This window comes from Hyphomicrobium sp. GJ21, assembly GCF_001006785.1.
In the GTDB taxonomy this organism is placed as follows: Bacteria; Pseudomonadota; Alphaproteobacteria; order Rhizobiales; family Hyphomicrobiaceae; genus Hyphomicrobium_B.
Window position 1 is genome coordinate 1,522,765 of the sequence record NZ_CDHO01000003.1, and the last position, 57,310, is coordinate 1,580,074.

The following is a 57,310-nucleotide window of genomic DNA, read 5'->3' on the forward strand; positions in this document are numbered from 1 at the left end:
GCTGTCGTTCTTCCTCATAGCCGGCTTCGGTTGGCTGATAGAGCGAGGCTTGATCCGCACACTCTACAAGCGCCCACTCGATACGCTTCTGGCGACGTGGGGTTTGTCACTCATCCTCATTCAGTCCGTGCGGCTGATCTTCGGTCCTTCGCCGCAGTATATTGCGGTGCCGGATTGGCTGAATTTCCAGCTCGACCTTGGTTTCATCCACCTCGCGGGACTGCGCGTTTTCATCATCGGCGTCGCGCTCGGGCTGATGGCGATCACTTGGTACCTGATGTATCGCACGACCTGGGGAATCCAGGTCCGCGCGGTCATGCAGGACAAGGAGATGGCCGCGTCGTTCGGCATCAATACGGACCGCATTTACGGACTGACTTTCGCTTACGGCGCGGGCCTCGCAGGCGCAGCGGGCTCGATGTTCGGAGCGTTGAAGACGCTCTTTCCCGACATGGGGTCGGGATACATCGTCGAAGCCTTCTTGGTCGTGGTCGTTGGTGGCGTGCAGCTCGTCGGTAGCGTGCTGTCAGCGTTCCTGCTCGGCGAACTCAACTCGATCTTCTCATATTTCACGAACGATACGTTCGCCCGCTTCGTCCTGTTCACCCTCGTTGTCATTTTCCTCCGCTTCAGGCCGCAAGGTCTGATCTCGGAAGGCATGCGGAGGCGCTGAGTATCATGAAAGAAAGAGCAGATAACGTGCCTGGCAACATCTATCATAATCGAAAAGCACAGTGGGCGGCGTACCTGGCGCTCTTCGCGGCTCTCGCGCTCCTGCCGCTGATTGCGGGTGATTCATTCGTACTCAATCAGCTCGCTCGCTATGCGGCGTTGGCTATGCTTGCGGTGTCCGTGAGCTTCGTCTGGGGATACGGCGGTATCCTCAGTCTTGGTCAAGGCATCGCGTTCGGCATTGCCGCTTACGGCATGGCCATGACCATGCAGATGCAGTCGCAGGACCCGGTAAGTGCGCCGATTCCGAGCTTCATGCTGACAAACGGCATCGAAACTCTGCCTTGGCTGTGGGCGCCGTTTTGGTCGACGCCGGTTGGCTTGATCCTAACTCTTGCCGTGCCAACGCTGTTTTTCATCGGCTTCGGCGCCATGATGTTCCAAGCGCGCGTCGCGGGTGTTTTCGTTGCGATCATGACGTTGGCCATGCTCGCCGCGCTCTACTCGATGGCGTACGATATGCAGCCATACACGGCTGGTTTTAACGGCATCACACCGCCCGCTCCGTTCGTATTCATGGGCATCACTTTCGATCCCTACGGAACGACCGCCTATTACCTCTGCATTGCGATACTCGCGTTCGTCACGCTCTCCGCCAAGGCGCTGCTGCAGTCAAAATTCGGAACGATCGTGCAGGCGATCCGTGACGACGCTGAACGTGTCCGCTTCCTTGGCTACAACGTTGCTTACTACCAGGTCGTCGTATTCGCGATTTCCGGCCTCATTGCAGCCTTTGGTGGGCTCTGCTGGGTGCTGATCGTGCAGTACGTCTCGCCGACGTCGTTCGAGATCACGCTCAGTATTTCGGCTGTGATCTGGGCAGCTGTTGGTGGCCGCATGTCGCTCTTCGGCGCGATCGTCGGCGCATTCCTGATCAATGGAATGCAGAGCTATCTCGGAGATGAGCTGCAGCAGATCTGGCTCATCATTCTCGGCGCGGCCTTCATTGGTGTTGTGCTGTTCCTGCCGAACGGCATCGCCGGAGTCATCGAGCGCGTTCTCGAAGGCGTGAAGCCAAATCGCGAAACATCGTCGGATCGTCAGCTCGCAAGCATTGGCGATAGCGTCAAGGAGTCGGTCTAATGAGGCTGCTTGAAATCAAAGATCTCCATAAATCGTACGGCGACACGGTCGTCATCGATGGGCTCAATCTGACGATCAACAAGGGTGAGCTGCGTTGCCTGCTGGGACCGAATGGCGCCGGCAAGACGACCACGATGGATCTCATTTCCGGCCGTCAGCGGAAATCCGCTGGGGTGGTCATGTTCAATGGCGAAGACATCTCGTCGTTGTCGGAACATCAAATCGTACGCCGAGGGATCGGACGCAAATTTCAAGTGCCGGCCGTGTTTAAGGACCTGACGGTTCGCGACAATCTCGAAACGTCATTCGGCACTCGCAAAGATCCATTTCAGAACATGACGAGCTTTCAGCGCTCGAACGGCCTGAAGCGGTTCGACGATGTCATCGGCATCATCGGTCTTGGCGACCGGATGAATACGGTAGCCGGTGTGCTTTCGCACGGTGAAACGCAATGGCTCGAAATCGGAATGGTTCTGATGCAGAGCCCGGACCTTCTCCTCATGGACGAGCCGACGGCAGGCATGACCGAGAAGGAAACGATGAAGACGTCGAAGATATTCAACGCGCTCAAAGGCGACCACACGCTCATCGTTGTCGAGCATGACATGTCTTTCGTTCGCGAAATAGCTGACGTGATTACGGTCATGCACCAGGGCAAATGGCTTGCCGAGGGCGGCATCGAGGACATCGAGAAAAACCCTGTGGTCCGCGAAGTCTACTTGGGCGCGGAGGGCATTCACTGACATGCTGCATCTCACAAACATCACATCCTACTACGGAAAAACGCCGGTGTTGCACAACATCAGCGTTGACCTCGAAGAAGGCGAGTGCCTGTGCGTCCTCGGGCGCAACGGCGTCGGCAAAACGACGTTGCTGCAAACGATTATGGGGCTCACCACCCGCATGTCGGGCACGTGCGTTCTGAACAACGCCGATGTCAGCCAGATGCAAACGTCGGAGCGCGCGCGTGCGGGCCTCGGATACGTTCCGCAAGGGCGGAGAATCCTCGGCAAGTTCACGGTTCGCGAGAACATACTGCTCGGCACGTTTGCGCGTGAGGACAGAAAGGCTGTGATTCCGCCGCTCTGTTTGGAGCTGTTTCCCTATCTCGCGCAGAACCTCGACAAGAAGGCGGGGTTCTTGTCGGGCGGACAACAGCAGCAGCTGGCGATAGCTCGTGCGCTCGCAACCGATCCGAAGATTCTTTTGCTCGATGAGCCGACCGAAGGAATTCAGCCAAACATCGTTGCGGACATCCAGGCGGCGCTCGTCCGCTTGAATAAGGAATTCGGCATCTCGCTGGTCCTCACCGAGCAGCACATCAAGATCGCGAAAGCGATGTCCGACAAATACGTCGTCCTCGATACCGGCCGCGTCGTCAGCTCCGGAGCATCCGAGAATTTAACGCAAGAGATCGTCGACAAGCATTTGTCGATTTGAGTGTGGGCCGGCGTTCCCGGCTTTCAATCGGAATGCCCCCGTCGTGGGGGATTTTGGACCGTCAAAGGAGATAAAGGAGCACGACATGATCAGCATTCCCAAGAAAGGCACTCCCGAACGGGAGAGACTTATTGCTGAACACCGCGCCTGCATTGACTCGATGAAAGGCGTCGCGGGATGCAGCGTACTACGCTGCAAAACACCGGGCGATACGACGGAACTGAGTGGCGGAATTCATGAGGACTTACTCCTCAACCGCGTTCTCATCCGTCTGCGGACTCAGATGCCCGGCAACTTCAAGGGCAAGCTCATCGTGATTTGCACGGAGCCCGAGAAGTCCTGGCGCATCGGCCGCCTCAGTGGCATTCGCGGCGTTCCGCCGACCTTCGCGACCGACAAGGTCTACGACAACGAGCAAGACCCGCAGCACGACATATTTCTCATGCGTCTCGACGAGTTCCCGGAAACGGACGGTTTTGCCGAGCACTTCCACGAGGGCTGGAAGCGCCACGACGACAACTGGACGGTGACCTGAACTGTCGAGACGCAAGAGAACTAGGCCGGGAGCGCACGCGCGCAAAGTCATGATGGAATCTAAGGAATCGTAATATGGGTGCTATGAGGTTGACAGGCTATGCCGATCGGTTCGGCGTAAATCCGGGTAGTAAAATCAAGTTCTATGTGAACTGTGATGGCCCCAAGAAATACAAAGTCGAAATCGTCGAGATGATCAACGGCAACCCGAACCCACGCGGGCCGGGCGTTGTTGAGAAGTCGGTTGCTGCCGCTTGTAACGGTGAATACGAAGGCCGTCCGCAGATCATACACGGCGGCTCATATGGCTATGTCGAAGACAAGACGCAGCTTCACCTCGACAGCTTCACGATGCAGTGCTGGATTTGGCCAACAACACCCAAGACCCATCCGAAATACTGGCGCCACGGCGCGCAAGGGTTGATGGGCAAGTGGTCCAACGGCAAGGGTTACGGCCTCTTCATCAATGAAGACGGCTGCATTGAGCTTCGCGTCAACAACGAGAAAGTTGCGACGACTGCGCCGGTTCGCGACCACGCATGGCATTTTATTGCAGCGACGTACGATAGCAAAACTGGCGAGGCGGTTCTCTATCACGAACCCCAGATCGTCTATGCGTTGGACCCGGCGATCCCGCCGGTGAAAAAGAAGCTGGGCGTCAAAGTCGAAAATCAGAAGGGCGTTCCCTTCACCGTTGCGGCTTACACCAAGGCGCTCGACAACAGCCCGCTGGCGAGATCGTCACGGCCGGCAGGCATCGTGATGTCCGGTCAGTACAATGGCAAGATCGATAGTCCCCGGCTGTGCAACAAAGCACTGAGCCGGCAGGACATCGAGACCATGAAACTCGGCTCGCAGCCGGGTATGTCTGAACGTCGTCACTGCGGCCCGACAGGCGAACTCGCTGAAGCCATCGTCGGATCGTGGGACTTCTCTGACGGTATCAACACCATCATTGGTCGCGATCACGGCCCATATGTCTTTGATATTCAGCTCGTCAACTGTCCGACGCGCGCGATGACGGGACATAACTTCACGGGTCATAACTTCGATTGGAAGCACGCGCCGAAGGAATACGGAGCCATCCACTTCCACGACGATGATGTCGATGACGCACGTTGGGAAGTCGACTTCGAGTGGGACGTTCCGGCAAACCAGCGGAGCATGTCCTACGCAGCCAAGCTGACGACCAAGGAAGGTGACGAAGACTACATTCCGTTCTGGGTGGTGCCAGAGCTTGGCAAGGCGACGGCAAAAATTGCCGTTATGATACCGACCATCAGCTACATGGCCTATGCGAACGAGCATCTCGCCAACAACGCCGGTGGCGCCGAACTCCTCGTCTACCGCGTTCCGATCATGCAAGATCAGAACATGTTCTTGAGCGAGCATCGCGAATATGGCGGCTCAGTGTATGACACCCATACGGATGGCAGCGGTCTTTGCCTTTCGTCACGCCTGCGGCCGATTCTTTCGATCAGGCCGAAATACGATCACTTCCTGATGCAGGCACCATGGCAGTACCCGGCGGATCTTCACTTGATCTACTGGCTCGAAACCATGGGCTATAAGTTCGACGTGATCACCGACGAGGACATCGCATACGAAGGCCTCGCTCGCCTCGAGCAGTACAACGTCGTCATCAGCGGCTCTCACCCCGAGCATAGCAACGGGAAGCAGCTCGACGCGTTGCACAACTACACGCAACGCGGCGGCCGTCTCATGTATATGGGCGCTGACGGTTGGTATTGGGTGCATTCGTATCATCCCGCATACGATCATCTGGGTCGTGGCGTCATGACCGAGATGCGCCGTTGCGAAAGCGGCATTCGTACCTGGCGCGCTGATCCTGGTGAATATTATCATCAGAGCACGGGTGAGCTCGGCGGCATGTGGCGGTATCGTGGACGTTATCTCCACTCTGTCGCCGGCACGGGTATGTCGTCGGAAGGCTTTGACGTTTCGACGTACTATACGCGGACTGAAGACAGTAAAGATCCGCGCGTCGCATGGGCCTTCGAAGGCATCTCTTACGACGAGAAGCTTGGCAACTTCGGGTTCGTCGGCGGCGGTGCTGCGGGCACGGAACTCGACATTGTCGACACGATGTTGGGATCGCCGCCGCATACGCTTCTCGTAGCGACATCGGCCGGGCGTCATACGGAAGCTTATCTCCTCGTCATGGAGGACTACGGCTTCAGTCAGCAGGGCATCGACGGAACGCAGCACCCGCGTGTTCGCTCCGACATCGCCTTCCACGAGACGCCGAACGGCGGCGCATGCTTCGCGTTTAGCGCCATCGCGTTCTGTGGAGCGTTGCCTTGGAACAATTGCCAGAACAACATCTCGAAGTTGGTCGGCAACGTGCTCAATCACTTCATGCAAGACGGCCCGCTCCCGCAGCCGCCTGCATCAGCGATCAAGCACCGAGGTAGAGCAGACTACGAGCCGTCGACGGCGAAGTAGAATGCTCATCTGACAAGGCCACCCCGCCTTTTCTTGGCGGGGTGGCTGCCTTTCACGGGATTCCGGGAGTCTTCACATGTCGATGCAAGTAGATTTGAGAAACCCTGAGCTTGGATATTTCGACGAAGGGATGAATCTCAGCGACGCAGCAGTCTATCGAGATGCCTGCTTGCCCTTTGGTCAGGCGACGAAGCTGCCGCCCGTTGCCTATCGATCCAAAGTATTTCTCGAACTCGAAAGCGAAAAAGTTTGGACGAGGAGCTGGGTTGCCATCGGCCTCCAACAGCAGATTCCGAACGCCGGCGATTTGCTGCCGATGACGATCGGAATGCATGGCATCCACGCTCAGCGCCAAGCCGACGGCTCGATTTCTGCACGCATGAATAGGCACCAGCATGGTGGCTGCCGCTTCGTGCCGGAGCAGTGCCGGTCTGGGCGACAGACGAAGTGTTCAATCACATCTTGCAATTATACGCGCGACTCCGATGTGATGCTCGCGAATCCCAACGGCGAAAACACCGATTTGATGTACAAGTTCGTTGGCCTTACGCCGGAACGGCTTGCATCCGTCAAGTTTGAGACATGGGGTCCGTTTTTATTCGTGAATCTCGACCCTGAATGTGAGCCGCTCGCCACTCAGCTTGGTGGCCTGCGCGGTGCCATGGGTGATGATTTCGGATTGTCGTTGACGCTTTCCGCAAAGAGTTGGATCGATTTCAAATGCAACTGGAAGCTGGCCGCAAGCGCGCTGTCGCGTCCGGCTGCACCCGGGGAACCCACCAACAAATATCTGAATGCCGAAGCTTGCTACAGCTGCATTGAGGGGCCGTACGCGCTTTCAAATAGCAGCGCCAAAATGGTGTGGCTCTTTCCGAACCTGCTCTTTTCAATAGAAGACGACAGCATCGCAGTCGTACTTCTGCAGTCAACAGGGGTTGAAAAAACGCTTGCACGCTGCTTTTGGCTAGCACCGAAATCGGAGACGATATCGCAGACCACTGAAAGATTTGTCCAATGGACTTCTCTGATTCAAAAGCATGGGACGCAAGCGGAGCAAACGCATCGCGACTACGCTGCGATGGGCGCTGCAACGCACCATGATGCTGGTACGGACGATTTACTGCTTGAGGATAATATCGGTGCTTATAATTTAAATCAGTTCCTGGCATATCGGCTGCCTCTTGAGCACCGCTATTATTGGAACGCCCCGATCATGGACGCGGCAATGATGCAACGTCGAGCACGGTGATGAGTAGCAAGATGGCAATCACTCAACAGCACGAGCGCGCGCGGACCGCTTATCAGGCCGGTTCTTTTAAGGAAGCTTTTGAGATCTGGAGCAACTTGGCTGAAGCCGGTGAGGCTGAAGCCCAGTGTTGGGTAGGATCTCTTTATGCGAACGGCGAAGGTGTAGCCGTTGACGATCAGCAGGCGTTGCACTGGTACAGTGCGGCGGCCCAACAAGGCCACCATATGGCGCAAGCCAATGCTGGTGCTTTTTTGTTTATGGGACGCGGCGCGAAAAAGGATCCGGACCAGGCCGTAAGATGGCTGAAGAGTGCAGCAGACGGCGGAGACTTGAACGGCCTCTTCAATCTAGCGGTGCTGTATACGAAGGGCGAAGGGGTCGCCGTAGATTTTGAGAAGGCGGCAGAACTCTATCGTCGGGCAGCGGAGCTTGGTCATTACCCCTCGCAATCGCGCTTGGGATACATGTACTTACAGGGGCAAGGTGTTCCGAAAGATCGTGTTCAGGCTTACCTCTGGCTCTCGCTCGCTTCGCAGCATGGTATCGGTACGGCTCTCGATGCGCTCGAAGGCGTGGTGAAGGAAATGTCCGCCGAAGAAAAGCAAAAGGGCGCGATGCTATTCGAGCAGTGGCGCACGCGTACAAAATCGAATGATGGCCCGACAGCCATCTACCCGATCCCGACATAAGAATCCGGATGATGATCTACAGCGTCCAGCAAATAAAATTCGATATACTCAGCTATATCAAAGAGTTCGACACTGACTTCAGAGCCTGGTACGTGGGGATTTCCAACGAACCGAGAGCCGCGATGCAGCGTGATCACGGCGTCGACTTTGAAAAGGATATTTGGCTGCAGAAGCGCGCGGTTTCATTTTCGGCCTGTCGTACCGTCCAACGGTATTTTATCGAAACGCTCAAGACGGATGGTATCCCAGTATCCACTGGCACGGATCAGATGAACTGGGTTTATCTCTATAGGAAGCGGCAAGGAACGCATCCCTAGTATCCCGCGTACCACTCGGTGGCGTATGGGACTAGACAAAGTAGACCTACTTGGAGAAGTATAGATCATTGGCGCGGGGAAATTCGCTTCCCTGTCAGTGCCCAAAAAGCCCGCATTTGAAAAAGGGGCGCACACGATGATCACTCGGCGAAATTTCGTTAAATTCGTCGGGAGTGCTGCAGCCGTGGCAGCCGCGCCGAGTTGTCCGAGCGCTCAGGGCCCGCTTTTCAATGCGCCTACGGCCCCGGCCATTATTCAAAAACGAAAAATCAAGGTCGGACTGCTCTGGTCGCTCACCGGCCATCTTGCCGTAATCGAGAAGCCTTCTCGAGACGTTGCGCTTTTTTGGATCGGCGAAGTCAATCGCAATGGCGGCGTGGCGGGGGCCGAGATCGAACCCGTCATCATTGATACCCGTTCGGATCTAAAGGCCTGCCGTGCAGGAATTCTGCGGATCATGCTCCAGGAAGGAGCTTTGGCGACGTTCGGCGGCTACATCTCGGCAAGCCGAAGGGCAGTCATGCCGCTGGTCACGCAGCACAAGAGTTTGTTCTACTATTCCACATGCTACGAAGGCCGCGAGTGCTGGCAGCATATCATCTGCACGGGGCCGATCGCCAATCAGCATACGTTCGATCTGATCCCGTACATGGCGGCCAATCACGGCAAGCGCGCGTATTTCGTCGGTTCCAATTATGTTTGGGCGCGCGAGATAAATCGCAATGCCAAACGCTGGCTCTTTGATGCCGACGGCGAGCTGGTCGGTGAACGCTATGTTCCGCTCGGAAGCGGAGAGTTTGAGGACGTGTTCGCTGACATCAAGCGACAGGCGCCGGACTGGATTTTCTCAACGCTCGTCAGCGACTCGGACATCTATTTCCGGCTGAAGTATGTGCACGCGGGCCTTACGCCTGATCGCTTTCCGACGGCTTCGCTCACAACATCCGAGCTTGAAATTAAAACGATCGGATCGGAATACGGTCACGGGCATATCCTTTGCGCGCCCTATTTTCAGAGTCTCGATAATCCGACGAACAAGGTCTTTGTCGAAAAGTTTTTGTCCAGCCAGTTCGGGAAAAGCGGCGTAACGCACTACAATATGGAGGAGACTTACCTCGCCTTTCTCTATTTCAAAAAAGCTATAGAAGCAGTGGTGGAACACGAAGGGTTCGAAGCTCTGTCTCCGGAGAATGTTCGCCGGTATTCCGCGGGTTTGGAGCTGACCGACGCGGAATCGCCCGAAGGACGGGTGCAAATCGATCCGTCTAATTTCAACAGCTGGTTGAAGCCGAAGATTGGCCGCTTCAATGCGGGCGGGCAGATCGACGTCCTGTGGGAGCGAAAGGAGAACATCGCGCCGCTCCCTTACATGATCTATCCAGAGCGAGGCGTATGCAGACCGGATGGCCTGCACCTGACAAACGGAAGTGTGGTAAAAGCGGCATCATGAAATTGCGTGCGATGGACCTTCTGGCGATGTGTGGCCGGGCATTTGTAATGCCCTTGCGGCACATCTTCGACAATCTGTCCGTCAGCCAAAAAGTCATGACGATCATCGTCGTCGAGATCCTGTCGTACTCTGTCATCACCTCAATCGCCGTTTATCAGATTCATCTGGTCGGCACCGAGATCCGGCAGATGGCCAATCTTTACATTCCGCTTCTGTCGGACATGGAATCAATACGCCGGCAAATTCAGGAAGAACGGCTGAATTTCAAAGACGTCGTATTTCATGGCGACCGCGTCGTATACGACAAGGACTCCGAAGACACCTACCTTACAGCCAGGACGAGATATTACGGCGCAAGCACGTCAATTATTGAAAAAATTTCGGCATCCGAAAACTTGATTTGGAAAGCCACCGAAGGCGGCGAACAGACAGGAGCATTGGTTCAGAATTTTGCGCCGCGTCTGCTCGCGCGGCTTGATGCCATTCGGGATGCGCATCAGAAAATAGCAGAGCAGATGAAGCGCATTTTCTCCCACGTGGAAAATGGCTCGTTCCTGATGGGCATGGAGCTTGTTGACGGCGTCGGCCTCGACGAGAAGAAGTTGCTCGATGAACTCAATTTTCTGGAATCCGATCTTCAGCAGCTGAAGACCCGCTCTGTCGAATACGCCATAAGCGTCGAACATACGTCGTCCATCATGACGATCATATCGTCAATCCTGACCGTATGCATTGTGATCGCGGTTTTCTTCTTGGTCGTAAAAAAGAACATCGCGAAACCGCTGCATGTGCTGACCGACGCCATCAAGAACTTCAATCCGCTTGACGATAAAGTGGCTTCCGAAGAGCTTGCGGAGGTCATGTCTCGGGGCGACGAACTCGGCATGGTTGGCCGTTCGCTGAGTGATCTAAAGCAAGCCTTAAGTGCCAATAGTCATGCGCTGCAAGCCGCGAAGGTTTCGGCGGAGCGTGCGGACCTTGCCAAATCGCGCTTCCTCGCAGCGGCGAGCCATGACATGCGGCAGCCATTGCACGCGATGCAAATGTACATTGCCGCGCTCCGCCACCGTATCCAGGATCGCGAGACGCTTGCGATTCTTTCAGATACGCAGGCCGTCGCGATGGCGGCCAGCAGGTTGCTCAATTCTCTTCTTGATGTTTCGCAGCTCGAAGCCGGCGTCGTGATTCCGCAGAAGGAAGATTTTCGCGTCCAAGATCTTTTCAATCGGGTGACGATTTCGTTCTTGCCGCTATCCTACAAGAAAAACCTTTCCCTACGCACCGTATCGACGTCTGCGGTTGTGCATAGCGATCCGGCTTTGCTCGAACGTATCATTGGAAACTTTCTCGCCAATGCCGTCACATACACGCAGACGGGTCGCATCCTGCTCGGATGCCGTCAGCGCGGAAATGATGTCATAATTCAGGTTTGGGATAGCGGACCGGGTATCCCCGCCGAGCAGGCTGAATATATATTCGAAGATTTTCGTCAGCTGCACAACGAAGAGCGGGACAGAAGCAAAGGCATTGGTCTCGGATTGGCGATCGTGCGCCGCCTCGGTAACTGTCTGGGTCATAAAATCGAGCACAGTTCGAAGGTCGGCCGTGGATCGTATTTCGGTGTCGTCGTGCAGCGAGGTGTGCGCGCACCTGAGCCGGATCAATTCAATGAATGCTCGGAAGTCGCGAATGATCTGACGGGAACGCGAGTGCTTCTGATCGAAGACGATCTTGCTGCAAGTCAGGCAACGGCGCTTCTGATGCGCTCTTGGAAATGTGAGGTATGCTGCGCGCGGAGCATGGACGCTGCAATTGAGCTCGTCGAAACCGGAAAATGCGTTCCGACGATCATCATCGCCGATTATCGATTGCCGGACAAGCAGGACGGCATCCACGTCATTCAGCGCGTTCAGTCTGTCCTTAAAAAGCAGGTGCCGGCGATCATCGTCACGGGCGAAAGCGATTTGAATGTTATTAGGGAAATTGAAAAGACAAATTACGTCATTCTGCGGAAGCCTGTGAGGTCGGCGAAGTTGCGCCGCCTTATCACCTACTACGCCATGCAGGATGAGCCGGCGTACGAGGATTGCGCGAGTTAGCCGGCAAGCGTCCGATAAGCGGTACGAACAAGGTAATCGGATTTCCATCCGGGTCGGCAATCCTTTCAGGAAAGACGTCCTAGACCGTGCGCATTTCACGGCGCGACCAGATTGCCATTCGTGCCTCCCTCGTCAAACCCGACAAGAAATTTTCGTCTCCTTCGAACTGCAATAGCGCCAAGCGTTGCAACGGGATGGTTATTGGAAAGGAGGCGTGTGAACGCCCATGCCCAGTTTCCAAATCTGCATGCGATCGCTCAGTGGCTTTGGGCTTAGACAGCTGAAACAAAAAGCCCGACACCTGAGGGGTGTCGGGCAAGTGGGGTTGAATGACGGGTCGTCCAAATAGTCAAACGTGGTAGTGCGTAGTAATAGTTTAGTGGCAGTGTAGGGAATGCAGTGTCTTAGAAATTGATCATTGCACCGGTGACGATGGTCGACATGTTTTTCGTGTTTACACCGGGAACATCGACGTCGTGATCTCTGTAGCGAAGCCAGACAGACATCGCCGCAGCGTCGATTTCTTGAACAACGCCGACTCCCCAAAATTGAGCGCTCGACCCTCTGACGACACGGCCAACATCGTCCGACGTATCGTTCGCCGTGCCACTGTCGTTGATGACGAATGCGCTATTGTTGGCGCCGAGATATTCAGCATAAGGGATCGTCGCGCCGAGTGACGAAAGCTTCATGCGAACGCCGCTCTTGAGATACCAGGTATCGGTATCTGGATTGTTCATCGGATTGACGTCTTGAGACAGGTGACCCCATGCACCCGTCGCAAACCAGCCTGACGGAAGATGCTGCAAATAAAGGCCAGCCTGGGTGTATTTGAGCTTTCCATCCGGCGGCGCGCCGAGAGCAGAGTCCATGCTTTCCGAATACGTCACGACACCAGAGATTTTGAAATCGCCGATCGTGTTGTGGTACCAGCCCGCAACGGCCCAGATGTCATCCTCGCCCCAGGATGCCGAAGCGGAGAATCCAGAAAATACTGGAGAGTCATACCGCACTACGTTTCGCGGAACGGCATCGCAGTCGCCTGGGCCGCCGCCGTAGCCACGGCAAGAAGAAGCATTTCCCCAAATCAGAGAATCGCCCGGAGCAAAGTTGCCTCGAACATTGAAGCCAAAGACGTCATAGGCAACCCAATATGCGGCCGCCAAGGTTCCAGAGCTGTCGAGCGCAACGACGGCGCTGTCGTCAGCAGGAGAAATCCTGCCCACGCTGATCTTGCCGAGATCTTCGCTTTTCACGAACCAATAGGAATAAAGAACCTGTGTCGCGTTCGTCGTTCCGGTGAAGATCGAAGGACCATCCGGCGTGGTTTGGTTCGTCGTGTAGACGTCGCTGGTGATGGCTTCGATATGCAGGACATAGCCGGCCGTGATGCCACGCGCGATTTGAGCTTCGCCTCTAAAATTGACGTTGCTGGCGAAGGCGCTACCAAGCCCGGTAACATATGTGTTGGACTGGACGCCGTCGTCCCAATGGACAACCTGCTCAGCAATCCACCCCGACACGGTAAGCGAGACTTTGCGGTTGCCCTTTCGAGCCGCAGTCGATTCAAGTTCAGCAATCCGCTCTTCGAGATCGGCACAGCAATTGCCGCCCAAATCTGCGGCGGACGCGTTACTCACCCCTACAACACCTAACGAACCAGCCGCGAACGCCGCTGCGAGGACTATCTTTTTATACATTATTCCCCCTCCCTGGAGATGTGAGTTTGGCGGAAGGTATCATGCGGATTGATTCAGGCAATACATAGCTTATTACTTTAGTATGTAATGATGCTATATAGCAACATATCTTTAGACATATAGAAAATATCGATCGATTTCAATGGCATCGCGAGATCGGGCCTCAAGGGTATAAGGTGACGACCTTAGTCAGCGCTAGGTGGATGCTTATCTGCCGTAGCGACGAAGACGACCGTATCAAAAAGTATATCGAGTACGATCGTGCCGGCACCGCATTGACGGTCGCCGCTATGAGATTGCGAATTGGAGCGCAATTTGTGGGGTCAACTCCGCCCCGGGGCCATGATTTGTTCGGTGAGAGCGTTGACTGCCAATGTGGCCATTCGCCGGGCGCATCGCGCGGGCGAAAGGCGGCGCCGGGTATGGTAGAGCGCCTGCGTTATAGCGGAGCGACGCTGCTGGAGTGCGACGGGTGGGGAACGGACATCTCGGATATCGACCCGAACTCGACGGTCTGAGGGCCGTCGCGGTCGTCTCCGTGTTTCTCTGCCACCTCGGTATGACGCCATTCTCCGGCGGCTACGTCGGCGTCGACGTGTTCTTTGTGCTCTCCGGATTTCTGATCACCCAGATCATTGCCGCCGATCTGCGGGCGGGCAGGTTCAGTCTCGCGAACTTTTATGAGCGGCGCATCCGCCGGATCGTCCCGGCTCTGGTCTTTGTCTGCGCCTTCTCGACGGTCGCCGCCGTCGCCGTTCTGCTGCCGAGTGAATTGAAGGCGTATGCCACGAGCCTGCTGGCGACGGCACTCTCGGTGAGCAACGTCTGGTTCTCGAGCATGACCGGGTATTTCGACCCGGCCGCCGCGACGCAGCCGCTACTGCACACCTGGAGTCTCGGCGTCGAAGAGCAGTTCTACGTGGCGTTTCCGCTTCTGCTCGCGCTCGCGTATCGGCTCGGGCAAAAGGGCGTATCGCTTTTCGTCTGCGGCGCGCTCGTGATCTCGCTCGCGATGAGTATCGCGCTGACACCTGATAATAACCGCTCCGCGTATTTCCTGATCCACACCCGCGCTTGGGAACTGCTGCTCGGCAGCGTGATCGCGCTCGGGCTTATTCCTGCTCCGGTGCGGACGTGGCAGCGGGAAAGCGCAAGCATCATCGGACTGCTCGCCATTGCCGTGGCCGTTGTCTGCTTCGGTGAGAAGACGCCGTTCCCAGGATATGCCGCCTTGTTGCCATGCGTCGGGGCAGCGCTGATCATTTGGGCGGGCGGCACCACGCTCGTCGCGCGCGGCTTGAGCTATGCGCCGATCGTTTTCGTCGGCTTGATTTCGTATAGCTTGTATCTTTGGCACTGGCCGCTGATCGTCTTCGCGAAGCTTCTGCTCGTGCAGCCGTTCACGCCAATGCAGCAACTGACTTTGATCGCGGTCGCGACCGCGCTTTCGATCCTGACCTGGCGCTTCGTCGAAACGCCGTTCCGCCGCCGCTCAGGCGCGATGTCGAGCAGGAAAGCGGTCTTCGCGGGCGGCGGCTTGAGTCTCGGCGCGTTGGCGATCGCGGCGGCGATGCTCGTCGGCGTTCAAGGCATGCCGAACCGCTTCCCGTCGGAAATCCTGAGCATCGCTGCGGCAGCCCAGGACGCGAGCCCCAGGCGCGGCGCATGCCATTTCGATGGTACGCTTGCAGGCGACTTTGAAAAATCCTGCGTTCTCGGAGCCCCCGTCGCGCCGACTGCCATCGTCTATGGCGACAGCCACGGCGCCGAATTGGCCGTCGCGCTGGGCGCACTCGCAGAACTCAGAAATGAGAGCGTCCGCGAATTGACCGCATCAGGCTGTCCGCCCGCGCTCGATTTTACATACCCTGGCAAAGGCGAATGCCCCGCGTACAACGCGAAAACGATCGAACATCTGGTTGCGCTTGCCCCAACGACGATCGTCGTGGCGGCAAACGCGGTCGCGTGGACGCAGGAATACTCGACCGACTTCACGCGAGGTCTGGAAGCGGCGCTCCGGGCAATGTCGTCCGCTGGCCACCGCGTCATACTGTTTGGCCAGGTGCCGCCGCATCCGAACCAGCTGCCTGTCCCGGCCACGTTGGCGCGACAAGCCATGCTCGGAACAAAGCCCGAGACATATGCTTTTCGGCCCGACATGCAGGCCTTGCGAAAGCTCGATGCGACGCTCGCAGGCCTCGCCTCGGCCGCTGGCGCGACCTATATTTCCTTGCTTCCGGCGCTCTGCAATGAGAACGAATGCAAAGCAGCGATCGATGGCGCGGTCCTGTATTTCGATGATAACCACTTGACCGTCGCCGGTGAGAAGCTGATAGCGGCGAAACTCCTCGCTCCGGTATTATGGCCTGGCGAAACGGCGGCCCAGTCCATCGACAGCGGGAAGCCTGCCACCCTGCCATGACGCCCTCATGCGGCGTCAACATACGAAACGAATAACGAGTTCACGACACGATGATTGATCAAGCAGCGCGCACGACGGTCGCGGCGTTTTATAAATTCGTCGATATCGATGATCCCGCAACCCTGCAGCGCGAACTTCGCGCATTCTGCGCGGAGCGTGACGTCAAGGGAACGATCCTCATCGCGCCTGAAGGCATCAATGCCACGATTTCCGGACCCGACGCCGACATCGCGGCCGCCATCACCAGACTTCGATCAGATTCCCGTTTCGCGACTCTCGGCGTCAAATATTCTTACGCGGCCGCGCATCCGTTCAAGCGCTTCAAGGTGAAGGTCAAACGCGAGATCGTCACCTTCGGCGTTCCCGGTCTGCATCCGTCGACGTTGACCGGTCACCTCGTCGAACCGAAAGATTGGAACGCGCTGATCTCAGACCCTGACGTGGTCGTCATCGACACGCGCAACGATTACGAATTCGGCATCGGCACGTTCGAAGGCGCACGCAATCCGCGCACGCGCTCGTTCAGTGCGTTCCGCGATTACATATCGTCCGAACTCCAAAGCACGCCGGACAAGAAAATCGCGATGTTCTGCACCGGCGGCATTCGTTGCGAGAAGGCAAGCTCGTATCTCCTCGCGCAAGGGTTCACCGATGTTCATCAACTGAGCGGCGGCATTCTCAAGTACCTCGAGGAAATCCCTGCTGACGAAAGCCTGTGGCGCGGCGAGTGTTTCGTGTTCGACGAACGCGTTGCGCTGGAGCACGGCGTCCATCGGGGCCATCACGAACTCTGCGCCCGGTGCGGAAGCCCGCGCCGCGCTGGAGATGCGCAGAGCGACGACCACCTCTGCGCCGCCTGCAACGGAGCCATTCAATCGGCGTGAATTGTCGGGCGAGCGTGGATGCAACGGCCGCCTGCCGCCATGCCGATTTGGTTAGCAGCGCTTAATCTGAAATTTCGTCCGCTAAAATTATCGGCGCGAGGAAAAAACCGGCTGAATGGCGTCGAAAGAGGCACCTAAGCTCTTAGGGACGCTTGCAAATGCCGTCGCGATTGCGACCTCGGGCCTCTCTGACTACCTGTCAAAGATGCTATAGGAGCGTTTTCGACTCTGTAGCGCGGTTCGAAACCGGGTAAATGTTGCCAATGGCATCTCGCGATTCTGAAAATTCATTTGACGGCCAGGCCGCTCCGATCTCGCTGACGCAATTGATACGGTGGAGGCGCGACGTTCGCCGGTTCAAGGCGGACCCGGTGCCTGATGCGCTGATCGATCGGCTGCTGCGTCTCGCGGATCTGTCGCCCTCCGTCGGCAACAGCCAGCCGTGGCGCATCGTCAATGTCAAAGACAGCGCCGTGCGCGCCGCGGTCGTCGAAAACTTTGAATCGCAGCGTCGCAAATCGGCTGAGGCGTACAGCGATGAGCGGGCCAATCTCTACAGCAAATTGAAGCTCGCAGGGTTCGACGCGGCTCCGGTTCATCTCGCGGTCTTCTGCGATCATGATGCCGCGCAAGGTCATGGCCTCGGCCGCCAGACGATGCCTGAAACGCTCGAAAGCTCGTGCGCGTGCATGGTCACGACACTCTGGCTCGCGGCGCGCGAGGCTGGGCTCGGCATGGGTTGGGTGTCGATCGTCGATCCCGCGACAATCTCGGCGATGCTCGGCGCTCCGGCGAATTGGAAATTCATCGGCTACCTGCTTCTCGGCTGGCCCGAAGAAGAGCACCTCGATCCGGAGCTTGAGCGCCTCGGATGGCAACCGCGCACGCCGTTTGAAACGCGATATTCGGAGCTGGGGTCGTCGCCGAGCACTGTCGGCGCGAGCGAGTCCGGTCAGCGGGCGAAGATGGGAACCGTCACCCTCGTCGGCGCAGGCCCGGGCGATCCTGACCTGCTGACGGTCAAAGCCTTGCGCGCATTGCAATCGGCCGACGCTGTTCTCTTCGATGATCTCGTCGCGAAGCCCATCCTGGCGTGCGTGCGCCCCGGCGCGCAGCTGATCGACGTCGGCAAGCGCGGCTATCGCAAGTCCTGCAAGCAGCCCGACATCAACGCCGAAATCATCCGCTTGGCGCGCGAGGGCTTGAGCGTCGTGCGGCTGAAATCCGGCGATCCTCTGATCTTCGGCCGGGCAGGGGAGGAAATTTCCGCGTGCCAGGAAGCCGGCGTTCCCATTTCCGTCGTCGCGGGCGTGACTTCGGCGCAGGGCGCTGCCGCCGGTCTGAAGGTCGCGCTGACACATCGCGATTATGCGCGCCGCTTGCAGTTCATCACCGCGCATGACCGGCGGGGCCATCTGCCCGCCGACATCGACTGGGCATCTGTTGCGGACGTTGCAGCAACGACGGTCGTCTATATGCCGAAGCGCACCCTCAGCGAATTGACCGAGGCTGCGATCTCGCACGGTCTCGATCCCAACATGCCCGCCATTGCCGTCGCGAACGCAACGCGCCCCGATGAGCAAGTCTTGCTCTCCTCCGTTGGAAAGATCGCGGCTGAGCTTGACGCCGCGCATCCGGATGGCCCCGTCTTGGTCATGATCGGTGAAGCTCTGCGCCATGCGACGACGGCAGACGCGAAAGAGGCGAGCACGCTTGCATCGGCTATCGGCGGCCTGCCGATTGCCAGCTGATGCAATGAGATCTCGCTCTTTCCTTTCGCAGGCTCGATAGCGATCATGTCGCTCGCGACGACATTGATTATTCTCGTCGCCGCGCTCGGCGTCGAAGCGCTGTTCGGCTATCCGCAGCGACTTTATAAGCTCATCGGACATCCGGTCACCTGGATCGGTGCGCTGATTTCAAAGCTCGATCGTGATCTCAACCGCGACGATGAAAGCCGAGCCGCGCGCAAGGCATCCGGTGTGCTTGCGCTGATCGTCCTCGTTGCGATCCCTGCCGGTCTCGCGTGGATCGTCCAAATCACGTTGGCTTCGACGTGGCTCGGAAATATCGCACTCGTGCTGATCGCCTCGACGATGCTCGCGAGCCGCAGCCTCTACGACCACGTTCGCGATGTCGCGCAGGCTCTGCGCAACGAAGGGCTCGACGCCGGGCGCACGATGGTCGGCCGTATCGTCGGACGCAATCCCGAAACGCTGGACGAGCACGGCGTCGCGCGCGCTGCGATCGAAAGTCTTGCCGAGAACGCTTCAGACGGCATCACCGCGCCCGTGGTCTGGTTCGCGCTGCTCGGATTGCCCGGCCTTGCCGCCTACAAGGCCATCAACACGGCAGATAGCATGATCGGCCATCGCACGCCGCGCCACGATGCGTTCGGCTGGGCGGCGGCCCGCCTCGATGATCTCGTCAACCTGCCTGCGTCGCGCTTGACTGGTTTTCTGTTCGCGCTGGCGGCGCGGTTCATCCCGAATGGCTCGATGGACAACGCGTTCCGTGCCATGCGTCGCGACGCGCATCGCCATCGCTCGCCGAATGCAGGTTGGCCGGAAAGCGCGATGGCGGGCGCACTTGGCCTCAAGCTCAACGGCCCGAAGACCTACGGCGCGACGCACGTCGATGATGCCTATATGGGCGACGGACGGCGCGAGGCGACGGCGGACGACATCGATCGCGCATTGCGCCTTGCGGTCGTCGCGTGGGGGCTGATGATCGCAGGTCTTTCAGCGATCGTGCTTATTTTGCAAGCTTGAGAAGCTGATCGATATCGATGTGCTTCGCGAGATGATCCGCAAGGCGATCGAGAACCCGATCGACGGTCGCCTCGTAGCTTTCGCCCGTCGCACGCACGCCAAGCTCCGAAAGAAACGCCGCCCGCGCGGCATCGGATGAAAACAGTCCGTGGACGTAGCAACCAGCCACGCGTCCGTCTTGCGAGACTGCGCCGTCGTTTCGCCCGTCCGAAAACGTCAGGAACGGCCGCTCGAGATCAGCGCCGGTCGTCTCTCCGACGTGCATCTCGTAGCCCGAGAACGGAGCGCCACTCGCGCGGAGCGTACCTTCGACGTTCGCCAGTCGTTTCTCCGGCCCAAGCGTTGTCTCGACATCGAGCAGTCCAATCCCCTCGACGCGACGCGCCGGGCCTTCAATGCCGTGCGGATCGGAAATCGACGTGCCGAGCATCTGATAGCCGCCGCATAGCCCGAGCACGCGTCCGCCGCGCCGAACGTGCGCTTTGATATCGATGTCCCAGCCTTCCGCACGTAGCGCTGCCAGATCGTCGATCGTCGATTTCGAGCCTGGCAGCAGAATGAGATCGGCATTCGCCGGAATGGCGCGACCGCGTTCGATCATCTCAACGCTGACATCTGGCTCGTTCCTGAGCGGATCGAGATCGTCGAAGTTCGAGATACGCGGCAGCATCGGCACGGCAATCGTCAGCTTTCCGTTGCGCGCGGGCGAACCCGACTTCAACAGATCGCGCAGCCCAAGCGCGTCCTCGGCCGGAAGCTTACGCGCTTCGTCGAAATAGGGAACGAGGCCAAGCGGGGCCCAATTCGTCAGTCGCGCAATCGCCGTCATGCCATCCGCGAACAGCGAAGCGTCGCCGCGCATTTTGTTCACGATAAAGCCGCGGATCATCGCCGCGTCGTCAACGTCGAGCACATGCTTCGTGCCGACGAGGCTTGCGATGACACCGCCCCGGTCGATATCGCCGATCAACACGACTGGAACGTCCGCCGCTCGCGCGAACCCGATGTTGGCAATATCGTTGGCGCGCAGATTGATTTCCGACGCGCTGCCCGCGCCTTCGATAAGCACGAGATCGGCGTCCGCCTTGAGATGCGCGAAACTTTCCAGCACGGCCGGCAACAGATCGCGCTTCTTCGCTTGGAAATCGCGCGCAGCCGCCGATCCGGCCATGCGTCCCTGCACGATGATCTGTGCGCCGATCTCGCTCTGCGGTTTCAGCAGCACGGGATTCATATGTACGGAAGCCGCGACGCGTGCGGCGCGCGCCTGCAGTGCCTGTGCGCGGCCGATCTCGCCGCCGTCTGCTGTTACCGCCGCGTTGTTCGACATGTTCTGCGGCTTGAACGGTACGACGCGCACGCCGCGATTAGCGAACAGGCGACAGAGCCCGGCCACGATCAGCGACTTGCCGACATCCGACCCCGTCCCCGAAAACATCAACGCCCGCGCGGCCATGTCTTTTCTCAACATCTAGAGAGCGTCACAGGCACTCGCACCTTGGGTTTTCTCCACTAATTCCCCTCCTTTTAACGGGGAGGGGTTAGGGGTGGGGTGAAGCACCACGCGGCCGGCCAGCGGTCGTATTCGAATAGAGACCCATCGATACGCGCAAGATATCGACCCACTAAAACTCGATGCCTTCCTGCGCCTTGATGCCCGCCGCGAAGTGATGCTTGACGGCTCCCATGTCGGTGACGCCATCGGCAAGCGCGATAAGCTCCGGCTTTACATTCCGTCCCGTGACGACGACATGCAGATCGCTGCGCCGGTCACGCAACGCCGCGATAACCTCGTCGATCGGCAGGTAATCGTAGCGGAGCGCGATGTTCAATTCGTCGAGGATCAACAGACGGATCGTCGGATCGGCCATCAACTCACGAGCCTTTGCAAACGCACGCGTCGCGGCAGCAATGTCGCGCTCACGGTCCTGCGTCTCCCAGGTGAAGCCCTCGCCCATCGTGTGCCAGGAAACCTGATCGCCGAAACGCATCAGCGCATCGCGTTCGCCGGTCTGCCACGCGCCCTTGATGAACTGCACGACGCCGATCCGCCAGCCGTGGCCAAGCGCGCGAAGCGCGAGCCCGAACGCCGCCGTCGACTTTCCCTTGCCGGGGCCAGTGTGCACGAGCAGTACGCCCTTCTCGATCGTCTTGCTCGCGACCTCGGCGTCTTGCACGGCCTTGCGCTTCGCCATTTTCGACTTGTGACGTTCCGCATCGTCCGTGGATGTTTCTGGAGTGCTCATCATCAACCTTTCAAAGTCATCGGTAGCCCGGCGGCAACGAAGACGACGCAATCCGCAACCGCTGCGATGCGCTGATTGAGCCATCCGGCTTCATCGCGAAACCGTCGCGCCAGAGCATTGTCCGGCACGATGCCGAGCCCGACCTCGTTCGAGACCATGATACAGGGTGCGGACCGTTTCGAAAGCGCCTCGACGAGCGTGCTTGTTTCGCGCGCGATATCCCGCTCGGCGTGCATGAGGTTCGAGAGCCAAAGCGTCAGGCAATCGACGAGGCACGGCTGATCGGCGGCCTCTCCCGCAAGCGTCGCAGCGATGTCTAGCGGGGTCTCGTATTGAACCCAATCCGGTCCGCGCCGCGCCTGATGATGCGCAATGCGCTGACGCATTTCCTCGTCGAACGCTTCCGCCGTTGCCACATACGCCCACGGCCGCGGCAACGCCGAGATCAGCCCTTCCGCATACGAGCTTTTGCCGGACCGCGCGCCTCCGAGCACAAGGGTTAAAGGCGGCAGGATGGCATCGGACATAATGGCCTTTCGATCGATGTGTAGGGCGCGTTGGGCGATTGACGAAGCACGGGGGGTCACTTATCGATTGGGCGGATGGTCCCTCGCAAGAGGGTTTCGAAGGGAATGCGGTTGAACTCCGCAGCTGCCCCCGCAACTGTAAGCGGCGAGCACATGGCAAAAGTACCACTGGGACATCCCGGGAAGGTTGCCAGATGCCGCGACCCGCGAGCCAGGAAACCTGCCGTCGGATACCCAACTCGAACCGGCGCCGGCGGGGCGCGGAAAGGTTAAGATGCAGCACACAGCATGTCGCGCGCCATTCGGTGCGCTCCCCTAGGCGGCGAAATCTGAAGTCGCCGCGCGGCCTCGCGCATGCGCCGCCGTTCTCAGTTTGAAAGTTTGCATCGGGAGCACTGAATGTCCGCACGTAAAGTTCCAGTCACCATCGTTACGGGTTTTCTCGGCGCAGGCAAAACCACGCTTGTCCGTCACGCCATTGAAACTGCCGAAGGCCGCCGCCTCGCGCTGATCGTCAACGAGTTCGGCGACGTCGGCGTTGATGGCACGATCCTGCGTTCGTGCGGCATCAAGAACTGTCCGGAAGAAAACATCGTCGAGCTGACCAACGGCTGCATCTGCTGCACCGTCGCCGACGACTTCATTCCGACGCTCGAAGCGCTGCTGTCGCGCCAGCCCGCGCCCGAGCACATCATCATCGAAACGTCGGGCCTCGCGCTACCGAAGCCGCTGGTCAAGGCATTCGAGTGGCCCGATATCCGCAATCGCGTAACCGTCGATGGCGTGGTGACGGTCGTCGATGGACCGGCCGTCAAGGCAGGCCGCTTCGTCGACGATCCGGAGAAGGTCGCGGCGCAGCGAGCAGCCGACCCTTCAGTCGACCACGAAAACCCGTTGGAAGAAGTGTACGAGGATCAGCTGCTCTGCGCGGATCTCGTTGTGCTGAACAAGGCCGACTTGTTGTCGGACGACGACGTCAAAACGCTGTCGGACGAAATCAAGCGCAGCATTCCGCGCGCCATCAAAATCGTCGCCGCGCGCGAAGGGCAGGTGCCTGCGGGCGTCCTCCTCGGATTGTCGGCTGCCGCCGAGGACGACCTCGCGGCGCGTCCCTCGCATCACGACAATGAAGCCGAGCACGATCACGACGACTTCGAAACCTTCATCGTCGACGTGCCGGAAGTCGCAACACCGGACGATCTCGCATCGCGCGCCAAGGCCGTCGCCAACGCCCACGACGTTCTGCGCGTCAAAGGCTACGCGGCGATCGGCGGCAAACCGATGCGGCTGCTGCTGCAAGGCGTCGGCGAGCGCGTCGATACGCGTTACGAGCGCGCCTGGCATCCCGATGAAGCGCGCGTCGGCCGCCTCGTCGTCATCGGACAAAAGGGTCTCGACCGCGACGCCATCGTTCGCACGCTGACAGGCGAGAGCTGATGCACATCGTTGTCCGCGAGGCACGAGAGCTTGACGAGGCTGCCGCCGTGCAGGACCTCGGGCTCTCGCCCGCGGACATTCTGGTTCTCTCATTTTCGGATTCGGATTTGGCGATGGCCGCCGCCGCATTCCGCGACGTGCCCGAAGCACAGCGGCCAAGCTTGCGCGTCGTCAACTTAAGCGCGCTTCGCCATCCGATGTCCGTCGATCTTTTCATCGACGCGACGGTGAATGGTTCGAAGGCCGTTCTCGTGCGGTTGCTCGGCGGCCTCGACTATTGGCGCTACGGCGGCGAGCAACTGAGCAAGCGCTGCCGCGAGCTTGGCATCGCGTTGGCGATCGTTCCCGGCGACGGACGGCCGGACTTGCGTCTCGCGGCGCTCTCGACACTTCCCGCCGATGACTTGGCCAATCTCGAAGCTCTGCTCGACGAAGGCGGCATCGAGAATACGCGTGCGGCGCTCACCTCCGTATTGGCGCGTGCCGGTGGCAGCACCGAGGCTTTGCCGCGCGTTCGCGCGATACCCGCTTACGGCGTCTATCGCGAAAGCCCGCAAAGGTTCGCACGCGGCTCCGCCGTTATCGTCTTCTATCGATCGCATCTGCTGGCAGGCGACGTTGCGCCCATCGATGCGATTGCCGATGCCTTGGAGCAACGCGGGCTCGCGGTGACGGCGATGTTCGTTCCGAGCCTCAAGGCGCCGGATGCCGCCGACTGGCTCCGAAACGAACTGATGAACATCACACCCGACGTCATCATCAACGCCACGGCCTTTGCCGCGCGCGACGGCGATCACACGTCACCGCTCGACGCCGCCGACTGTCCGATCTTGCAGGTTGCACTGACGAATGCGTCGCGGACGCTGTGGGACCGCTCGCAACGTGGCGCCAGCGCATCTGATCTGGCGATGCATGTCGTGCTGCCCGAACTCGATGGTCGGCTGTTCGCCGGGGTCGTCTCGTTCAAGGAGCCCGACGAGACTGTCAACGACACGGGCGTCTCGCTTCTGAAGCATGCGCCCTATGATCATGGCATCGCGCACGTCACGGACCTCGCAGCCGCATGGGTGCATCTCCGTGCAATGCCCCGGAGCGCGCGCCGCGTCGGCTTGCTTCTGTCGACCTATCCCGGACGGCCGGACCAGATTGCGCACGCCGTCGGACTTGACGGCTTTGAAAGCACGCAGCGCATCCTCTCGCGCTTGCTGAACGATGGCTATGGCATAACCGACGCGCCACGATCGGCACGGGACGTGGTCGAAAGCCTCGCCGAGACAAATCAAATCCGCTGGCCGCTCGAAGACTACAAGACCGCATTTCAAAACTTGCCGCAAGGCTTTCGCGATTTGGTCACGTCGGCATGGGGTGCGCCCCAGACGGACGCATCCTGCGTGAACGGCGCATTCGCATTTCGCGCCGCTCTGTTCGGTAACGTGATCGTCGGATTGCAGCCCGAACGCGGACAGCCGCAGGACCGCAAGGCGGAGTATCACGATCCGTCAACGCCGCCGCGCCACAGCTACGTCGCGTTTTATCTTTGGTTGCGTCACGTCGCGAAGATCGATGCGTTGATGCATCTCGGCGCGCACGGCACGCTCGAGTGGCTACCCGGCAAAGCCATCGCCGCAAGCGAGGCCTGTGCGCCGCGTGCGATCCTCGGATCTCTGCCGCTCGTCTACCCATTCATCGTCAACGATCCGGGCGAGGCCGCGCAAGCCAAGCGGCGCATCGCTGCGATCACGCTCGGACATAAGCCGCCGCCGATGACGGAGGCCGGAATTTCCGGCCCCTTGAGCGACGTCGAACGTCTCGTTGATGAGTTCTCGTCAGCAGACGGCCTCGATCCGCGCCGCAGGAAAGCCTTGTCGGAGCAGATCGTCGATGCCGCCGTGCGCGCCGGAATTGCCGAGCATTGCGGCTTGACCTCGGGCATGCCAACGGCCGACGCGCTGATGCGCATCGACGCGTTTCTTTGCGACGTGAAGGAGCTGAGCATTCGCGACGGTCTGCACGTGCTCGACGATATCGAGCTCGATGCCATCGTCCGCGCGCTCGACGGCAAGTTCATCGAGCCAGGGCCCGCAGGCGCACCAAGTCGCGGTCGATCCGACGTTCTGCCGACCGGGCGCAATCTCTTCAGCGTCGATCCGCGTGCCGTGCCGACACCGACCGCGTGGGCGAACGGCAAGCGCGCTGCCAAGGCGATCCTCGAACGCTATGTCTCCGACCACGGCGAGTGGCCGCGCGCGATTGTGCTCGACCTCTGGGGCAGCGCCACGCTGCGCACGGGCGGCGAAGAACTTGCGACGGCGCTGGCATTGCTCGGTGTGCGTCCTGCGTGGGACGAGCGTTCCTATCGCGTCACCGGCGTCGAAACAGAATCGATTGCGGAACTCGGGCGGCCGCGCGTCGACGTCACGCTCAGGATATCAGGGCTGTTCCGCGACATGTTCGGCGCGCAGCTCGCGCTGTTCGACTCGGCCGTCGCGCTCGTCGCCCAACTTAAAGAAGACGCAGGCGACAACCCTCTCATCGAATGTGCGAAGATCGCGCCGCGCCTGGATCGGATTTTCGGACCCGCAGACGGCAGTTTCGGCGCCGGCGTCATGCAGTTGATCGATCGCGGGACGTGGAACACCCAATCCGACCTCGGCGCGTCCTACATCGAAAGCTCCGCGCATACCTACAACGCCGACGGCACCTCCGAAGCTGCGAAAGGCGATTTTGAATCGCGCGTAAAAAGCGCCGACGCCTTCGTGCACATCCAGGATCATCGCGAGATCGATTTGCTGACAGGCGGCGATTTCGCGGCGCATGAGGGCGGCTTCGCGGCCGCTGCTGCCTCCGTCGGAAACGACAAAGTCTCCCTCTATCACAGCGACACCGGCACGCCCGACGCGCCGCATGTTCGCACGCTCGCCGAGGAATGCGCCCGCGTCGTGCACGGGCGCGCCGCGAATTCGCGCTGGATCGATGGCCAGATGCGGCACGGCTTTCGCGGCGCCGCCGAAATGGCGCAGAGTGTCGATGCCGCGTTCGCCTTTGCGGCAACGGCGAAGGCTGTCGATGATGGCGCATTCGAACGGCTGTATCAGGCTTATCTCGGCGATCCTGCCGTCGCCGCATTCATCGCGCGCGAGAACCCCGCTGCGATCGATGCGATGCGCCGCCGCTTCGACGACGCCATCGCGCGCGGCCTCTGGCATCCGCGCCGCAACGACATCGGCGTGCGTAATCCGTCCTCGCAGGAGGCCGCAGAATGACATCGCGGTCGTCATTGCGCAAAGGCTGGTGTCCGGGTGCGTTGCGGCCGATGCAGTCGGGCGACGGTCTGATATTGCGGGTCAGGCCGCGCGTCGGAACGCTGCGCCTCGCGGATTTGCTGACGATCGCGAAAGTCGCCGCTCAGTTCGGCTCCGGCGAAATCGATTTGACAAATCGCGGCAATCTGCAATTGCGCGGCCTCACCACCGCAAGCCATTCGCAAGCGCTGGTGGCGCTGAGCGAAACCGGTCTGATCGATGCCGATGAAGGCGCCGAAGCGATCCGCAATATCATCGTCGATCCGCTGAGCGGCATGGATCCGGCACGCGCCGACGTCCAGCCTCTGGCCGCCGCGCTCGAAAAGGTTCTGCTGACGAACAGCATGTTCTGGCAACTGCCGGCGAAGTTCGGTTGGAGCTTTTCCGCCACAAGGGATATGCGCGTCGGCGATCGCGCGACCGACATCATGGTGTCGTCGATCGCCCACGACACCTATGCGGTGTTTCTCGATGGCGCTGCGGAAATTGGCGTGCGGTTGCCGTCGAACCATGTTGTCGAAGCCGTTACACGGCTCGCGGCGGTCTTCCTTGAGCTTCGCATCCGTGATCAGTTCATCTCGCGGATGAAAGATGCGGTTGCGCGCAGCGGCAGCGCAACGCTCTATGCGGCTGCGGGCCTGGAGTCGGAAATGCTCCCCGCCGTCGCGCCGGATTCCCTTCCGGTTCCACCGGTCGGCGCGCACAAACACAGCGGACAGATTTTTGCCGTTGGCGTCGGACTTCCATTCGGACGCATAGATGCGCATCAGCTGCAAGCTTTGTGTGCCGCCGCTTCTCAGACCGGAGCCGAGGTCGCCCGCACGAGCCCGCAGCGCGTTCTCGTCTTTCCGGTCGCGGACGATACACGACGCCACGAGGTCCTGACGGAAGCAGAACGCCTCGGCTTGATCACGGAGCCGGACGATCCGCGCCTCTTTTTCGACGTCTGCCCCGGCTCACACGGATGCGCGAACGCGACGACGGATACCCGGCAGGACGCCCGCCGCATCGCCGATCGCCTCCGCAGCCAAGCACTTTTACCATCGGTCCATGTTTCGGGCTGCGAAAAAGGGTGTGCGCGGCGCGGAGCCGCCGCATTGACACTCGTCGCGCGCGATGGCCGTTACGACCTGATCTGTGATGACGGACCGGCAGGCCGCGTCGCCCTCGCAGCCGTAAGTCCTGCAGACATCGAATCCGCTGTGGCCCGTTACCTTATCGAGCATGCCCGATGACGAGCACCAAGACGACCCAAGACTACATTCGCGACGGCGCTGCGATCTATGCGCGGTCGTTTGCGATCATCCGCGCGGAAGCTGATCTTGCCGGTCTCTCACCCGAGGAAGAGCGCGTCGCGGTTCGCATCGTGCATGCCTGCGGCATGGTCGATATCGTGCGCGACCTTGTCATGTCGCCGACCTTCGCGGCGTCCGCATCAATGGCGCTGAAGAACGGCGCTCCGATTCTTTGCGACTCGATGATGGTCGCGGACGGCGTGACGCGCGCCCGCCTTCCGGCAAAGAACGACGTCATCTGCACGTTGCGCGATCCGCGCGTTCCAGAGATCGCAGCGGAAATCGGCAACACGCGAACGGCAGCCGCGATGGAGCTTTGGCGTCCGCATCTCACCGGTTCGCTCGTCGTCGTCGGCAATGCGCCGACCGCGCTCTTCCGGCTCTTCGAAATGCTTGACGAGGGTGTTCCGAAACCGGCGGCCGTCATCGGAATGCCGGTCGGTTTCGTCGGCGCGGCGGAATCGAAAGACACGCTTGCGGCCGACGGCCGTGTCCCGTTCGCGATCATCAAAGGCCGCAAAGGCGGAAGCGCGATGGCCGCTGCCGCCGTCAATGCGCTTGCAAGCGAGGCCGAATGACGGTCAATCCGACGGGAACATTGTATGGCGTCGGTCTTGGTCCGGGAGACCCTGACCTCGTGACGCTGAAAGCCGCGCGCATCCTGAAAACCGCGCCGGTCATCGCGCATTTTCGCAAGAAGGGCCGGGCGGGTCATGCTTGGACCATCGCCGCGCCGCACTTGAACGGCGAGGCGAGCGAAGCCGCATTCGAATATCCGGTGACGACCGAAATCGATTTCCGCGAAGACGCCTACGTCGATGCGATCCGCGATTTCTACACGGCGAGCGCGCAGGCAATCATGCAGCATCTCGCCGAAGGGCGCGACGTTGCGCTGCTCTGCGAAGGCGATCCATTTTTCTACGGCTCGTTCCTTCACATGTACGACCGCATCAGAAGCGCTTACCCCGTTCGTGTCGTTCCGGGCATCACGGGCATGTCGGGATGCTGGACGGCGGCGGCCGCTCCGATCACCTACGGCGATGATATCCTGATGGTCCTGCCCGGAACGCTCGACGGCGCCGCTCTTGCGTCGCATCTGAGGACGGCCGACGCCGCGGTGATCATGAAGGTCGGCCACAACATCGATAAGATCAAGCGCGCGCTGCACGACGCAGGCCGTGCCGCAGACGCGATCTATGTCGAACGCGGAACGATGCAGGGCGAACGGGTCGTGCCGCTCGCGGAACTCGAAGACTGCGCCGTGCCCTATTTCTCGATCATTCTTTTGCCCGGCGGGCGAGGACGGCGCATCGCATGAACGGACAATTGACGATCGTCGGATTGGGGCCAGGCCCGTCCGAATGGATTACGCCCGCCGCCGATGCAACCGTCTCGACCGCTGACGTCGTGCTCGGTTATGAGAGCTATCTTGCACGATTGACGCCGCGCCGCGGGCAAGTCTTCGAAGCCTCCGACAATCGCGAGGAGCTTGCGCGCGCCAAGCGGGCTCTCGAAATCGCATCGTCCGGCAAACGCGTCGTCGTCGTTTCCGGCGGCGATCCCGGCGTCTTCGCAATGGCCGCAGCAGTGTTCGAAGCCGTCGACAATGCGCCGGATCTGGCGAACGATATCGACATTCGTGTCGAGCCGGGCGTCACCGCAATGCTGGCGGCGGCAGCGCGCATCGGCGCGCCATTGGGCCACGACTTCTGCGCCATTTCGCTCTCGGACAATCTGAAGCCTTGGGCGACGATCGAGAAACGCCTGCGGCTTGCGGCGGAAGCGGATTTCGTCATCGCACTTTATAATCCGGCCTCGAAAGCTCGGCCCGATCAAATCCAGGAAGCGTTCCGGATCCTGAGCACGATCCGCGCGCCGGAAACCATTGTCGCGTTTGCGCGTGCCGTTGGCCGCGCCGACGAGTCGATCGAGATCACGACATTAGCCGACGCCGCGAAGGCGACATGCGACATGCGCACGGTCGTCCTCGTCGGCTCGCCGTCGACGCGCGCCGTACAAGGCAGCCACGGCCGCACATGGGTTTACACGCCGCGTTTCGTGCGGGTCGCATGATGATGCGCGATCCAGGACAGCGCCTCGTCGCTTGTCGTGACGGTATGCCGTTTCGCGATGTCCGGCCGCTTCACGATATGGACGGGCAACTGCAATGCGCGCGCCGCCGCGATTTTCGAGTACGCCGCATCCCCGCCGGAGTTCTTCGCCAGCACACGCGCAATCCGATATTCACGAAACAAAGCGATATCGTCTTCCGTCCGGAACGGGCCGCGTGCAGAAATGATGACGGCCTCCGGCAGCTCCGCGGGCGGCGCGCTCGGATCGACGACACGGATGACGTAACGATGCTGCGGTTTCGCGCAAAGCAAAGGGATCGCCGAGCGGCCGAGCGCCGAGAAGACGGTGCTCGGAGCGTCGGGCAAAGCCGCGATCGCATCCTCGACGGTCGCATGCTCGATCCAAATATCGCGATCAGTCCGCTGCCAGGGCGGCCGTTCGATTGCGAGCAACGGCACCTTCGCCTTCGTGCAAGCCGCGATCGCGTTGTTGCTGATTTGAGCCGCGAACGGATGCGTCGCATCGATGACGATGTCGACGCCGTTCTGAACCAGATAATGCGCGAGCCCATCGACACCGCCGAAGCCGCCCACACGAACCGGAACGGGGCTCGGAGCAGCCTTGCTTGTTCGTCCGGCGAGCGACAGCACGGCGGCGACGCCGGGCATCTGCGCCAGGGCTTTCGCAAGGCGCGTGGCCTCGCTCGTTCCTCCGAGCAGAAGCAGCTTGAGCGGTTTCTGTGTCGTCGCGTCCATGATGAAAGCCCCATGCCATGAGCGGGCGCTGGTTGTCCATCATCGGCATTGGTGAAGACGGCCGCGCGGGCCTCGGCGCGGCCGCAAACGCGCTGATCGACTCCGCCGAGTTGATCGTTGGCGGCGAACGCCATCTCGCGCTGGTCGGCGACACACGCGGCGCGAAGATGCAATGGCGCACGCCGCTCGATGCGACGAGCCAGGATATATTGGCGCGGCGCGGCAAGCCGGTCGCCGTGCTCGTCTCCGGCGATCCGTTCTGGTTCGGCGCGGGCGTCACGCTGACGCGCACGATTCCAATCGACGAGATGCTGGTCGTCACGTCGCCGTCGAGTTTTTCGCTCGCTGCGTCACGGCTCGGGTGGGCGCTGCAGGATACGGTGACGCTCGGCCTCAACATGCGTGGCTTGACGCCGCTTCTGCGTCGCCACGTGCAGCACGGACGCAAGATCTTGGCGCTCGCGTTGAATGGCGAGACGCCGGGCGAGGTCGCGAAATTGCTGACGTCGGCGGGATATGGCCCGAGTGCGATCAGCGTCCTCGAAGCGCTCGGCGGTCCGCGCGAGCGCATTCGTTCGACGACGGCGGAAGCATTCGCGCTGACTGACGTCAATCCGTTGAACGTGATCGCCATCGATGTCGGAGCTGGTCCCGAAGCGATGCCGATCCCTTACGCTGCGGGCTTGCCGGACACATACTTCGAGAACGACGGACAGTTGACCAAGCGCGAGGTGCGCGCGGTGACGCTGTCGTCGCTGCAACCCGGCGCGGGCGAACTTTTGTGGGACATCGGCGCGGGCAGCGGATCGGTGGGCATCGAATGGATGCTCGCACATCCCGCCAACCGCGCCATCGGCATCGAGCGAGACGAGACGCGCGCGGCCCGCGCCGTACGCAATGCCATCGCGCTCGGCGTTCCGCAACTCGATATCCGCAAAGGCTCCGCACCGGACGCGCTCGACGGCTTGCCTTCACCCGACGCAATTTTCATCGGCAGCGGCTCGGCTTTCCGCGAACTGATCGATACGTGCTGGAACGCGCTGAAGCCGGGTGGCCGCATCGTCGTCAACAGTGTGACGCTCGAATCGGAGCTCGGCGTGCTCGCGGCCTACCATGCACACGGCGGAACGCTGACGCGGTTCGCTGTCGAGCGCGCCGGACCGCTCGGCAAGCGCATGACATGGCGGCCCGCGCTGCCGATAATTCAGTGGGTCAGCCGCAAGCCGGGGGCCGAGGCATGATCGCTATTGGTATCGGCGCCAACAGCAAAGCGCGAGACGAGGACTTTGCCTCAGCTCTCGCAAGCATTCGTGCCGAAACCGGAGGCGATGTCGTCGCGACATTCGAAGACGCGCCGTTTCGCCCGCTGCTGCAAACGGCCGCTTCGCGGCAGTCGCTTGCACATCGCGCATTGCCGCTTGCGGATCTGCGAGCCAGAAATGACGATTGCCGTACGCGCTCGGAACCATCGCTCGCGCTCTACGGCGTCGCCTCGATCGCTGAAGCGTCAGCGCTCGCAGCCGCAGGCCCGAGCTCGAAATTGATCGCTGCGAGACGCATCATCGGCAACGTGACAGTCGCAGCGGCCAGATCCGCCGATACGAAAGAAAGCCCGCAATGACAGTGCATTTTATCGGAGCAGGTCCGGGCGCCGCCGATCTCATTACCATACGCGGCCGCGATTTGATCGCGCGCTCGGCGGTCTGCCTCTATGCCGGATCGCTGGTGCCGCAAGCGCTTCTCACTCACTGTCCGGCCGGAGCGGAGATCGTCGACACCGCGCCGATGACGCTCGACGAAATCGTCGCCCGCATCGAGAAGGCAACCGGCGAAGGCAAGGACGTGGCGCGTTTGCATTCCGGCGATCTCTCGATATGGAGCGCGCTCGGCGAGCAGCTGCGTCGCCTCGATCAACTGAAAATTCCATACACGATCACGCCTGGCGTTCCGGCTTTTGCAGCTGCGTCGGCGGCACTTGCGCGCGAGTTGACATTGCCCGAAGTCGCGCAATCGGTCGTCCTGACGCGCACGTCCGGCCGCGCATCGTCGATGCCGGAAACTGAAACGCTCGAGGCCTTCGCAGCGACGCGTGCGACGCTCGCCGTGCACCTCTCGATCCACACGATCGCGGATGTCGTGCAGCGCGTGCTGCCGTACTATGGCGCCGATTGCCCGGCCGCCGTCGTCTATCGCGCGACGTGGCCCGACGAGCATGCCGTGCGAGGGACTCTCGCGACGATTGTCGCGCAAGCGTCCGAAATGTCCGTTGAGCGAACCGCGCTGGTTCTTATCGGCGAGGCGCTCGGGCGCGAGGACTTCCGAGAAAGCGCGCTCTATAGCGTCGATTACCGGCGCCGGTTTCGCGGCGGCTGATGTGGATTGAAACATGTCTGAGACATCACCGCTCCCGCCTGGCTTGATCATCGGCGCACCGCGATCGGGATCGGGCAAGACGACAGTCACGCTCGGCTTATTGCGCGCATTGAAACGGCGCGGCCATTCCGTGCAGCCTTTCAAATGCGGCCCGGATTACATCGACCCGGCTTTCCATGTCGCCGCCGCCGGCCGCGAGTCCTTCAACGTCGATAGCTGGGCGATGCGCTGGCCGCTCGTGGCAGGTCTTCTCTCACACGCTTCAAACGGCGCCGATATCGTGATCGTGGAAGGTTTGATGGGCTTCTACGACGGCGTCGTGCAGCCGGGACATTGGGGCAACGGCGCGAGTTCGGATCTCGCTGCGGCGACGGGTTGGCCTGCGATCCTCGTGCTCGACGTTTCGGGCCAATCCCAAACGGCCGCCGCCGTCGCGCGCGGCTTCATGAACTTTCGCGATCGCGTCGAAATCGCAGGCGTCATTCTCAATCGCGTCGGAAGCGCGCGTCATACCCGCTTCGTGTCGGAAGCACTGACGGCGGTCGGATTGCCCGTTGTCGGAGCATTGCCGCGCGAGGCGAACCTCGTTCTGCCCGAGCGCCACTTGGGGCTCGTGCAAGCCGAGGAAACGGCTGAGCTTGAGAGCCGCCTCGAGACGCTTGCGGATTTCATCGACGCCAACGTTGATATGGCGCGCATCGTCGAACTCGCAAAGCCTGGCTCCGTGAACTCCGGTCCATCCGTCACGATCCGTCCACCGGGGCAGCGCATCGCGCTGGCGCGCGACGCCGCGTTCTCATTCGTTTATCCGCACTTGCTCGCCGCCTGGCGTGAGGCAGGAGCGGAGATCGTCCCGTTCTCACCGCTTGCCGACGAAGTCCCCGATGCGACGGCGGACGTGATCTGGATGCCGGGCGGCTATCCCGAGCTACACGCAGGCCGTTTGGCCGCCGCGGATCGGTTAAAATCGGCGATGAGAAAGTTCGCCGAGACGCGACCCGTCCACGGCGAGTGCGGTGGCTACATGACCCTTGGAACCGGCCTCGTCGACGCCTCGGGCGTGCGCCACGAGATGATCGGTCTTTTGGGACTGGAGACGTCCTTCGCGAAACGGAAGCTCAATCTCGGCTACAGAAAAGCCGAAATCGTCGAACCATGTGTGCTCGGAAACCCCGGCGATCAACTGACCGGACACGAATTTCACTACGCAAGCGTCATATCTTCACCCGACGCGCCGCTATTCCATCTTCGCGATTCAGACGGCAACATCCTCACCCAACGCGGCAGCCGTCGCGGGTTGACCACCGGCTCCTTTCTTCACGTCGTTGACGTGTGAACCTCGTAACTTATTGATAAAAAGCGCTAAAGTTTAAAAGTTGGCAGACCTTGATAAGCTGCGGAACTTTTTCTCGCATCCACGCATTTAGGTCTAGACGACCAGTGGATCCGAGGTGCCTTCCAACCGCATGAATGGGTCCGAATTCAAGGGGTTTCTCAATATGGGCGCGAGCAGTGCCTCCAAACTGGGGGAATTAACGCCGTCACAAACGCAGTTGCCAGCCGAGCTGCAAGGGCAGATCGGCCAGCGCCTGCGCGAAGCTTACAACGAGCTGATCAGCGAGCCGGTTCCTGACCGCTTCATCAATCTGCTGCAGCAGCTGAAAGACCGGGAAGACAAGAACCCGGACGTTCCTCAGGAACAAGGTCAAGGGGGCAAAACGTGACCAAGCCCACGGACGACCTTCAGACATTGTTGATCGGTTCTGTTCCGAACCTTCGAGCGTTCGCGAACTCGTTATGTGGCGATCCAACGCGTGCTGACGATCTTGTTCAGGATACGCTCGTCAAGGCCTGGACCAATCTCGAGAGCTTTGAAAAAGGCTCCAATCTCAAGGCATGGCTGTTCACGATTTTGCGCAACACGTATTTCTCGGAGCTGCGCAAACGTCGCCGCGAAGTGGAAGACGCAGACAACGCGCTTGCCGAACGGATGTCGATTTTGCCCGACCAGCATATCCATATGGACCTGATCGACTTCAAAAAAGCATTTGGAGTTTTGAGTGACGACCAGAAGGAAGTGCTCTTGCTCGTAGGAGCAGAAGGTTTTTCATATGAAGAAGCAGCCGAAATCACCGGCGCGGCCGTCGGTACGGTCAAAAGCAGGGTCAATCGAGCCAGGGTCGCATTGACCAAGGCACTCGGTCTCGAGTCGGGTGAGGATTTCACATCCAATCCGGAATTTATGGGTCTTGTTCGGCTTGGGCAGTCTGTTGTGCGCAGCTAGCTCCTGCCCACGACAGCGCTGCCACCATCAAGTCCCGCAAAATTTGGAAGTCATGAACGCGCGAGGTTCACCATGTCGATCGCAGAATCCATCGCTCCGCATCTGCCTTATCTGCGCCGTTACGCACGGTCTTTGACGGGCAGCCAGCACTCGGGCGACAACTACGTTGCAGCCGTGCTTGAGGCTCTGATTGCGGATTCAAGCTCATTTGACCGGACGCTGTCGCCACGTGCAGCGCTCTATCGCGCTTTCACGAAGGTTTGGAATTCGATCCCCGTCAATCAGGAGAGAGACGAGCAGGCGGCATCCGAGAAATCCTTGCCGGAGCGTCGGCTTGAATCGATAACGCCACTCCCACGGCAGGCTTTCCTACTCGTGTCCGTCGAGGGATTTACGACTGCGGAAGCCGCGCAAATCCTCGATTGCACCCCGGCGCACATCACTGAACTCCTGCAGATGGCGGGCTCCGAAATCGCGGAACAGCTTTCGGCCGACGTTCTCATCATCGAGGATGAGCCGCTGATCGCGATGGATCTCGAGGCGCTCGTCGTCGACATCGGTCATCGCGTTCAAGGCGTGGCACGCACGCACAAGGAAGCGGTCGCCGAAGTCGCGAAGAAAGCGCCGTCGCTGGTCCTCGCCGATATCCACCTCGCGGATGGAAGTTCGGGTCTGGAAGCCGTGAATGAAATTCTCGAAACGATCAGCGTACCGGTGATCTTCATCACCTCGTTCCCAGAGCGCCTGTTGACGGGCACCAAGCCCGAACCGGTCTTCCTCATCACCAAGCCCTTTGAGCCAGCGGTCGTGAAGGCAATGATCAGCCAGTCGCTATTCTTCGGACTGCGCTCGACGAAGTCGGGCCAGCGCGCGGCCTGATATTCAAGCTGGCGAAATAGTAAGGGCGCAGCGGATTTTACCGTTGCGCCCTTTTTGCGTTCATTTGCGTTGCAAAGTTGGAAACCGGTCAGGCCCGTCGCACGAAGTTCGCGATCAGCGCCACGACGAACAGAACGATCGCGACCCAGAACAGCAGGCGCGCACCTTCCATCGCGGTTCCGGCCACGCCGCCGAACCCGAGGAGCGCCGCAACGATTGCAACGACGAGGAAGACGATGGCGTAATGCAGAAGATTGCCCATTCGTGAAGCTCCACTTTCCGTTGTGGGCATGAAACGTCGAAGGCTTGCACGCAGTTCCGCATTTCGCCTTACAATCCGATGTTTGCTGACATAATCGGCAGCCGATCGCGCAATTGGACAATCGCAATTAAGCAAATAAAGAGCCCGCGACGCTCGGGGGGAAGCGTGCGGGCTCAGAAGACGCGCCGTACCTTGGGCCACGGGGGAGTGGGAGGGAGTAACGGGCACGGTCGCAACAATAGAACTCGGCGACAACTTCACGGTTCCGCCTGACGGCGAATACCCGGCAGAATATTTTCACGTCGCGGTGTTCGGCCCGGAAAGCGACGGCGCCGTGGTGCCAGGAAGGGGCGTCGAATGCATACCGATATTCGCCAATGGACCTTCCATCGTCCACGTCATGCTTTCGTCGTCGCTCGTTATGCAGGAATCGAGCTTTAGACCTTGACTTGAAAAGCGTTCGATAACCGAGAGACTGTATCCCTTCGCATGATCGACGTTGTAGGGAGGCCCACCCGTTTCCCGCCACGAGATCCGGATGGTCGAAGCGTTCGGAAACGACCACTGCAGCGTGACTTCGCCCGACGCGACCGAAAGTGCTCCGTGTGCTGCTGCATTCAAAGCCAGCTCGGTCACGATCATGCCGAGCGTCTGCGCGGCTTCCGGCGTGACGAGCAGCGGAGGTCCGGAAATCTTGACGCGGGACGCATCCGAGCGCGCGACTGCTTCAATCTCTGCTGACGCCAGCCTCGCAAAATCGACGCTTTGCCAGTCCGCCGCGACGATCAGGTCTTGCGACGCCGAAAGTCCTGCAACGCGCAAGGCAAATTCTTTCAGGTGCGATTTGACGTCGACCGCGTCGCGCGCCGTGAGCCGCGCCATGGCGAGAATCAACGCCAGCATGTTCTTTGAACGATGCGAGACTTCGCGAAGCAGGGTATCCGTGCGCGACAATCCGCGCTTCTGATCGGTGACGTCGTTCGCGGTGCCGACGAACCCGAGCACCTGCGATCCTTCACCGCGGATCGCATTGGCGCGCAGCGCGATCCATCGCTGCTCGCCGTCGAAGCACGTCAGCCTGACGTCGATCGAAAGCGGCCGTCCATCTGCAAGAGCGATACGGATCGAATGCAGCAGACGGCGGCGTTCCTGAGGAAACGTACGCCGAAGAAGTGCGCGCACGCTGGGCGGCGGAGCATCTCTCGGTAGCCGCAGCAGCGTGGCGGGAGAATTCTCCCATTGAATCGTGTTGCCCGGACGGTGCCACTCCCAGATGCAAATGCCGCCAGCAACGAGCGCTTGATGCAGACGCACCTCGTCGAGGCCTCGCCCGCGGCGCATCCTTACGTCCGGCGAACCTTCTCCGGTTTTCCTCACGCGATCCTCTGCGCAGGACGGCGTTGTGCGATGTGGCGTCGATAAAGCCAATTCGGATTGCCCATCTGCGGTTTTGCTCACGCGTTTCAGAAACAACGGTCTATCGATAGCCAAGGATAGCGCTGTCAGAACACACGTAACGATGAAGAAGCTGGTCCAGTTTCGCCGGCTCTGGTCATCGAGAAGAGCGAAGGGCGTCATGGCGCGAATACGGAATCCGAATGACGACGGCTCGGACGTGCCCATCGCATAAAAGTCAGCGTCAGAGAAAAGGTTAAACAATCCCACGGATGCGCTGTTGATTGCGACTTGTTTACTGTCCTGGGACCCGTAGCTCGCCAGCACCGTTCCGTTCGGATCGATTACGTTCATGTCCCACTTGCCTCGCGAGCCCATGATCTGCATCGAGCTTCGAAATGCAGAATCCGGAAGCCGAGCCTGCAACAGCACGCGATCGCTTCCCTCTCTCGAATAGGGGAGCCACAGAACGAGATTGCGTCGTCCTTCCGCACCGATGGCCGACATCACCCGAGGCGTATTCGCCGCGAGCGTCGACTTGGCGGCGGAAAGCGTCTTCTCATCGAGTATCGATGCATCCGTGCCTTCGACGGAGACCGGCACAATGACAGTCGGCCCATTTTCAAGCGCTTTAGGCCGTACACGGAGATCTGGAGCATTCGGATCTGCTGAGGTGGCTGCGCGACCACGCTGATTGGCAGTCTCCTGCGAGCGCTCTATAAATTGGCCGAGACTGCGGAGTTCCTGATCGAGAAGCGCAGCTGCGGCCGACGCGCGCAACCGGGCTTCGAGTTCGAGAGTGCTCCTTGCCTGCCCATCGATCTTGTTCAGCAAGACAGTCCCGAGCGTGAACCAGGCCACAAGCAAAAGAATGGTTAGGGGAAACCGGAGGTGTTTTCTGGAAGGAGCCAACTCGCCGCCGCCGGGCTGCCGGCGCCGCCAAAACCTTAAAAATTCGTAGTCTCTCCTCATTGGCACAGTTTGATACTTTATATTATTCCGAAATTCTGCCAGAATCTCTCACCATTACAATCGCTCGTAAGGCCGTTTTGTTCCGGCCTTCGTCGCCCAAGCGTCTATCGCCCCGTGAAACGATCCTTTCGCCACGATGGTGACACACGAAAGGGTGACTCACGGCAAGGAACAGAGTTGCGCGCCGCAATGAAAATTCTGCGAAATCGCTTCGGGCTCGCCGTGCTGACGCTTCTGGCGTTCAGCGTGCAGATCGCTGTTGCAGCGCTTCATCACCACGAGGTTAATCGCCGATCGGACTTCGCAGCGCGCGCCGTGACGGCGGGTCTCTGCACGCCCGCGTCGAAGGGGCCCTGCGATCACGATCGCGGCCGGCACGCCCACGATGATTGCGTGCTCTGCTGGGCCGCCGCGATGGCCCACAATTCGTTGGAGCCGCCGTCAGCGGCTGAGCTTACGCGTCCACCACTTCGCTCGGGCACCCGTTTCGAGCCGCACGATACGCGCGTCGTCGATGTCATTCATCGCGATAACTTCCAGGCGCGCGGTCCGCCAGCTTCAGCACGCGCATAAGCATTGACGAAGGTTGCTCGCAGGGCGAGCCCGCTTCGCTAACGCGCCGCGCTCGCTACCCGCTAAGCCCCCGGCTCATCGCGATCATGGCCTCAAGGCCGCCTGCAAATGCCGGGCATGGCAACACTCAATCACGATTTTGGAGATCATCATGTTGAAGTCGCTTACCGGCCTCGCGGCCGCAGTTTTTGTTCTGACGTTGCCCGCCGTCGCGGACGAGGCCGAACACAGACAACTCGGCCCGCACGTTCATGGACAGGGCACGCTCGACATCGCAATCGAAGGCAAGAAGATCGCGATGGAACTCGTCGTTCCTGGAATGGATATCGTTGGCTTCGAACACGTCCCGACAACCGACGCGCAGAAGGCGGAGGTCGAAAAAGGCAAGGCCAAGTTGACGGACGTTCTGAGTGTCTTCAAGCTTCCGGCCTCCGCAAAATGCAAGGCGGATTCCGCAAACGTCGAGAACCGCAAGGAAACGCATCATCCGGGCGAAAAAGACGATGACGATGATAAGCCAGGCGAGCCCGAGCACTCTGAATTCCATGCAACTTACTCGATCACGTGCGAGGCGCCGGAAAGCGTGACCGGTCTTGAGACGTCATATTTTACGAACTTCGCGGGCGCGCAACTTCTGAACGTGAACATTGCGACCTCGAAAGGTCAAACGCAGGCACAGATGACACGCGATAAGCCGACGCTCGATCTCGCGGGCGTGATGTAGCGCATGAGCGAGATTCTGACCGCCGACGTCGGACGGCAGGGGGAGAGCGCTAGCTCTCCCGATGCTGTTTCGTTCGCGAACGTGGAGTACACCTGGCCCGGTCCGTCGCCATTCACGCTCGCAATCGCGGATTTCAAATTGGCGCGCGGAGAAAAGCTGCTGCTGCTCGGGCCATCGGGTAGCGGCAAGAGCACGTTTCTAAGCCTGCTCGCCGGCATCGTCGTTCCCGGGAAAGGCAAGATCGACGTGCTCGGAACGGACATGGCGCGGCTGAGTGGCGCCGCGCGCGACCGCTTCCGCGTCGAGCATTTCGGCATCATTTTTCAGATGTTCAATCTGCTGCCCTACGGATCGCTGATCGATAACGTGCTTCTGCCGTTGCACTTCTCACGCACGCGGCGAGCTCACGCACGCGCCGATGGCGCGCTCGACGATGTGGCGGCCGAGCTTCTTGCGACGCTTGGTATCGACCGCACGGTCATCGCTAACGCGAAAACGGCGAACTTGAGCGTCGGTCAACAGCAGCGAGTCGCAGCCGCGCGCGCTCTGATCGGCGCGCCGCAGATCATCGTCGCTGACGAACCGACATCCGCGCTGGATCGCAATACGGAAGGCGCGTTCTTGAATCTGCTTTTCGCGCAAAGCGGTGCGGCGGGAGCGAGCGTGATCATGGTCAGCCACGACGAAACCCTCGCGCGCTATTTCGACCGCGTCGTGCGGCTTGATGATATCGCTGTCGCAACACGAGGAGCGCGCTCGCAATGATCATGCGCCTCGCGCTTCAGTCGCTCCGCAATCGCTGGGTAACGGCACTGCTGACGGTGCTCGCCATCGCGGTCAGTGTCATGCTTCTTCTCGGCGTCGAGAAAGTCCGCACGGGTGCCAGACAGAGTTTCGCCGATACGATCTCGGGCACCGATCTGATTGTCGGCGCCCGCAGCGGCAGCCTGAACCTGCTGCTTTATTCCGTCTTCCGCATCGGCAACGCGACCAACAACGTGACCTGGAAAAGTTACGAGGACATCGCGAAGCTGCCGGAAGTCTCGTGGATCGTGCCGCTGTCACTGGGTGACAGTCATCACGGCTTTCGCGTGCTCGGAACCAACTCGGACTATTTCACGCATTACAAATTTCGCCGCGGCCAAAGCATGAGCTTCGCGGCAGGCGGCCCGTTCAAGGATTTGTTCGATGCCGTCATCGGCTCAGACGTCGCCGACACGCTGCACTACAAGGTCGGCGACAAAATCGTGATCGCGCACGGCGTCGGCAACATCTCGTTCGTCGAGCACGCCGACAAGCCGTTTCGCGTCGCTGGTATTCTCGCAAAAACGGGAACGCCGATCGATCGCACCGTGCACGTCAGTCTCGAAGCCATCGAAGCCATTCACATCGATTGGCAGAGCGGCGCACCGGTTCCTGGCCAAAGCGTCAGTCCCGACGAGGTGCGCAAGATGGATCTGACGCCGCGGGCGATCACCGCCGCGATGGTTGGCCTCAACTCGAAGCTAGCGACATTTAAAATTCAGCGCGCCATCAACAATTATTCGGAAGAACCGCTGTCTGCGATCATGCCGGGCGTCGCGCTGCAGGAGCTATGGGGTCTGATCGGCACTGCGGAAACGGCGTTATCGGCTGTGTCGGCGATGGTCGTCGTGACGGCCCTTCTCGGCATGGTGACGATGATCCTGACGACGTTGAACGAACGGCGTCGAGAGATGGCGATCTTGCGTTCCGTCGGTGCGACGCCAGCAACAGTGCTCGGTCTGCTGGCCGCGGAAGGCGGACTGCTGACGCTTGCGGGTGTCGTGCTCGGCACAGTCGGACTTTACGTTGGACTGTATTTCGCGCGGCCCTATATCGATCACGCTTACGGATTGAGTCTCGCGATCGACCCGCCACGAGTCGATGAATGGATGAAGCTTGCGCTGATCGTCGTCGCCGGATTCGTCGCTGGGCTGCTGCCCGCGCTCAGAGCATACCGGCTGTCGCTTGCAGACGGCATGATGATCAGAACGTGATCGAACAGGGTCGCGTTGAGAGGGATAGACCATGACGGCACGACACAGAACAGGATTGCGGGCGGCGCTGGCCGTCGCGGCAATCATCGGTGCAGCCTCCTCGGCAGCCGCTGACACAGCTCGGAAACTCAAATGGGCCGACCTGATCCCAAAGGCGACGGCGTCCGCAACTGACGCGCTGCGCGGCAAAACATTCTTCGGCGGATCGACACCGGCGCCGGATAATGGTCCACCGCCGCCGCCGCTCGCGGAAGGCCAGTTCATGTCGGTCAAGCGCCGCCAGCCCGGAAATGATCGCCCGCCCGCAGTCGTTCCTGAACTGGACGGCCAGAGCGTTTCGATCGGCGGCTATGTCGTGCCTCTCGATTTCGACGCGACGACGGTGAAGGAATTTCTATTGGTGCCGTTTGTCGGAGCATGCATTCACGTGCCGCCGCCGCCCGCGAACCAGATCATCTACGTGAAAACGGAAAAAGGCTTCGAGGTTGGCGGGCAGTTCGATCCCGTCACCGTAACCGGAAAGATCAACACGACGGTCGCATTCACCGGCTTGGCCGATGCCGGATACACGATCACCGCAGACACCGTTGAACCCCGCACCAAGTGATGCGGCTGAAAGCGAACGGTGTTCGGGTTGCGAACGCGTTCCGCTGCTGTAATGGAAGTGCACGAATTCCGGCATTTTGGATCGACCACGATGTCGTGGGGCAATATCGCGCGTCCACAGGCGGACGTAGATTGCAATTTTAGCGAATGCTGACGGCTTGTAATTCCATTGCAGGCAGCAGACATTCTAATAAGCTCAGCAATTCTTCTTCGTTCGCGGATGCGAGATCGGCAAATACCCTTGCTCTCAGGTTAACACATCTTGAGAGGTTGATATGCCCTTCACGTCTCTAACGCGCCGTTCGGCGCTCGTCGCTGCATTCGGCCTCGGCATCGCCGGCCTTGCAGGCCCGGCACCGGTCGCATTTGCAAAAGACATCACGCTGCTCAACGTGTCCTACGATCCGACGCGTGAGCTTTATGCAGCTTACGACAAGGAATTCTCGAAATTCTGGAAGGCGAAGACAGGTGATGACGTCACCGTCAAGCAATCGCACGGTGGATCGGGTAAGCAAGCGCGAGCCGTGATCGACGGGCTCGAAGCCGATGTCGTGACGCTGGCGTTGGCTGCCGACATCGAGGCAATTCACAAGAATGGCGGCCTGGTGAAAGCCGATTGGATCAAGCACTTCGCCGACAACTCCGCTCCTTATACCTCGACCATCGTTTTCCTGGTTCGCAAGGGCAACCCGAAGGGCATCAAGGATTGGTCTGACCTCGTGAAGGACGGCGTCGAAATCGTGACGCCCAACCCCAAGACGTCAGGCGGTGCGCGTTGGAACTATCTCGCAGCCTGGGGATATGCGCTGAAGCAGCCCGGCGGCAGCGAGGAAAAGGCCAAGGCATTCGTTGCCGATATTTATAAGCACACGAAGGTCCTGGACTCAGGCGCGCGTGGATCGACGACGACGTTCGTCGAACGCGGTATCGGTGACGTTCTGCTGGCCTGGGAGAACGAAGCCTATCTCTCGCTGAAGGAATTCGGCCCCGACAAGTTCGAGATCGTCACGCCGTCGATCTCGATCCTCGCTGAACCTAACGTCGCGGTCGTCGACAAGGTCGTCGACAAGCGCGGCACGCGCGAGGTTGCGGAGGCTTATTTGAAGCATCTCTATAGCCCCGAAGGCCAGGAAATCGCCGCTCAGAACTTCTATCGTCCGCGTGATGCGAAGGTTGCCGAGAAGTACGCGAGCCAGTTCGGGCCGATCAAAACCTTCACGATTGACGAGGTCTTCGGTGGCTGGGGCAAAGCGCAGGCCGCGCACTTCGGGGATGGCGGTATCTTCGATCAGATCTACGCGCCTGGCAACAAGAGCTGATCTCTGACTGGTCACTAAAGAATCGTGCGCCGCTCGTCGTAGAGCAGGCACTCCTCCAATCGTCCGGGCATGAAGCCGGGCGGCGCACGAAACAGGTCCCGGGTGCGGAGATCACAACGATGCTGATCAGAGAGATGTGTAGCGGCGCGTGCCCCTGAAGGAGACGCCCCTAATTTTGCTTCGGACCCGGCGCAGCGCGCAGAGCGGACCCGAGCTCACCTCAAGCATCGAAGGACAATCTCTGATGACGACCTTGATCGTTCCCGGCCTGAAATCAAGCGGACCCACCCACTGGCAGACATGGCTCGAGCACCGCGTCGCCGGCAGTCTGCGCGTCACTCAACGCGATTGGAATGACCCCCATCTGCCTGACTGGTCGAGCCGCATACGGCGCGAAATTGCGCGCGCAACCGACCCTGTTTTCATCGTCGCGCATTCGTTCGGTGCGTTGGCTGCCGTGCAGGCGGCGAGCGATCACCGGGAGCGCATTGGCGGCGTCATGCTCGTTGCGCCGGCTGATCCAGATCGATTCGGTGTTGCCGAGTTCCTGCCGGCAAAGCCTTTGGCGTTCCCGGCGATCGTCGTTGCAAGTACAAACGACGCATGGATGGCTTTTGATCGCGCAGCGCATTGGGCGCGACTCTGGAAAGCGGATTTCATCAGTCTCGGCGAAGCCGGTCACATCAATGCCGATGCGGGTTTCGGTCCGTGGCCAGAGGCGCTGGCGCTGCTTCAGCGTCTGACGCGCGCCGCCGAATTTCGTCTGGCGGCGGAACGGGTTGCCGCCTTCCGGCTGTCGCGATCCGGAGAGCTGCGCGGGCAGCAGTGGGCGTCGTGAACGGCTTATGCGTGCGCCCTGAATAATCGTTCGAAGTCGGAATATCTCCGGCTTCGTTTTCGCCTCCGCTACTCCGTGAGACCAGTCTGCGCGGTCGCCTGCGAAGCCGCACGTGATGTAGGAGAGTGACGACAATATAGCAGATAATGCGATGAAAATGCTTGTTAATTGACAATCGCAAGCAAATCCAAAAAATCAAATTACGGAGTCGGGCAACGCAAACGAAAGCACCGGCTACCAAAAAAAATTTGATGGACGGGGTCTAATATAATGACGCGAAGATTGGAGCTTCGGCATGCGCTTTGCCTTGGAGTGGCGGGCGCGCTGATCGGTGGATGGGCGCTGCCTGCGAACGCTGCAGACCTTGGGGGTAACTGCTGCGCCGATCTCGAAGAGCGCATTGCTGAGCTTGAGGCCACGACGGCCCGCAAAGGCAATCGCAAGGTCAGCCTGACGGTATCCGGCTGGGTAAGCGAGCAGGTCGCTTTTTGGGATGATGGCACGGAAAGCAACGTCTACGTCGGCACGAACCCGGTCGAGCAGTCGCGCGTTCGCTTCATCGGCGAAGCCAAGATCGACAAGGACTGGTCGGCCGGCTACGTGATCGAGCTTGGCATCTTTGGCGGCAACGGCGGCAAGTGGGACCAGAACACGCCCGACGGCACCAACCCGAACAGCGTCTCGGTTCGTAAAAGCAGCTGGTTCCTGAAGAACAGCCAGCTCGGCAAGGTCACCGTCGGACAGGATGGAACGTCGACATACCATCTGCTCGACGATGCCGACACGACGATGACCCGGAACTTCTTCGACGGTGAAGGTCCGCCGGACTATCAGGCAAGCTTCTTCGCGCGTTCGGGCGGAAGCTTTATTCCGGGTCCTGCCGGTGGCAGCAACTTGCGATGGTCCGACATCGCGCGCGGCTTCAACAACTCGACGCCGGGCGACAACGGCCGCCGCAACATCGTCAGATACGACTCGCCGACCATCGCCGGCTTCACATACACCGCGTCCTGGGGCGAAGACGACATCTGGGATACGGCGCTGATCTACAAGGGCGGCTTTGGCGACTTCGAAATCAACGGCCGCGCCGGTTATGGCCACTCATCCGATGAAACGAACAACCTTTGCCACACCGGTCCCACCGGCTTCCGCGCGGACTGCGAATGGTGGGGCGTGTCCGGCTTCATCCAGCATAAGCCGACGGGTCTGTTCCTTTTCTCGGGCTACGGTCAGCAGATCGACAACACGCGCGCTGCCGACGTCACGACCGGCAATCCGGCGCTCGTCGACAAGACGGATGACACCTGGTTCGTGCAGGGTGGCATCGAAACCAAATGGATCGCGCTCGGCAAGACGAACCTGTTCGTCAACTATCGCCACGACTCGCCGGGCTCAAACGTCGCCAAAGGAACGCTGCGCACCGAGGATGCCGAGATCGATTACATTTCGGGCGGTGTAGCTCAGTACCTCGAGGCGGCGGAAACGATGCTCTATCTCGTCTATCAACACGCTGACGGCGACGTGCAGGTGGCGGGCGAAGCAAACCGCACGAACATCGACAACCTGCAGCAGGTCATCGCGGGCGCGAAGGTGAACTTCTGAACCGATGATCGGCGGCTGAGCCGTTGATCTGAATTTACGGAAAGGGCGGCTCAACATGCCGCCCTTTTTCGCGCCCGGATCTCGATGGGCATAATTAACGCCTCGCGCCATGCGGCTCATGGCGGCGTAAGCTTCGCCGCGTCGGAGTGTTGGCGTCTGATTTCGAGACGTTCCCCCTTACGGCTCCAGACGAGCCAGCAGCATAAGCTCAGCAATTTTTCTTCGTTCCGCCGATATGCTGGGCCGGTTATCCGTACTTGCAGAGGGGCATTGAGCAAGAGGCGGCCTACCATGGTGATGATCGGAAAGCAGATTCACGCTGACCCACAGCACTCTGAGAGCGTCGCGACGAAACTCTCAATTATCGTTGGAGAAAACCTCCGGCACCTTCGTCGCAAATCCGGCCTCTCTCTTGAGCAATTGGCAGCAAAATCAGGCGTCAGCCGCGCCATGCTTGGTCAGATCGAAACCGGCAAAAGCGCACCGACCATCAATCTTCTCGGGCGTATCGCCGAGGCACTGCAGGTTTCGGTGCCGAGCCTGATCTCTCATCCGGCGGCGGGCGGCACCGTTATCGTTCCACGCGACCGGGCAACCGTGCTCGCATCGAGCAACGGCGGTTTCACGTGTCGCGCGTTGTTTCCTTGGGGCGATCCGCAGAGCATCGAGATCTATGAAGTGACGATCGTCGCCCACCATAGTGAAGATGTCGCGGCCTTCGAGCCTGGAGTTAAGAAAGCGCTTGTTGTGCTCGCCGGTGAGATCGAGCTGACGATCGCGGAGGATTCTCCGGCACGCCTCTCCGAAGGTGATTCAATTATCTTCAACGCGGATTCGCCGCAAACGCTTCACAATCCGGGCAACGCGGACGCGAAAGCATTCCTCGTCGTGGCACCGGTCGATCGCACCAGATTACATCCGCGCGGCTTCTAGCACGCGGGCGCACCTCGCCCATTCCCCGGTATTCCTAAAACGAGAATATCAAATCCATGTCTTCTTGGTTCGAAGACATGCGCCTCTCGCATAGTGTGCAGAACATTCGCTTTCCTGGAAATTCCGAGGGTCGGACACGATGAGCGCTGGCGTCAATAAGAGAGTTTTGCCGGGATTCGGGCTGTCGCTCGGCTTCACCCTCGTTTACCTCTCGCTGATTGTTCTTATCCCGCTTTCCGCAGTGTTCCTGAAGTCGTCGGCGATGACGTGGGACGAATTTTGGAGTGCGGTGACGGCGCCGCGCGTTGTCGCGTCCTATCAGCTGACGTTTGGAGCATCGTTTCTCGCCGCTTGCATCAACGCAGTTTTCGGCCTGCTGCTGGCATGGGGCCTGACGCGCTACACATTTCCGGGACGAAAGATCGTCGATGCGTTGATCGACCTGCCGTTCGCTTTGCCGACGGCTGTCGCTGGCATCGCACTGACCGCCATCTACGCCAAGAACGGCTGGATCGGCAGCCTGCTCGATCCGCTTGGGATCAAGATTGCATTTGGCCCGGCCGGCGTCCTCGTCGCTCTCATATTCATCGGCTTGCCGTTCGTCGTGCGCACCGTGCAGCCCGTTCTTGAGGATCTCGAAGCGGAATTCGAGGAAGCTGCAGCAAGCCTCGGCGCCAATCGCTGGACAGCCTTCAAACGCGTTGTTTTCCCGACTCTATTGCCTGCATTGACGACGGGCTTCGCCCTCGCCTTTGCCCGCGCCGTCGGCGAATACGGCTCGGTGATCTTCATCGCAGGCAATATTCCGATGGTGTCGGAAATCACGCCGCTGATCATTATCACCAAACTTGAGCAATTCGATTATCGCGGCGCGACCGCCATTGCCGCCGTGATGCTCGTCATCTCGTTCATCATGCTTCTCATCGTAAACGCGCTGCAGGCCTGGAATGCCCGCCGCTTTGGAAGGACGGTCTGATGGCTGCTGCCGCAACTATCGATGCGCGCTTGCACGGCGCGGGAAAATTCGAAGCAAACCCTGCCACGCGGGACTCGCGATGGGTCAAGATCGCCGTCCTCGGCGTTGGCCTGACATACTTCCTGATCTTCCTTCTGCTTCCGCTCATCGCTGTTTTTGCGGAAGCGTTCCGCAAAGGCGCCGAGACTTATTTTTCCGCACTCGTCGAGCCTGACGCGCTCTCGGCCGTCAAGCTGACGCTGCTTGCGGCAGCGATCGCAGTTCCTTTGAATCTGGTTTTCGGCTTGGCGGCGGCGTGGGCGATCGCGAAGTTCGAATTTCCGGGCAAAAACCTGCTGATCACGCTGATCGACTTGCCCTTCTCGGTTTCGCCTGTCGTCGCCGGCCTGATTTACGTTCTCGTGTTCGGACGTCAGGGCTGGTTCGGTCCCTGGCTGCTCGATCACGACATCAAGATCATTTTCGCTGTGCCCGCGATCGTTCTCGCGACGATTTTCGTGACCTTCCCATTCATTGCGCGTGAGCTCATTCCGTTGATGCAGGCGCAGGGCAAGGACGAAGAGGAAGCCGCTATCTCACTCGGCGCGTCCGGAATTCAAACTTTCCTGCGCGTCACCATTCCCAATGTGAAATGGGCGCTTCTCTACGGCGTCATTCTCTGCAACGCGCGAGCGATGGGGGAATTCGGTGCGGTCTCCGTCGTGTCGGGACATATCCGCGGGGAGACCAACACGATGCCGCTCTACGTCGAAATTCTTTACAACGAATATCAATTCGCAGCCGCCTTCGCGGTGGCTTCGCTCCTCGCTCTCTTGGCTCTGGTGACGCTGGCGCTGAAGACTTACGTCGAGTGGCGTGCAAATAAACATGTGGTGGAAGGGCAAGGCCAATGAGCATCGAGGTTCGCAACGTCAGCAAAACGTTCGGCACGTTCAAAGCGCTGGACGACGTCTCGCTGAACTTTCCGGATGGCGAGCTGGTTGCTCTGCTCGGTCCATCGGGCTGCGGAAAGACGACGCTGCTGCGCGTGATCGCCGGCCTCGAACATGCCGACAGTGGCCGCATCATTCTCGATGGCGATGACGCGACGACCAAGGATGTCCGCCAGCGCCGTGTCGGATTTGTTTTCCAGCACTACGCACTGTTCCGGCATCTGACGGTGTTCGAGAATATCGCGTTCGGTCTGCGCGTCCGCCCGAGAGGCCAACGGCCGAGCGAGAAAGACATTCGCGCCAAGGTCGGGCAGCTTCTGGAGCTCGTGCAGTTGTCGTGGGTCGCGAACCGCTTTCCTTCGCAGCTCTCGGGCGGGCAAAGACAGCGCATAGCGTTGGCGCGCGCACTGGCGGTCGAACCGCGCGTGCTTCTGCTCGACGAGCCCTTCGGCGCACTCGATGCAAAGGTTCGCAAAGAACTTCGGCGCTGGCTCCGTACGCTCCACGACGAACTCCACATCTCGTCGATCTTCGTCACGCACGACCAGGAAGAAGCGCTTGAGGTCTCCGACCGGATCGTGCTGATCAACAAGGGGCGCGTCGAGCAGATCGGCCCGCCGAAAGAAATTTACGAAACCCCGGCGACGGCGTTCGCTTATGGCTTCATGGGCACCGTTAATGAATTCCGCGGCCGTATCGAGGGCGATTATGTGCGCGTCGGCGACGAGCGCATTCGCCATCATGCCGGACATTTCCGGGATGGACAGGAGGTCGTGGCGTTCGTTCGTCCGCATGAAACCGAGATCGTGCCGGATGTCTCATCCGACGACGGCATCACCGCAAAAGTCCATCGCATTCTTGGCACGGGCGCCGTTGCACGTGTAGAATTGGTGGCGAATGGTGATGCACGTCAGGGTCGAAAAGACTTCTTTGAAGTCGAAATCCCGGGGACTGAGGCAACCTCACTTGGCCTCGCAACAGGTCAGCGCGTAAAAATCAGAAGCCGCCGCCTCAGCGTCTTCCCAGAGCAGAACGGGACAGTCGCGTCGTGAACTTTCAGCAGCTCCGCATTATCCGAGAAACGTTACGGCGCAACTTTAATCTTACCGAGGTCGCGAACGCTCTTTACACGTCGCAGTCTGGAGTTTCGAAGCACATCAAGGATCTCGAAGACGAACTGGGCGTCGAGCTTTTCATTCGGCGCGGTAAACGGCTTCTGGGACTGACCGAGCCCGGCAAGGAACTCGCGCAGATCGTCGAGCGCATTCTGCTCGACACGGCGAACATCAAACGCCTTGCCGACCAGTTCGCAAAATCCGATCGCGGCGAGATCACCATTGCGACGACGCATACGCAGGCCCGCTATGCGCTCCCCGGTCCGATCGCCGCATTCCGAAAGGAATTTCCGAACGTCCATCTCGTGCTTCAGCAAGGTTCGCCGAAAGAGATCGCGTCCATGCTGAATGATGGCCTGGCGGACATCGGCATTGCGACCGAGGCGCTGGAAAATTCGCCCGAGGTTGTTTCGTTTCCGTATTACTCCTGGCATCACGGCATCATCGTGCCGAAGGGGCACGCCCTGGAAAGTGTCAAACCGCTGACGATCGAGAAGATCGCCGAGTGGCCGATCATCACCTATCACGAGGGGTTCACCGGCCGTCCCGGCGTCGATGCAACATTTGCGAAAGCGGGATTGACCCCGGACATCGTGATGGTCGCGCTCGATGCCGACGTCATCAAGACGTACGTCGAGGTCGGGCTCGGCATCGGCATCGTCGCCTCGATGGCTTACGACAAGGACCGCGACACGGGGCTTCGGCTGCTCGACAACAGTCACCTATTCCCCAAAACGACGACGCGCATCGCGTTGCGTCGCGGGCGTTTCCTTCGCCGCTTCGCCTATCGCTTTATCGAACTCTGCGCGCCGGATCTGACCGAAAAGGTCGTCAAGGCCGGAACCGAAGCCACCGCTGAAGCTTGACGTCTGCCGGCGGAACTCAGATCGCTGGCGTTTTCAGCTTGCGCCACCATTGCAGGCTGTCGGATGTTGACGAGCGAGGTTTGTATTCGCAGCCGATCCAGCCCTTGTAGCCGATACGGTCAAGGTGATCGAACACGAACGGGAAATTGATCTCGCCCGTTCCAGGCTCGTGCCGCCCTGGCGTATCGGCGATCTGCACATGACCGATGAGCGGCAGATATTTGTCGATCGTCGGCGTCAGATCGCCTTCCATGATCTGCATATGATAGACATCGTATTGCAGCCGAAGATTGGACGCACCGACGCTTTCAATGACGTCCGCCGCCTTTGCTGTGGAGTCGAGGAAGTAATTCGGAACGTCGCGCGTGTTGATCGCTTCGATGAGGAGCGTCACGCCTTCGTCCGCAAGCGCGCGCGCCGCGAACGTCAGATTTTCGATGTAGGTTTTGCGCATTTGACGGTGATCGGCACCGGGTGGTGCGGTGCCCGCCAGGCAATGAAGCTGCTTGCAGCCGAGCGCCTTCGCGTATTTGACGGCGCGCTGGACGCTTTCGCGAAATTCTCCCGTCAAGTTCGGATAGATCGCGATGCCCCGGTCGCCAGCGGCCCAGTTTCCCGCAGGTAGGTTGAACAGCACTTGTGTGAGCCCGTTCGCCTTCAGGCGCGCGGCGAGATCGTCGGTCTCGTAATCATAAGGAAAGAGAAATTCGACGCCCTCGAAGCCTGCCGACGCCGCCGCGTCGAAACGGTCGAGAAACGGCAGCTCAGTGAAGAGCATTGACAGATTTGCCGCGAATTTCGGCATGCATTTGCTTTCGATGAGAAACGCGCGAGCCTAGACGGCTAGACGTGCCTCGCGCGCCTCCCGAAGACGACGAAAATCATCGCCCGCGTGGTAGGACGAGCGCGTGAGCGGCGACGCTGAGACCTGGAGGAAGCCCTTGGCATAGGCCGTCGTCGCCAGCGCCTCGAATTCCTCCGGCGTGACGTAGCGGTCGACAGCGGCGTGCTTTCGCGTCGGCTGCAGATATTGCCCGATCGTCAGGAAATCGACATCGGCAGACCGGAGGTCATCCATCACCTGAAGGACGGCTTCGCGCGTTTCGCCAAGCCCGACCATGATGCCGGACTTCGTGAACATCCGCGCATCGATTTCCTTCGCCCGCTGCAACAGGCGTAGCGAATGGAAGTAGCGTGCGCCGGGGCGGATTTTCGGATAAAGGCCGGGGACCGTCTCGAGATTGTGATTGAACACGTCGGGACGGGCTGCGATCACCACGTCCAGCGCGCCGTCCTTGCGCAGAAAATCGGGCGTCAAAACCTCGATGGTCGTCTGCGGCGCAAGCCTGCGGATTGCTGCGATCGTTTCGGAGAAATGCTGCGCTCCGCCGTCGGCGAGATCATCGCGATCGACCGACGTGACGACGACGTGCTCGAGGCCGAGACGCGCCACGGCATCGCCGACACGAGTGGGCTCGTCCGCATCGAGTTGACCGGGCCGTCCCGTGGCGACATTGCAAAACGCGCAAGCACGCGTGCAGATGTCGCCCATGATCATCATCGTGGCGTGACGCTTCTCCCAGCATTCGCCGATGTTGGGGCAGGCCGCTTCCTCACAGACCGTAGTGAGGCCGTGATCGCGCATAATTCGATGCGTGTGCGAGAAACCCTGTGAGCCGGGCGCCCGAACGCGCAGCCAAGGTGGCTTCGGCAAATAAGGAGTATCGGGCCGCGACGCCTTTTCTGGATGACGCAGGCGCGGCTTGGGGTCGGTCGTATCGAGGAGCGTTACCAAGGCTGTGCAACTCAAGTCAGGAGCGAATGCGGGATACCCCGTCCATCGCTATCGTACATCCTGACATGGCGGACGGATAGGCCGCAGACAACCCCGACTATGTAGCTAAAGAGCATACGAAAACGGGCGACCCTTGGGCCGCCCGTTGAATTCCAGTCCGCCGGCAGGCGTCAGGATGATTTCGCCGGATGTTCGACCATCGACGATTTGGTCGGTGTCGGATCGGCCGGAGCGGCCTCGCGCGGCTTGACCGGATCGGGAACCGAGCGAGAGTGAGCCGGTGCCGGCGTCGAAACAGACTTCTTCTCGACAACGGCAGGCTTCTTCTTCTTCGGTTCGACCGGCTTCGCATCGGATTGCGTAGAGACGGCCGCGGTCTTCTTCTTCGCGGACTGCTCGATCGGCTCGTCGATCGTCGCATCGACACCCTCGCCCGTATCGACGGCGTCGCGAGGCTCTTCCGAACGAACGCTGGCGCGCTGGGCGCGCGGTGGCGCATCGTCATCCCACGAGAAGATAGTGCCCGAATTGCCCTGCGGCCGAGTGTAGGTCGCGCGGGTGGGCGCCGTTGCCTGCCCGTAGCCGCTGTTGCCCGATGCCTTCTCGGCCTGATCGTCGCCGTAACGCGGATAGGATTTGCTGGAAATCGCCGATCCCGTCTTGAACTGCTGCCACGTCACGGTCACGCGCATGCCGATCGGCACGCGGGGATAGAGATCAAGCACGTCTTGGTTCGTCATGCGGATGCAGCCGTGCGAGACGGCCTGCCCGATCGTCCACGGCGCATCGGTGCCGTGAATGCGATAGGCGCTGGAGCCGAGATACATGGCGCGAATGCCAAGCGGGTTCATCGGATGCCCACCGGGGACCCAACGCGGCAGACGCGGATTTCCGCGCACCATCTCGGGTGTCGGCGTCCACGGCGGATTGACGCGCTTGTTGGTGACGGATGTCACGCCCTGCCAGCGCGCATCGCCCTTCGGCACCGCGACGGGATAGGTGATCGCCTCGCCCTGCTTCGTGATCAAATACAGGCGCCGATCGGAGAATGAGACGATGATTTGGCCCGGCTTATATTGCGGGTCGAAGGAAACCACGCTGCGACCGCCGCCGTACTCGTCGCCGCCGCCCCAAAGGAAATCGACAAGGTCTTCGGCCTGCGCGACTGTCGCGGAGATCATTCCCCCGGCCATGATCAGGGCGGCAACGGCAATTCGACTCAAACGGCGTTTAACGGTCATCGGGGGGTGCTCCAATGGCAGCAAATTCAAAAGCACAGGGCTACGGGGGTTATCCTGTTCTTGATTAGTGAAAGGCGGGTATAAATCAGTCCCGTTTTCACCGGCAGAGCAGGGAAGTCACAGTTCAATCACGATTCCTCCCTTGCGCCTGAGTTTATTGATGTTTTCGAAATTTTCCGGCGTTGCATGTTGCCATTTGACGACGCTCCACCCCCAGTTCGTTTTTTGTCTCTTTCTTTAGGGTGCTCGACGCGCCCGGTTTGAAACAAAAATAGAACAAGCCGACGCACAGCATACCAAATGAACATCGCCGCTGGCGGGCGCGATCGCGTATTCCGGCCCTGACACGGCTGCAGGCACAACCCTACCAAAGCCTCCGCAAGCAATAGTTAGTGATGTTTGTCCGGGATCGAAGTCGCGGCGCCCTCTGCACCGATGTACACGACGAACAGCTTCATGACGCCTGTGCCGGTGTTTCGGCCGTTGTGCGGAATGCTGATCGCTTCGGCGACCGACTGCCCTTTTTTGTACGTCCGCGTGCCCTTCGCGCCATAATCGACCGTCAGCTCGCCGTCGAGGATCAGCCCTGTCAACGGCACGCCGTGTGTATGCCACCCGGTCTCCGCGCCAGGCTGCATCTCGACGATCGCCGTCGTGAGCTTTGCCGGTGAGCCGGTCGGATAGACGATCGGCTCGTCCATGACCGTTTTTCCCGTCGAAAGGAGCTGCGTCACGCGCGTCGTCGCGTCGAGGGCTCTCGTGCTCGCGGCCCCGGCTGCAAACAGTCCGAGCGCGGCGAACCCGAGCCCGATGTGACGGCCTTTCCAAATGGACATATGTCTCTCTCGCGGCTTTGATCTAAGAACGCGACGATGAGGTATGTTCGTAGTCTCGTCCACCGCCAACTGTGTGCCGCACGCCTTCAGGGAATACGAATGACTTTCCGAGTTCTGGCTGCTCTGTTGTGTTTCGTCGCCGGTGCGTCGGCCTCCGCGGCTGAGCAAATCCGGCCTGCACCGGAAGGCCCATCCGGCACGACGGCGAAGTCTCTCGTCGTAGCGCAGCGGCAGATGATCGTCGCGGCCGACCCGCTCGCCGCCGAAGCCGGTCGTGAGATTATGCGCCAGGGTGGATCGGCGGCCGATGCGGCCGTCGCGGCCGAACTCGTTCTCGGGCTTGTCGAACCTCAGTCCTCTGGTTTGGGCGGCGGCGCGTTCCTCGTTTACTGGGATGCGCAATCGCGTTCGCTCGCGACATTCGATGGCCGGGAGACGGCGCCCGCTGCCGCAAAGCCCGACCGCTTCCTGCGCGACGGCAAGCCGATGCCGTTCGAGGCGGCAGTGCGCTCAGGCCTGAGCGTCGGCGTTCCCGGCCTCATGCGCGCCCTGGAGGCCGTCCATAGGCGCTTCGGAAAACTTCCGTGGTCGTCGCTCTTTGCGCCAGCGATCAAGCTCGCAGAGGAAGGCTTCCCGGTATCGCCGAGGCTCGCTGCTCTGCTCGCTGCAAGCAAAGCCGAAGACTTTTCCGCCGGGGCGCGCGCCCGCTTTTTCGACGAGAACGACACGCCGATCGCGGCAGGCGACGTGATGACGAATGCAGCCTATGCGGCGACGCTGAAGGCGATTGCCGAAAAGGGCGCAGACGCATTTTATTCCGGCCCGATCGCGGACGCGATCGTAAAGGCCGTCCAGGGTGCCACGAGCATTCCGGGCGACATGACGGCGGCCGACCTCGCAGGCTACGCCGTGAAGGAACGCGACCCCGTATGCGTTGACTACCGGGCGCGAAAAATCTGCGGCATGGGTCCGCCATCGTCTGGGGCGATGACGGTCGGCACAGTTCTGAAGCTGATCGAGCCGTTTCCTGAGGTGCAAGGCTCGGCGGCCATGATGAGAGCGCCCGCGCTCCACATCATCGCCGAAGCTGAAAAGCTCGCCTACGCCGATCGCAATCGCTACATCGCCGATCCAGACCGGATTTCGGTCCCGTCAGGGCTGATGGACGACGCCTATCTCGCCGAGCGCCGCAAACTGATCGACCTGCAGAAGACGATGGATAAAGCGGAGCCCGGTCTCCCGCCCGGCCTTGCGAAGAAGACGTTCGGCAAGGACTTCACCAACGAGGTTCCGGGCACGA

The 57,310-nt window shown here is 60.1% G+C and carries 53 protein-coding genes and 1 riboswitch (2 of these 54 running past the window's edge); of the genes, 42 read left to right on the plus strand and 11 right to left on the minus strand.

The genetic code is table 11. The features are described 5' to 3' along the window. The 11 genes from urtB to HYPGJ_RS18490 all read left to right on the plus strand — a co-directional run. Positions 1–673: the 3' portion of an urea ABC transporter permease subunit UrtB gene (urtB, locus tag HYPGJ_RS15650; RefSeq protein WP_046847943.1), read on the plus strand. Its footprint begins 230 nt before the window's first position; only the last 673 of its 903 coding nucleotides appear in the window; its start codon lies off the left edge, out of view; the stop codon is at positions 671–673. Positions 674–678: 5 nt separating this feature from the next. Next, positions 679–1,815 (plus strand): urea ABC transporter permease subunit UrtC, encoded by a 1,137-nt coding sequence (gene urtC / locus HYPGJ_RS15655; protein ID WP_046847944.1) that lies wholly within the window; start codon positions 679–681, stop codon positions 1,813–1,815. Continuing rightward, the gene (gene urtD / locus HYPGJ_RS15660) at positions 1,815–2,558 is read left to right on the plus strand and encodes an urea ABC transporter ATP-binding protein UrtD (RefSeq protein WP_046847945.1); all 744 of its coding nucleotides are present in this window, start codon (positions 1,815–1,817) and stop codon (positions 2,556–2,558) included. The genes urtC and urtD overlap by 1 nt, the downstream gene beginning before the upstream one ends. Position 2,559: 1 nt before the next feature. Further along, positions 2,560–3,255, plus strand: coding sequence for an urea ABC transporter ATP-binding subunit UrtE (urtE, locus tag HYPGJ_RS15665; RefSeq protein WP_046847946.1), 696 nt, complete (start codon positions 2,560–2,562; stop codon positions 3,253–3,255). Between the two features lie 85 nt (positions 3,256–3,340). Next, positions 3,341–3,790, plus strand: a complete 450-nt coding sequence (locus HYPGJ_RS15670) for a hypothetical protein (protein WP_046847947.1) — start codon at positions 3,341–3,343, stop codon at positions 3,788–3,790. Positions 3,791–3,864: 74 nt separating this feature from the next. Further along, the gene (locus HYPGJ_RS15675) at positions 3,865–6,255 is read left to right on the plus strand and encodes a N,N-dimethylformamidase beta subunit family domain-containing protein (RefSeq protein WP_083984153.1); all 2,391 of its coding nucleotides are present in this window, start codon (positions 3,865–3,867) and stop codon (positions 6,253–6,255) included. Between the two features lie 76 nt (positions 6,256–6,331). Then, positions 6,332–7,504 (plus strand): Rieske (2Fe-2S) protein, encoded by a 1,173-nt coding sequence (locus HYPGJ_RS15680; RefSeq protein ID WP_143440547.1) that lies wholly within the window; start codon positions 6,332–6,334, stop codon positions 7,502–7,504. Continuing rightward, entirely contained in the window at positions 7,504–8,193 is a 690-nt protein-coding gene (locus tag HYPGJ_RS15685; protein WP_046847949.1) for a tetratricopeptide repeat protein, read from the plus strand. The genes HYPGJ_RS15680 and HYPGJ_RS15685 overlap by 1 nt, the downstream gene beginning before the upstream one ends. A gap of 11 nt (positions 8,194–8,204) precedes the next feature. Next, positions 8,205–8,510 (plus strand): hypothetical protein, encoded by a 306-nt coding sequence (locus HYPGJ_RS15690; protein WP_046848475.1) that lies wholly within the window; start codon positions 8,205–8,207, stop codon positions 8,508–8,510. A gap of 136 nt (positions 8,511–8,646) precedes the next feature. Continuing rightward, positions 8,647–9,960 carry a transporter substrate-binding domain-containing protein gene (locus HYPGJ_RS15695; protein ID WP_046848476.1) on the plus strand — a complete coding sequence of 438 codons (1,314 nt, stop codon included), beginning with the start codon at positions 8,647–8,649 and terminating at the stop codon, positions 9,958–9,960. Continuing rightward, on the plus strand, positions 9,957–12,059 hold the full coding sequence (locus tag HYPGJ_RS18490; RefSeq protein ID WP_159108312.1) for a hybrid sensor histidine kinase/response regulator: 2,103 nt from the start codon (positions 9,957–9,959) through the stop codon (positions 12,057–12,059). The genes HYPGJ_RS15695 and HYPGJ_RS18490 overlap by 4 nt, the downstream gene beginning before the upstream one ends. Before the next feature lie 404 nt (positions 12,060–12,463). Here the strand turns inward: HYPGJ_RS18490 and HYPGJ_RS15705 are convergent, their stop codons facing one another. Further along, entirely contained in the window at positions 12,464–13,759 is a 1,296-nt protein-coding gene (locus tag HYPGJ_RS15705) for a porin (RefSeq protein WP_046847950.1), read from the minus strand. A gap of 472 nt (positions 13,760–14,231) precedes the next feature. On the opposite strand from HYPGJ_RS15705, the gene HYPGJ_RS15710 reads away from it, so the two are divergent. From HYPGJ_RS15710 to cbiB, 4 genes are all read left to right on the plus strand, one after another. Next, positions 14,232–16,181, plus strand: a complete 1,950-nt coding sequence (locus HYPGJ_RS15710; RefSeq protein ID WP_046847951.1) for an acyltransferase family protein — start codon at positions 14,232–14,234, stop codon at positions 16,179–16,181. 50 nt (positions 16,182–16,231) lie between these two features. Continuing rightward, positions 16,232–17,065, plus strand: coding sequence for a rhodanese-related sulfurtransferase (locus HYPGJ_RS15715; RefSeq protein WP_070104072.1), 834 nt, complete (start codon positions 16,232–16,234; stop codon positions 17,063–17,065). Positions 17,066–17,328: 263 nt separating this feature from the next. Continuing rightward, the gene (cobA, locus tag HYPGJ_RS15720) at positions 17,329–18,816 is read left to right on the plus strand and encodes a uroporphyrinogen-III C-methyltransferase (protein WP_046848479.1); all 1,488 of its coding nucleotides are present in this window, start codon (positions 17,329–17,331) and stop codon (positions 18,814–18,816) included. 45 nt (positions 18,817–18,861) lie between these two features. Then, a complete protein-coding gene (cbiB, locus tag HYPGJ_RS15725; protein ID WP_046847952.1) occupies positions 18,862–19,836 on the plus strand; it encodes an adenosylcobinamide-phosphate synthase CbiB in 975 nt (324 codons plus the stop codon). Here cbiB and HYPGJ_RS15730 read toward each other — a convergent pair. The 3 genes from HYPGJ_RS15730 to cobU all read right to left on the minus strand — a co-directional run bounded on the left by HYPGJ_RS15730 (position 19,820) and on the right by cobU (position 22,609). Continuing rightward, positions 19,820–21,292 (minus strand): cobyric acid synthase, encoded by a 1,473-nt coding sequence (locus tag HYPGJ_RS15730; RefSeq protein WP_200185766.1) that lies wholly within the window; start codon positions 21,290–21,292, stop codon positions 19,820–19,822. The genes cbiB and HYPGJ_RS15730 overlap by 17 nt on opposite strands. Positions 21,293–21,461: 169 nt before the next feature. Next, positions 21,462–22,082: a cob(I)yrinic acid a,c-diamide adenosyltransferase gene (gene cobO, locus HYPGJ_RS15735; protein WP_046848481.1), complete on the minus strand. Its 621-nt coding sequence runs from the start codon at positions 22,080–22,082 to the stop codon at positions 21,462–21,464. A gap of 2 nt (positions 22,083–22,084) precedes the next feature. Further along, positions 22,085–22,609: a bifunctional adenosylcobinamide kinase/adenosylcobinamide-phosphate guanylyltransferase gene (cobU, locus tag HYPGJ_RS15740; RefSeq protein WP_046847953.1), complete on the minus strand. Its 525-nt coding sequence runs from the start codon at positions 22,607–22,609 to the stop codon at positions 22,085–22,087. Positions 22,610–22,668: 59 nt separating this feature from the next. Continuing rightward, a riboswitch (cobalamin riboswitch) is annotated at positions 22,669–22,852 on the plus strand. Positions 22,853–23,008: 156 nt separating this feature from the next. On the opposite strand from cobU, the gene cobW reads away from it, so the two are divergent. From cobW to cobJ, 6 genes are read left to right on the plus strand one after another with little or no spacing between them, the layout of a single operon-like run. Continuing rightward, positions 23,009–24,046 (plus strand): cobalamin biosynthesis protein CobW, encoded by a 1,038-nt coding sequence (gene cobW, locus HYPGJ_RS15745; RefSeq protein ID WP_046847954.1) that lies wholly within the window; start codon positions 23,009–23,011, stop codon positions 24,044–24,046. Continuing rightward, positions 24,046–27,309: a cobaltochelatase subunit CobN gene (cobN, locus tag HYPGJ_RS15750; RefSeq protein ID WP_046847955.1), complete on the plus strand. Its 3,264-nt coding sequence runs from the start codon at positions 24,046–24,048 to the stop codon at positions 27,307–27,309. The genes cobW and cobN overlap by 1 nt, the downstream gene beginning before the upstream one ends. After that, entirely contained in the window at positions 27,306–28,583 is a 1,278-nt protein-coding gene (gene cobG, locus HYPGJ_RS15755; protein WP_046847956.1) for a precorrin-3B synthase, read from the plus strand. The genes cobN and cobG overlap by 4 nt, the downstream gene beginning before the upstream one ends. Continuing rightward, positions 28,580–29,221 carry a precorrin-8X methylmutase gene (locus HYPGJ_RS15760; protein ID WP_046847957.1) on the plus strand — a complete coding sequence of 214 codons (642 nt, stop codon included), beginning with the start codon at positions 28,580–28,582 and terminating at the stop codon, positions 29,219–29,221. Before cobG ends, HYPGJ_RS15760 begins: the two co-directional genes overlap by 4 nt. Further along, positions 29,218–29,961 (plus strand): precorrin-2 C(20)-methyltransferase, encoded by a 744-nt coding sequence (locus tag HYPGJ_RS15765; protein WP_046847958.1) that lies wholly within the window; start codon positions 29,218–29,220, stop codon positions 29,959–29,961. The genes HYPGJ_RS15760 and HYPGJ_RS15765 overlap by 4 nt, the downstream gene beginning before the upstream one ends. Then, complete coding sequence (gene cobJ, locus HYPGJ_RS15770; protein WP_046847959.1) at positions 29,958–30,716, plus strand: precorrin-3B C(17)-methyltransferase; 759 nt, start codon at positions 29,958–29,960, stop codon at positions 30,714–30,716. The genes HYPGJ_RS15765 and cobJ overlap by 4 nt, the downstream gene beginning before the upstream one ends. On the opposite strand, the gene HYPGJ_RS15775 is transcribed toward cobJ, so the two are convergent. Beyond that, positions 30,686–31,471: a cobalt-precorrin-6A reductase gene (locus tag HYPGJ_RS15775; RefSeq protein ID WP_046847960.1), complete on the minus strand. Its 786-nt coding sequence runs from the start codon at positions 31,469–31,471 to the stop codon at positions 30,686–30,688. The genes cobJ and HYPGJ_RS15775 overlap by 31 nt on opposite strands. Before the next feature lie 17 nt (positions 31,472–31,488). On the opposite strand from HYPGJ_RS15775, the gene HYPGJ_RS15780 reads away from it, so the two are divergent. From HYPGJ_RS15780 to HYPGJ_RS15810, 7 genes are all read left to right on the plus strand, one after another. Beyond that, entirely contained in the window at positions 31,489–32,712 is a 1,224-nt protein-coding gene (locus HYPGJ_RS15780; protein WP_046847961.1) for a bifunctional cobalt-precorrin-7 (C(5))-methyltransferase/cobalt-precorrin-6B (C(15))-methyltransferase, read from the plus strand. Further along, complete coding sequence (locus HYPGJ_RS15785) at positions 32,709–33,092, plus strand: cobalamin biosynthesis protein (RefSeq protein ID WP_046847962.1); 384 nt, start codon at positions 32,709–32,711, stop codon at positions 33,090–33,092. The genes HYPGJ_RS15780 and HYPGJ_RS15785 overlap by 4 nt, the downstream gene beginning before the upstream one ends. Further along, complete coding sequence (gene cobM / locus HYPGJ_RS15790) at positions 33,089–33,844, plus strand: precorrin-4 C(11)-methyltransferase (RefSeq protein WP_046847963.1); 756 nt, start codon at positions 33,089–33,091, stop codon at positions 33,842–33,844. Before HYPGJ_RS15785 ends, cobM begins: the two co-directional genes overlap by 4 nt. Positions 33,845–33,857: 13 nt before the next feature. Further along, positions 33,858–35,180, plus strand: coding sequence for a cobyrinate a,c-diamide synthase (locus HYPGJ_RS15795; protein WP_046847964.1), 1,323 nt, complete (start codon positions 33,858–33,860; stop codon positions 35,178–35,180). Positions 35,181–35,310: 130 nt separating this feature from the next. Beyond that, positions 35,311–35,568, plus strand: a complete 258-nt coding sequence (locus HYPGJ_RS15800) for a NepR family anti-sigma factor (protein WP_083984194.1) — start codon at positions 35,311–35,313, stop codon at positions 35,566–35,568. Then, the gene (locus HYPGJ_RS15805; RefSeq protein ID WP_046847966.1) at positions 35,565–36,128 is read left to right on the plus strand and encodes a sigma-70 family RNA polymerase sigma factor; all 564 of its coding nucleotides are present in this window, start codon (positions 35,565–35,567) and stop codon (positions 36,126–36,128) included. Before HYPGJ_RS15800 ends, HYPGJ_RS15805 begins: the two co-directional genes overlap by 4 nt. Positions 36,129–36,200: 72 nt before the next feature. Next, complete coding sequence (locus HYPGJ_RS15810; RefSeq protein WP_046847967.1) at positions 36,201–37,007, plus strand: response regulator; 807 nt, start codon at positions 36,201–36,203, stop codon at positions 37,005–37,007. Between the two features lie 88 nt (positions 37,008–37,095). On the opposite strand, the gene HYPGJ_RS18580 is transcribed toward HYPGJ_RS15810, so the two are convergent. Further along, positions 37,096–37,269 (minus strand): DUF1328 domain-containing protein, encoded by a 174-nt coding sequence (locus HYPGJ_RS18580; protein ID WP_046847968.1) that lies wholly within the window; start codon positions 37,267–37,269, stop codon positions 37,096–37,098. A gap of 297 nt (positions 37,270–37,566) precedes the next feature. Continuing rightward, a complete protein-coding gene (locus tag HYPGJ_RS15820) occupies positions 37,567–39,498 on the minus strand; it encodes a sensor histidine kinase (RefSeq protein WP_244466189.1) in 1,932 nt (643 codons plus the stop codon). Positions 39,499–39,825: 327 nt separating this feature from the next. On the opposite strand from HYPGJ_RS15820, the gene HYPGJ_RS15825 reads away from it, so the two are divergent. The 13 genes from HYPGJ_RS15825 to HYPGJ_RS15885 all read left to right on the plus strand — a co-directional run bounded on the left by HYPGJ_RS15825 (position 39,826) and on the right by HYPGJ_RS15885 (position 52,138). Beyond that, positions 39,826–40,209, plus strand: a complete 384-nt coding sequence (locus HYPGJ_RS15825; RefSeq protein ID WP_046847970.1) for a hypothetical protein — start codon at positions 39,826–39,828, stop codon at positions 40,207–40,209. A gap of 151 nt (positions 40,210–40,360) precedes the next feature. Further along, on the plus strand, positions 40,361–40,933 hold the full coding sequence (locus HYPGJ_RS15830) for a DUF2796 domain-containing protein (RefSeq protein ID WP_046848482.1): 573 nt from the start codon (positions 40,361–40,363) through the stop codon (positions 40,931–40,933). Positions 40,934–40,936: 3 nt separating this feature from the next. Next, the gene (locus HYPGJ_RS15835; RefSeq protein WP_046847971.1) at positions 40,937–41,698 is read left to right on the plus strand and encodes an ABC transporter ATP-binding protein; all 762 of its coding nucleotides are present in this window, start codon (positions 40,937–40,939) and stop codon (positions 41,696–41,698) included. After that, positions 41,695–42,951: an ABC transporter permease gene (locus HYPGJ_RS15840; RefSeq protein ID WP_046847972.1), complete on the plus strand. Its 1,257-nt coding sequence runs from the start codon at positions 41,695–41,697 to the stop codon at positions 42,949–42,951. The genes HYPGJ_RS15835 and HYPGJ_RS15840 overlap by 4 nt, the downstream gene beginning before the upstream one ends. A 31-nt stretch (positions 42,952–42,982) precedes the next feature. Further along, on the plus strand, positions 42,983–43,558 hold the full coding sequence (locus tag HYPGJ_RS15845; RefSeq protein WP_046847973.1) for a DUF3299 domain-containing protein: 576 nt from the start codon (positions 42,983–42,985) through the stop codon (positions 43,556–43,558). Positions 43,559–43,832: 274 nt separating this feature from the next. Next, positions 43,833–44,876 carry a sulfate ABC transporter substrate-binding protein gene (locus HYPGJ_RS15850; protein WP_046847974.1) on the plus strand — a complete coding sequence of 348 codons (1,044 nt, stop codon included), beginning with the start codon at positions 43,833–43,835 and terminating at the stop codon, positions 44,874–44,876. 244 nt (positions 44,877–45,120) lie between these two features. Continuing rightward, positions 45,121–45,714, plus strand: a complete 594-nt coding sequence (locus HYPGJ_RS15855; RefSeq protein ID WP_244466190.1) for an alpha/beta hydrolase — start codon at positions 45,121–45,123, stop codon at positions 45,712–45,714. Between the two features lie 270 nt (positions 45,715–45,984). After that, positions 45,985–47,316 carry a porin gene (locus HYPGJ_RS15860; protein ID WP_046847975.1) on the plus strand — a complete coding sequence of 444 codons (1,332 nt, stop codon included), beginning with the start codon at positions 45,985–45,987 and terminating at the stop codon, positions 47,314–47,316. Between the two features lie 291 nt (positions 47,317–47,607). Further along, positions 47,608–48,249 carry an XRE family transcriptional regulator gene (locus tag HYPGJ_RS15865; RefSeq protein WP_052750938.1) on the plus strand — a complete coding sequence of 214 codons (642 nt, stop codon included), beginning with the start codon at positions 47,608–47,610 and terminating at the stop codon, positions 48,247–48,249. Between the two features lie 139 nt (positions 48,250–48,388). After that, complete coding sequence (gene cysT, locus HYPGJ_RS15870) at positions 48,389–49,225, plus strand: sulfate ABC transporter permease subunit CysT (RefSeq protein WP_046847976.1); 837 nt, start codon at positions 48,389–48,391, stop codon at positions 49,223–49,225. Then, positions 49,225–50,118, plus strand: a complete 894-nt coding sequence (gene cysW, locus HYPGJ_RS15875; RefSeq protein WP_013216629.1) for a sulfate ABC transporter permease subunit CysW — start codon at positions 49,225–49,227, stop codon at positions 50,116–50,118. Before cysT ends, cysW begins: the two co-directional genes overlap by 1 nt. Further along, positions 50,115–51,209 carry a sulfate ABC transporter ATP-binding protein gene (locus tag HYPGJ_RS15880; RefSeq protein WP_046847977.1) on the plus strand — a complete coding sequence of 365 codons (1,095 nt, stop codon included), beginning with the start codon at positions 50,115–50,117 and terminating at the stop codon, positions 51,207–51,209. The genes cysW and HYPGJ_RS15880 overlap by 4 nt, the downstream gene beginning before the upstream one ends. Next, the gene (locus tag HYPGJ_RS15885; protein ID WP_013216627.1) at positions 51,206–52,138 is read left to right on the plus strand and encodes a CysB family HTH-type transcriptional regulator; all 933 of its coding nucleotides are present in this window, start codon (positions 51,206–51,208) and stop codon (positions 52,136–52,138) included. The genes HYPGJ_RS15880 and HYPGJ_RS15885 overlap by 4 nt, the downstream gene beginning before the upstream one ends. A 16-nt stretch (positions 52,139–52,154) precedes the next feature. Here HYPGJ_RS15885 and hyi read toward each other — a convergent pair whose 3' ends face one another. The 4 genes from hyi to HYPGJ_RS15905 all read right to left on the minus strand — a co-directional run bounded on the left by hyi (position 52,155) and on the right by HYPGJ_RS15905 (position 56,010). Continuing rightward, the gene (gene hyi, locus HYPGJ_RS15890) at positions 52,155–52,943 is read right to left on the minus strand and encodes a hydroxypyruvate isomerase (RefSeq protein WP_046847978.1); all 789 of its coding nucleotides are present in this window, start codon (positions 52,941–52,943) and stop codon (positions 52,155–52,157) included. A 30-nt stretch (positions 52,944–52,973) separates the two neighbouring features. Then, complete coding sequence (lipA, locus tag HYPGJ_RS15895) at positions 52,974–53,933, minus strand: lipoyl synthase (protein WP_046847979.1); 960 nt, start codon at positions 53,931–53,933, stop codon at positions 52,974–52,976. A gap of 170 nt (positions 53,934–54,103) precedes the next feature. After that, positions 54,104–55,174 carry a L,D-transpeptidase gene (locus HYPGJ_RS15900; protein ID WP_046847980.1) on the minus strand — a complete coding sequence of 357 codons (1,071 nt, stop codon included), beginning with the start codon at positions 55,172–55,174 and terminating at the stop codon, positions 54,104–54,106. Positions 55,175–55,563: 389 nt separating this feature from the next. Next, positions 55,564–56,010 (minus strand): cupin domain-containing protein, encoded by a 447-nt coding sequence (locus HYPGJ_RS15905; protein ID WP_046847981.1) that lies wholly within the window; start codon positions 56,008–56,010, stop codon positions 55,564–55,566. Positions 56,011–56,109: 99 nt separating this feature from the next. On the opposite strand from HYPGJ_RS15905, the gene ggt reads away from it, so the two are divergent. Beyond that, on the plus strand, positions 56,110–57,310 hold the 5' portion of the coding sequence (ggt, locus tag HYPGJ_RS15910) for a gamma-glutamyltransferase (protein WP_046847982.1). It continues 545 nt past the right edge of the window; 1,201 of the gene's 1,746 nt are visible here — the first part of the coding sequence; it begins with the start codon at positions 56,110–56,112; the stop codon falls past the right edge of the window.

Bases quoted from the DNA above. Each gene is read 5' to 3' on its own strand.
- HYPGJ_RS15810 (WP_046847967.1), top strand. From the start codon at position 36,201: ATGTCGATCGCAGAATCCATCGCTCCGCATCTGCCTTATCTGCGCCGT.
- HYPGJ_RS15775 (WP_046847960.1), bottom strand. From the start codon at position 31,471: ATGGACGCGACGACACAGAAACCGCTCAAGCTGCTTCTGCTCGGAGGA.
- cbiB (WP_046847952.1), top strand. From the start codon at position 18,862: ATGTCGCTCGCGACGACATTGATTATTCTCGTCGCCGCGCTCGGCGTC.
- HYPGJ_RS15680 (WP_143440547.1), top strand. From the start codon at position 6,332: ATGTCGATGCAAGTAGATTTGAGAAACCCTGAGCTTGGATATTTCGAC.
- HYPGJ_RS15845 (WP_046847973.1), top strand. From the start codon at position 42,983: ATGACGGCACGACACAGAACAGGATTGCGGGCGGCGCTGGCCGTCGCG.
- HYPGJ_RS15795 (WP_046847964.1), top strand. From the start codon at position 33,858: ATGTCTGAGACATCACCGCTCCCGCCTGGCTTGATCATCGGCGCACCG.
- cysW (WP_013216629.1), top strand. From the start codon at position 49,225: ATGGCTGCTGCCGCAACTATCGATGCGCGCTTGCACGGCGCGGGAAAA.
- HYPGJ_RS15860 (WP_046847975.1), top strand. From the start codon at position 45,985: ATGACGCGAAGATTGGAGCTTCGGCATGCGCTTTGCCTTGGAGTGGCG.
- HYPGJ_RS15730 (WP_200185766.1), bottom strand. From the start codon at position 21,292: ATGGCCGCGCGGGCGTTGATGTTTTCGGGGACGGGGTCGGATGTCGGC.
- HYPGJ_RS15900 (WP_046847980.1), bottom strand. From the start codon at position 55,174: ATGACCGTTAAACGCCGTTTGAGTCGAATTGCCGTTGCCGCCCTGATC.
- HYPGJ_RS15685 (WP_046847949.1), top strand. From the start codon at position 7,504: ATGAGTAGCAAGATGGCAATCACTCAACAGCACGAGCGCGCGCGGACC.
- HYPGJ_RS15705 (WP_046847950.1), bottom strand. From the start codon at position 13,759: ATGTATAAAAAGATAGTCCTCGCAGCGGCGTTCGCGGCTGGTTCGTTA.
- HYPGJ_RS15830 (WP_046848482.1), top strand. From the start codon at position 40,361: ATGTTGAAGTCGCTTACCGGCCTCGCGGCCGCAGTTTTTGTTCTGACG.
- HYPGJ_RS15670 (WP_046847947.1), top strand. From the start codon at position 3,341: ATGATCAGCATTCCCAAGAAAGGCACTCCCGAACGGGAGAGACTTATT.
- cobU (WP_046847953.1), bottom strand. From the start codon at position 22,609: ATGTCCGATGCCATCCTGCCGCCTTTAACCCTTGTGCTCGGAGGCGCG.
- HYPGJ_RS15765 (WP_046847958.1), top strand. From the start codon at position 29,218: ATGACGGTCAATCCGACGGGAACATTGTATGGCGTCGGTCTTGGTCCG.
- HYPGJ_RS18580 (WP_046847968.1), bottom strand. From the start codon at position 37,269: ATGGGCAATCTTCTGCATTACGCCATCGTCTTCCTCGTCGTTGCAATC.
- HYPGJ_RS15785 (WP_046847962.1), top strand. From the start codon at position 32,709: ATGATCGCTATTGGTATCGGCGCCAACAGCAAAGCGCGAGACGAGGAC.
- cobG (WP_046847956.1), top strand. From the start codon at position 27,306: ATGACATCGCGGTCGTCATTGCGCAAAGGCTGGTGTCCGGGTGCGTTG.
- HYPGJ_RS15690 (WP_046848475.1), top strand. From the start codon at position 8,205: ATGATCTACAGCGTCCAGCAAATAAAATTCGATATACTCAGCTATATC.
- HYPGJ_RS15780 (WP_046847961.1), top strand. From the start codon at position 31,489: ATGAGCGGGCGCTGGTTGTCCATCATCGGCATTGGTGAAGACGGCCGC.
- HYPGJ_RS15825 (WP_046847970.1), top strand. From the start codon at position 39,826: ATGAAAATTCTGCGAAATCGCTTCGGGCTCGCCGTGCTGACGCTTCTG.
- HYPGJ_RS15760 (WP_046847957.1), top strand. From the start codon at position 28,580: ATGACGAGCACCAAGACGACCCAAGACTACATTCGCGACGGCGCTGCG.
- urtC (WP_046847944.1), top strand. From the start codon at position 679: ATGAAAGAAAGAGCAGATAACGTGCCTGGCAACATCTATCATAATCGA.
- cobO (WP_046848481.1), bottom strand. From the start codon at position 22,082: ATGAGCACTCCAGAAACATCCACGGACGATGCGGAACGTCACAAGTCG.
- cobJ (WP_046847959.1), top strand. From the start codon at position 29,958: ATGAACGGACAATTGACGATCGTCGGATTGGGGCCAGGCCCGTCCGAA.
- urtD (WP_046847945.1), top strand. From the start codon at position 1,815: ATGAGGCTGCTTGAAATCAAAGATCTCCATAAATCGTACGGCGACACG.
- HYPGJ_RS15850 (WP_046847974.1), top strand. From the start codon at position 43,833: ATGCCCTTCACGTCTCTAACGCGCCGTTCGGCGCTCGTCGCTGCATTC.
- cobW (WP_046847954.1), top strand. From the start codon at position 23,009: ATGTCCGCACGTAAAGTTCCAGTCACCATCGTTACGGGTTTTCTCGGC.
- HYPGJ_RS15800 (WP_083984194.1), top strand. From the start codon at position 35,311: ATGAATGGGTCCGAATTCAAGGGGTTTCTCAATATGGGCGCGAGCAGT.
- HYPGJ_RS15695 (WP_046848476.1), top strand. From the start codon at position 8,647: ATGATCACTCGGCGAAATTTCGTTAAATTCGTCGGGAGTGCTGCAGCC.
- HYPGJ_RS15880 (WP_046847977.1), top strand. From the start codon at position 50,115: ATGAGCATCGAGGTTCGCAACGTCAGCAAAACGTTCGGCACGTTCAAA.
- HYPGJ_RS15840 (WP_046847972.1), top strand. From the start codon at position 41,695: ATGATCATGCGCCTCGCGCTTCAGTCGCTCCGCAATCGCTGGGTAACG.
- urtE (WP_046847946.1), top strand. From the start codon at position 2,560: ATGCTGCATCTCACAAACATCACATCCTACTACGGAAAAACGCCGGTG.
- cobN (WP_046847955.1), top strand. From the start codon at position 24,046: ATGCACATCGTTGTCCGCGAGGCACGAGAGCTTGACGAGGCTGCCGCC.
- HYPGJ_RS15675 (WP_083984153.1), top strand. From the start codon at position 3,865: ATGGGTGCTATGAGGTTGACAGGCTATGCCGATCGGTTCGGCGTAAAT.
- cobA (WP_046848479.1), top strand. From the start codon at position 17,329: ATGGCATCTCGCGATTCTGAAAATTCATTTGACGGCCAGGCCGCTCCG.
- HYPGJ_RS15835 (WP_046847971.1), top strand. From the start codon at position 40,937: ATGAGCGAGATTCTGACCGCCGACGTCGGACGGCAGGGGGAGAGCGCT.
- HYPGJ_RS18490 (WP_159108312.1), top strand. From the start codon at position 9,957: ATGAAATTGCGTGCGATGGACCTTCTGGCGATGTGTGGCCGGGCATTT.
- HYPGJ_RS15715 (WP_070104072.1), top strand. From the start codon at position 16,232: ATGATTGATCAAGCAGCGCGCACGACGGTCGCGGCGTTTTATAAATTC.
- hyi (WP_046847978.1), bottom strand. From the start codon at position 52,943: ATGCCGAAATTCGCGGCAAATCTGTCAATGCTCTTCACTGAGCTGCCG.
- HYPGJ_RS15905 (WP_046847981.1), bottom strand. From the start codon at position 56,010: ATGTCCATTTGGAAAGGCCGTCACATCGGGCTCGGGTTCGCCGCGCTC.
- HYPGJ_RS15865 (WP_052750938.1), top strand. From the start codon at position 47,608: ATGGTGATGATCGGAAAGCAGATTCACGCTGACCCACAGCACTCTGAG.
- HYPGJ_RS15855 (WP_244466190.1), top strand. From the start codon at position 45,121: ATGACGACCTTGATCGTTCCCGGCCTGAAATCAAGCGGACCCACCCAC.
- cobM (WP_046847963.1), top strand. From the start codon at position 33,089: ATGACAGTGCATTTTATCGGAGCAGGTCCGGGCGCCGCCGATCTCATT.
- cysT (WP_046847976.1), top strand. From the start codon at position 48,389: ATGAGCGCTGGCGTCAATAAGAGAGTTTTGCCGGGATTCGGGCTGTCG.